Origin of the sequence: Streptomyces similanensis (genome assembly GCF_039543625.1) — a bacterium.
Taxonomy (GTDB): domain Bacteria; phylum Actinomycetota; class Actinomycetes; order Streptomycetales; family Streptomycetaceae; genus Streptomyces; species Streptomyces similanensis.
Genome location: NZ_BAABKC010000148.1, coordinates 1 through 48,321, shown reverse-complemented (window position 1 = coordinate 48,321; position 48,321 = coordinate 1). Strand labels below are relative to the sequence as shown.

Genomic DNA, 48,321 nt, shown 5'->3' with positions numbered 1-48,321 from the left:
GGCCGCCGCCGAACGCGAGGGCCGCTCCATCGCCCCCCTCGTCACCCGCCTCAACGACATCCGCCGCCGGCACCCGGCGCTCCACCGGCTGCGCAACCTGCGCTTCCATCCCACCGACAACGACGCCGTGATCGCCTACAGCAAGCGCTCCGGCGAGGACACGGTCGTCGTCGTCGCCAATCTCGACCCGCACCACACCCAGGAGGCCACGGTCTCGTTGGACCTGCCGCAACTCGGCCTGGAACGGCACGAGTCGGTGCCGGTCCGCGACGAACTGACGGGTGAGACCTACCACTGGGGCAGCGCCAACTACGTCCGGCTGGAGCCGGGCCGCAGCCCCGCGCACGTGCTCCACGTCCAGCGACCGTCCACCTCGCCGCAGATCGGAGGGCCTCCAGCGCCATGACAGTCAACGAGCCCGTCCCGGACATCTTCGAGGACGCCCCGGCCAGGGACCGTGACCCGGAGTGGTTCAAGCGCGCGGTCTTCTACGAGGTCCTCGTCCGCTCCTTCCAGGACAGCAACGGCGACGGCGTCGGCGACCTCAAGGGCCTGACCGCCAAGCTGGACTACCTGCAGTGGCTGGGCGTGGACTGCCTGTGGCTGCCGCCGTTCTTCAAGTCACCCCTCAGGGACGGCGGTTACGACGTCTCCGACTACACCGCGGTCCTCCCCGAGTTCGGCGACCTGGCCGACTTCGTGGAGTTCGTGGACGCCGCCCACCAGCGCGGCATGCGCGTCATCATCGACTTCGTCATGAACCACACCAGCGACCAGCACCCGTGGTTCCAGGAGTCCCGCAAGGACCCCACCGGCCCCTACGGCGACTTCTACATGTGGGCCGACGACGACAAGGGCTATCCGGACGCGCGGATCATCTTCGTCGACACCGAGGTGTCCAACTGGACCTTCGACCCGGTGCGCGGCGCCTACTACTTCCACCGCTTCTTCTCCCACCAGCCCGACCTCAACTACGAGAGTCCCGCGGTGCAGGAGGAGATCCTGGCCGCGCTGAAGTTCTGGCTCGACCTCGGCATCGACGGCTTCCGGCTGGACGCGGTGCCCTACCTCTACGCCGAAGAGGGCACCAACTGCGAGAACCTGCCCGCCACGCACGCCTTCCTGAAGCGGGTGCGCAAGGAGATCGACGCGCAGTACCCGGACACGGTGATCCTGGCGGAGGCCAACCAGTGGCCGGAGGACGTCGTCGACTACTTCGGCGACTACGCCGGCGGCGGCGACGAGTGCCACATGGCGTTCCACTTCCCGGTGATGCCGCGCATCTTCATGGCGGTGCGCCGCGAGTCGCGCTACCCCGTCTCGGAAATCCTCGCCAAGACGCCCGCCATTCCGTCGAATTGCCAGTGGGGCATCTTCCTGCGCAACCACGACGAGCTGACCCTGGAAATGGTCACCGACGAAGAGCGCGACTACATGTGGGCGGAGTACGCGAAGGACCCGCGGATGCGCGCCAACATCGGCATCCGCCGCCGCCTGGCGCCGCTGCTGGACAACGACCGCAACCAGATCGAGCTGTTCACCGCCCTGCTCCTGTCGCTGCCCGGCTCGCCGATCCTGTACTACGGCGACGAGATCGGCATGGGCGACAACATCTGGCTCGGCGACCGCGACGCGGTGCGCACCCCCATGCAGTGGACCCCCGACCGCAACGCCGGCTTCTCCTCCAGCGACCCCGGCCGGCTGTTCCTGCCCACGATCATGGACCCGGTCCACGGCTACCAGGTCACCAACGTCGAGGCGTCCATGTCGTCGCCCTCCTCGCTGCTGCACTGGACCCGCCGCATGATCGAGATCCGCAAGCAGAACCCCGCCTTCGGCCTCGGCTCCTACACCGAGCTGCAGTCCTCCAACCCGGCGGTCATCGCCTTCCTGCGGGAGTACAAGGACGACCTCGTGCTGTGCGTGCACAACTTCTCCCGCTTCGCCCAGCCCACCGAACTCGATCTGAGCGCCTTCGAAGGACGGCATCCGGTCGAGCTGATCGGCGGGGTGCGCTTCCCGGCCGTCGGGGAGCTGCCGTATCTGCTGACCCTGGCGGGGCACGGCTTCTACTGGTTCCGGCTCACCAAGGTCGCCTCCCGGATCGGACGGCGGGTCTGAGCGACCGGCCGAGAGAGAAGGAGGTGTGACCATGCCGAAGACCGCGTCCCCGCTGCCGGGCACCGCCGCCCTGGTCGACCCCATGGCCTCGCTCGGATCGCTGCTGCGCGAATGGCTGCCGCGCCAGCGCTGGTTCGCCGGCAAGGACCGGCCGGTCACCGATCTGCGGCTGCTGTCGATGACCGAGCTGTTCCCGGGCTGTCTGCATCTGCTGGTGCAGGCCGAGCACTCGGGCGTCCCCGGCGGGCACGGCGGCGTCCCCGCCCCCGCCGGGACGACCGCGGCGCCGCCCGCCGACTGCTACCAGCTGCTGCTCGGGGTGCGGCGGGAGCCGGCGCCGCGGCCGCACCGGGCGCTCATCGGCCGCCCGGCGGCCGGACCGCTGGCCGGCTTCGCGGTCTACGACGCGCTGTGCGACCCGCGTTCGGCCCAGCTGCTGCTGGAACGGCTGCGGCACCCGGGCGCCTCGGGACCGCTGCGCTTCGAGGCCGACCCGGCCGTGCCCATCCCGGCCGGGCTGGCGCCCAGGGTGCTGGACGCCGAGCAGTCCAACTCCTCCATCGTCTACGGCGACGAGTTCATCCTGAAGGTCTTCCGCCGGATCCAGCCGGGCGTCAACCCGGATCTGGAGGTGCCGTGGGCGCTGGCCCGGCAGGGCTGCCGCCGGGTCCCGGCCCCGGTGGCCTGGCTGCGCACCACCCGGCCGGAGGCGGCGACGCTCGGCGTGCTCCAGCCGTTTTTGCGCGACGCGGCCGACGGCTGGACGCTGGCCCTGCGGGCGCTGGCCACCGGCGACGACTTCACCGCCCAGGCGCACCAGCTGGGGCAGGCGACGGCCGAGGTGCACCTCGCGCTGGCCGAGGCGTTCCCGACCGGCACGCACCGGGAGATGGCGCGCACCGCGGCGGCGATGACCGAGCGGCTGGAGGCGGCGGCGCACAACGTGCCCGCGCTGCGGCCGTACACGGCCCGGCTGCGCACCGCGTTCGCGGCGCTGGCCGGCTGCGACGCCGGGCCGCCCGCCCAGCGCGTCCACGGCGATCTGCACCTCGGCCAGGTGCTGCGGGCCGGGCGCGAGTGGTTCGTGATCGACTTCGAGGGCGAGCCGTCCCGGCCGCTCGCCGAGCGCCGCATCCCCGAGTCCCCGGTGCGGGACGTCGCCGGGATGCTGCGCTCCTTCGACTACGCCGCCCGGCAGCGCCGCCCCTGGCGCCCGGAGTGGGCGCGCCGGTGCCGGGAGGCGTACTGCGCCGGGTACGCCTCCCGGGCCGGCTGGGACCCCCGTAAGAAACACGCCCTGCTGCGGGCCTACGAGACGGACCGTGCCGTGTACGAAGTGCTGTACGAGGCCCGGCACCGTCCCGACTGGCTCGCCGTACCGATGGCGGCGATCGAACGTCTCGCCGTGAGAGGAGGCTGAACCGGTGGCACTGCGCGAAACGTCACTTCCCGAGCCGTCCGGACCCGTCCCGCCCGCGGTGGGCCGGGCCCCGGCCGCACCGCCCCTTGACCCCGCCGACCGTGCGCGGCTGCTGTCCGGCGCGCACCACGATCCGCACGCGCTGCTGGGCGCGCACCCGGTCGACGGCGGTGGCGTCGTCTTCCGGGCGCTGCGCCCGTTCGCCCGCGCGGTGGGCGTCGTCGTCGGCGGCGAGCGCACCGACCTGGTCCCGGAGGGCGACGGCCTGTTCTCGGCCGTCCTGCCCTTCGGGGCGGTCCCCGAGTACACGCTCGTGATCGCCTACGAGCACGAGGCGTACGAGGTCCACGACCCCTACCGCTTCCTGCCCGCGCTCGGCGAGCTGGACCTGCACCTGATCCGGGAGGGCCGGCACGAGCAGCTGTGGCGGGCGCTCGGCGCCGAGCCGATGACCCACCAGGGCGTGGCCGGCACCCGGTTCACGGTGTGGGCGCCCAACGCGCGCGGGGTGCGGGTGGCCGGGGACTTCACCTACTGGGACGGGACCGCCTTCCCGATGCGCTCGCTGGGCGCGGCCGGGGTGTGGGAGCTGTTCCTGCCCGGGATCGGCGAGGGCGCGAGGTACAAGTTCGAGATCACCTCGCAGTACGGCGGCCGGTTCCTGAAGGCCGACCCGATGGCGCGGCGCGCCGAGGTGCCGCCGGACACCGCCTCGATCGTGACGGCCGCGCACCACGAGTGGGGCGACGCCGAGTGGATGGCGCACCGCGGGGACACGCCCGTGCACGAGGCGCCGCTGTCGGTGTACGAGGTGCACCTGCCGTCCTGGCGCAAGGGGCTGACCTACCGGGAGCTGGCCGAGGAGCTGCCGGCGTACGTGAAGGACCTGGGCTTCACGCATGTGGAGCTGATGCCGGTCGCCGAGCACCCCTTCGGCGGCTCGTGGGGCTACCAGGTCACCGGTTTCTACGCCCCCACCTCACGGCTGGGCGCCCCGGACGACTTCCGGTACTTCGTGGACGCCTGCCACCGGGCCGGGATCGGCGTGATCATGGACTGGGTGCCGGCCCACTTCCCCAAGGACGACTGGGCGCTGGCCCGCTTCGACGGGGACCCGCTGTACGAGCCCGGCGACGCGCAGCGCGCCGAGCACCCCGACTGGGGGACGTACGAGTTCGACTTCGCCCGCACCGAGGTGCGCAACTTCCTGGTCGCCAACGCCGTCTACTGGTGCGAGGAGTTCCACATCGACGGCCTGCGGGTGGACGCGGTCGCCTCGATGCTCTACCTGGACTACTCGCGCGACTCCGGCCAGTGGACGCCCAACCCGTACGGCGGCCGGGAGGACCTGGACGCGATGGCGTTCCTCCAGGAGATGAACGCGACCGTGTACCGGCGGGCGCCGGGCGTGGTGACGATCGCGGAGGAGTCCACGGCGTGGGGCGGGGTGACCGCGCCGACCGACCGGGGCGGGCTCGGTTTCGGGCTGAAGTGGAACATGGGCTGGATGCACGACTCGCTCCAGTACATGAGCAAGGAGCCGGTGCACCGCAAGTACCACCACCACGAGATGACGTTCTCGATGGTGTACGCCTACAGCGAGAACTACGTGCTGCCGATCTCGCACGACGAGGTGGTGCACGGCAAGCAGGCCCTGGTCTCCAAGATGCCCGGCGACTGGTGGCAGCGGCGGGCGAACCACCGGGCCTACCTCGGCTTCATGTGGGCCCACCCCGGCAAGCAACTGCTGTTCATGGGACAGGAGTTCGCCCAGGGCGGCGAGTTCTCCGAGGAGCACGGGCCGGAGTGGTGGCTGCTGGAGGAGGGCAACGTCTCGGCGGGCGACCACCGCGGGGTGCGCGACCTGGTGCGCGACCTCAACACGCGCTACCGGTCGACCCCGGCGCTGTGGCAGCGCGACACCAGCCCCGAGGGTTTCCGCTGGGTCGCCGTGGACGCCGCCGAGGACAACGTCTACGCCTTCCTGCGCTACGACGCCGAGGGCGTGCCGCTGCTGGCGGTGTCCCACTTCTCCCCCGTGGTGCGCGAGGACTACCGCCTCCAGGTGCCGGACGACGTGATCGCCTGGACGGAGGTCCTCAACACCGACGCCGCCCGCTACGGCGGCGGCGACGTGGCCAACCCCGGCCCCGTCAAGCCGGAGGACGGCGGCATCCGGCTCACGCTCCCGCCGCTGGCCACCCTCTGGCTGGCCCCGTACCCCGCCTGATCGGGTCCCTTCCCGGGCCGGCGACCGGACGTCTCCTCCGCACCGAGGTGTCCGGCCGCCGTCCCGGGGCAGTCGGGGGTCGTACGACGACCCGGCGACGGCCCGGTGTCGCGTGACGACACGGAAAGGCGGCGACAGGTGCGGACCGTCGGAGTGGAGGAGGAACTCCTCCTGGTCGACCCGGAGACCGGTGAGCCCAAGGCGCTGTCCGCGGCGGTGCTCGCCCGGGCCGAGGCGGACGACGCGGACCAGGACGTGTTCGAGAAAGAGCTGTACGGGCAGATGCTGGAGTTCGCCACGCATCCGCAGACGGACATGGCCGAGCTGGGCGCGGAGATCGCGCGCTGCCGCAAGGAGGCGGCCCGGCACGCCGGGGAGATCGGCTGCGCGGTGGCCGCGCTGGCCACCTCGCCGCTGCCGGTCAGCCCCACCATCAGCATCAACCCCCGCTACCAGTGGCTGGCCGACCAGTACGGCATCGCCACCCGGGAGCAGCTGGTGTGCGGCATGCACGTGCACGTGTCCGTGGAGTCGGACGAGGAGGGCGTCGCGGTCCTGGACCGCATCCGCCCCTGGCTGCCCGTGCTGGTGGCGATCAGCGCGAACTCGCCGTTCTGGCAGGGCAGGGACAGCAGTTACGACAGCTACCGCAGCCGGGTGTGGGACCGCTGGCCGTCGGCCGGCCCGACCGAGCTGTTCGGCTCGCCCGAGCGCTACCACCGGCTGGTGGCGGACATGGTGTGCACCGGCGTCATCCTGGACGAGAAGATGGCGTACTTCGACGCGCGCCTGTCCGAGCGGTACCCGACGGTGGAGGTGCGGGTCTCGGACGTGTGCCTGCACGCCGAGACGGCCCAGCTGATCGCCACGCTGGCCCGCGCCCTGGTGGAGACCGCCGCCCGCGACTGGCGGGCCGGCCGGGAACCCGCGGACCACAGTGTGACCCTGCTGCGGCTGGCCGGCTGGCAGGCCGCCCGGGCGGGCCTGGCACGCGAGCTGCTGCACCCCGACACCATGCGGCGGCTGCCGGCCGAGTCGGTGCTGGAGGCGCTGCTCGACCACGTCGGCGACGCGCTCACCGACTCCGGCGACCTGGCGGGAACCCGGGAGGCGGTGGCCGGGCTGCTGCGGCGCGGCAACGGCGCCACGGTGCAGCGCGAGCTGCTGGAACGGACCGGCAGCCTGCGCGAGGTCGTCACGGAGTGCGTACGCCACACCCAGGGGTGAGACCGCCGGAGTCCTCCGGGGCGGGACGGCTGGGGCGGTCTCAGAAGATCAGGGCCAGGGCGTAGGCGAGGAAGCCGGCGGCGACCACCAGGACGAGGAGCAGGATGAGGGTGAGCGGGGCCTTGGCCCAGCCCCTGGACCGGTAGTCCGGTTCGTGCGGGGCCGCCTCGGGCATGCTGCTCTCCGCCGGCGGGGTCTCGCCGGGTGGCACACCGCCCCCGGGCTCCAGGCCGGGCGTCCGCTCGGGATCGGGATCGGGATTGACGTAGCTCATGGCCGCCGGGTTCCCCGATCGGGCCGAGATCACGAAACAGGGCCACTTCCCGGTTCCGGACCCCCGGGTGCGCCGCGCTGGGCTAGATTCGACCACCCGCCGACGACCACGCCGCCCGTCGGCGGAGTCACCCTCCGTACCCAGCAGGAGCAGCGCATGCGCGACCCCGCCCCCGCTCCGTCCGGCTCCCCCATGACCGGCGGGCTCGCCGACAGCGTCTGGGAGACGGCACGGGTACGGCCCGCTCTGCCGGTGCTGGCGCGGCGCACCCCCGCGGGCGACGCGTGGCGGCAGGTGACCGCGGCGGAGCTGCGCGACGAGGTGGCCGGGGTCGCCCGCGGACTGGTCGCCGCCGGGATCGCGCCGGGCCACCGGGTGGCGCTGATGGCCCGCACCCGCTCCGAGTGGACGGTCCTCGCCCACGCCCTGTGGACGGTCGGCGCCGAACTCGTCCCGGTCCATCCGACCTCCGCGCGCGACCAGGTCGAGGGGATCCTGCGCGGCTCCGGCTGTGTGGCGGTGGCCGTGGAGGACGAGCAGGGCGCGATGACGGTCGGGTCGGTGTGCGCGGCGCTGCCCCTGCTGCGGCACGTGTGGCAGCTGGACGCCGGGGCGCTGGCGCACCTGACCGAGCGGGGCGCCCCGGTGCCGCCGACCACCGTCGACTCGCTGCGCCGGATCGTGCTGCCCGACGCCACCGCCGTCGTCGCCCACACCTCCGGCACCACGGGCCGCGCCCTGGGCTGCGCGCTGAGCCACCGCGCGCTGGCCGACCCCTGCGACAGACTGCTGGCGGGCTGGGGGCACACCGCCGCGCCGGCGGGCGAGCAGCCCTCCGTCCTGGCCTTCCTGCCCTTCTCGCACGTCTACGGCCTCATGGTGCAGAACATCTGCCTGCGGGGCGGGATCCTGCTGGGCCACGAGCCGGAGGCGGGCGAGGCGACGCTGGCGCCCGCGCTGCGCTCGTTCCGGCCGACGTATCTGTACGCCGTCCCGTCCGTCTTCGAGCGGTTCCACAAGGGCTTCCTGCGCACCGCCCAACAGGAGGGCCGGGGCGCGCTGTTCGAGCGGGCGGCGCGCACGGCGCGGGACTTCGCGGCGGCGCTGGAGCGGCGGCGCACCGGGCGGGGCGCGGGCCCCGGCATCGACCTGCGGCTGCAACACGCCCTGTACGAGCGGACGGTGTACCGCGGGCTGCGGGCGGCCCTGGGCGGCCGGGTGGTGCGCGCGAGTTCCGGCGGCTCCCCGCTCAGCCGCGAACTGGCCCTGTTCTACGAGGGCATCGGCATCCCCGTCCACGACGGGTACGGGCTCACCGAGACGGCGGGCGGCATCACCATGCAGCCGCTGGGCCGGGAGAAGGCGGGCACGGTCGGCAAGGCCCTGCCCGGCACCGCCGTCGAGGTGGCCGACGACGGGGAGATCCTGGTGAGCGGGCCGTCGGTGTTCCAGGGGTACGTCGGCGACGAGGCCGCCACCCGGGCCGTGCTGCGCGGCGGCCGGCTGGCCACCGGGGACCTCGGGCACCTGGACGCCGAGGGCTATCTGACGATCACCGGGCGCAAGAAGGACGTCATCCTCACCAGCGGCGGCAAGAGCGTGGCCCCGGCCCTGCTGGAGCAGCGGCTCAGGGCGCATCCGCTGGTCCACCAGGCCGTGGTCGTCGGCGACGACCGGCCCTGTGTGGGGGCGCTGATCACGCTGGAGCCGGAGTTCCTGGCCCACTGGCGGGCCGGCCTGGCGCTGCACGGGGACGCGCCGGGGCAGAAGGCGCGCGAGGAGAACGCGCTGCGCGAGGAGGTGGGCCGGGCGGTCGCCGCCGCCAACAGCGCCGTGTCGCGGGCGGAGTCCATCCGGGTCTTCCGGGTGCTGCCGGAGCCCTTCGACGTGGCCGGCGGACTGCTCACGCCGTCGCTGAAGCCGCGCCGGTCCGCCATCGTGGAGCGCTACGCCTTCGAGATCGACGCCATGTACCAGGCGCGCTCCCCGCGCCGGGCGGCGGCGGACGCGATGGCGCGGTGGGAGGAGTCCGACGACGTCTTCCGCTGACCGCGGCCGGGGGCGGCAGGCCGCGGCCGGCCCCGTCCGGTCCGGACCGGACGGCGCGCCCAGGAGTGAGATCGGCGTCTCGGGAAACCTGTTCTCGCATGCTCCTGACAACATGTGAGATCTTCGCCGCGCCGCACCCGCGCGGCCGGAGGTGAGCCGTGCTCTTCCTCGTCGTGGCACTGCTGCTGCTGGCCTTCGTCCTCGGCTCGGTGGCCTATCTGCCCTGGCCGGTCACCCTGATCCTCGGCACGGTCGTCCTCTGCTGGCTCGCCGTCTTCACGGTGCGAGAACGCCGCCGCCGCGGCCGGACCGGGAGGGCGTGAGCCATGCGGATGACCGCACCGCCCTCCCGCTACACCGGCCGCCGCGACACCGAGGGCATGGCGGTGGCCTCCTTCGTGCTCGGCCTGGTCGGCCTGATCGTGCTGAACCTGGTCCTCGGCCCGGTGGCGATCGCCCTGGCCGTGATCGCGCTGCGCCGGGGCACGCCCCGTCCCGGCCGGGCCCGGCTCGGACTGGCCCTGGGCATCGCCGACCTGGTCGTCCTCGCCGTCCTGATGGCCGCGCACCACGGCTCCTCCTGGACGGCCTTCGGCTGAACGGGCCACGGCGGGCGAACGGTGTGAGCCGGTTCACGCCGTTCTTCGGTCCGACGGGTTTACATCCGCCGCATCGTCACAGGCGCAGAGACGACGCCGTGCCGATCAGCGCGAGAGGAGCCCGACCATGTCCCAGCCCCGCCGCCCGCTCCCCCATCCCGCCCACGGGCCGGACCAGGTCCGCGACTGCGGCGGCGCCGGGACGGCGGGCGCGTGGCGGGAGCTGTACGAGACCTGCTGCCTGACCGGCTGGGAGTCGCGCGGCAGCCTGCACGACCCCGGGGCGTGCCCGGGCCGGACCGCCGCGTGAGGCGGTCCGGCCCCCGTCGTCGCTGAGACGGGTCCCACGGGCGGCCCACGCGTAGGGTCCGCCCCCATGGGAACCAGACAGGGGGACGGATGAGAAGGAAAGGACGACGACGCCCTGCTCACAGGCCGGGCCGGGAAGGCACGATGGCAACCGAGCCGCATTGGAACGAGACACTGGCCACCGAGGGGATTCCGACTCGCACCGCTCGCTTCGCGGGCGAGCTGCACCATGTGACGGGTGCGCGCCTGGCCGCGGAGGAGTTCCTCGACGACCTGGCACGCGCCGCCCTGCCGACGGCGCAGGAGCACTGGGACGACATCCTGCTGGTGGTCACCGAACTGGCCGCGAACGCGGTGCAGTACGCGCCGGGGCCGTTCGTGCTGCGTATGCGCCGCACCTTCGACGGGGTGCACGTGACGCTGAGCGACACCAGCACGACACCGCCGGCCCCGCGCCCCTTCCATCCCAGCCGCGGTGGCGGCGGGATCGGCTGGCACCTGATCCACACACTGTGCGACCAGGTCAGCGTGGTGGTGAACGAGCGGGGCAAGGACGTGCACGTCTTCCTGCCCTGGTGAGCCGGCGTCGCCGCCCGCCGGCGCCGCGCCCCGCCGGGTCAGGCGACGCTCGGGTCGCGGGGCGGCAGCCCGTGGTAGTACTCCCCCACCCGCCGGAGGTAGCCCGGGTCCATGGTCTCGCTGTCGGTGCGGAAGCGCGGCGCCGCCTTGATCTCCGTACGGGAGCAGGCCACCTCGATCCGCCGCTCCCCCGCGTCGACCCCGGTGACCACGCCGACCGGCACCAGAACGCTCTGGCCGAACACCCAGACGCCGGTGTCCACGACCAGGTGCCGCATCCCGAAGTGATCGGCCTCGCGGTCCACATGGCCCACGACACCGTCCGGGGCGACGACGGTGAAGCCGGTCGGGTCCCCTCCCGGCTCGCGAACGGCCTGCGGCGGGTACGACCAGATGCTGTCGACGGTCACGCTGCTCCTCTCCAGGACGAACGAGCCGTCGGCGGCCGGACCTCCGCTGGTCCGCGCCCCGGCTCACCGCATCGACTACCCGGCGTGGCCGGTCGCATTCGGCGGCCCGGAGCGGGTTTCGGCGGCTGAGCCGGGTGCGCGGCGGAGCCGGTCGGCCGAGGACCGGAAAATTCGGTCGAGTACCCCGGTTCGCTCGTCTCAGTCCCACGGGATTTCCGCGGACCCGGATTGACGGGGATTTTTGTTCGGCGCGGCCCCACTGGGTTAGCCTGCGACGTATTTTCTCTTCGCGCGCTTCCGTGACATGCGGAAACGCGCGGCGACACGGGCCCACGCGGCCCGGCGGGGTTTTTCCGAGCCCTCACCGTTGAGGGCTCCCTGGGGAGCGGGACGAGGGTGCGCATGACCAGCGACAAGACCGAGGTCGCCGACGCGGTGCCGGGCGACCGGGAGCTGCGGCAGCTCCTGGCCGGCCTGACGGCCGTACGGGACGGTGACTTCGGCACGCGCTTGCCGGAGGACGCCGACGGTCTCATGGGCGACATCGCGACCGTGTTCAACGGCATGGTCGACCAGTTGTCGGTGTTCACCTCCGAGGTCACCCGGGTCGCCCGCGAGGTCGGCACCGAGGGGACGCTCGGCGGCCAGGCCGAGGTGCCGGGGGTCTCCGGGACGTGGGCCGACCTCACCGACTCCGTCAACGCCATGGCGGGCAACCTGACCACCCAGGTGCGCGACATCGCCCAGGTGGCGACCGCGGTGGCCAAGGGCGACCTGTCGCAGAAGATCGACGTGCCCGCCCGCGGCGAGATCCTTCAGCTGAAGGAGACCGTCAACACGATGGTCGACCAGCTCTCCGCCTTCGCCGACGAGGTCACCCGCGTCGCCCGCGAGGTCGGCACCGAAGGACGCCTCGGCGGCCAGGCCAAGGTGCCCGGCGTCGCCGGCGTGTGGCGGGACCTCACCGACTCCGTGAACTTCATGGCGGGCAACCTGACCAACCAGGTCCGCAACGTCGCCCAGGTGACCACGGCGGTGGCCAAGGGCGACCTGTCGCAGAAGATCACCGTCGACGCGCGCGGCGAGATCCTGGAACTGAAGAACACCATCAACACGATGGTCGACCAGCTCTCCGCCTTCGCCGACGAGGTCACCCGCGTCGCCCGCGAGGTCGGCACCGAAGGACGCCTCGGCGGCCAGGCCGACGTCAAGGGCGTCAAGGGCACCTGGCGGGACCTGACCGACTCGGTGAACTCGATGGCGGGCAACCTGACCAACCAGGTCCGCAACGTCGCCCAGGTGGCGACCGCCGTGGCCAAGGGCGACCTGTCGCAGAAGATCACCGTCGACGCGCGCGGCGAGATCCTCGAGCTCAAGAACACCATGAACACGATGGTCGACCAGCTCTCCGCCTTCGCCGACGAGGTCACCCGCGTCGCCCGCGAGGTCGGCACCGAAGGACGCCTCGGCGGCCAGGCCGACGTCAAGGGCGTCTCCGGCACCTGGAAGGACCTCACCGACAACGTCAACGTGATGGCGTCGAACCTGACCGGTCAGGTCCGCTCCATCGCCCAGGTCGCCACCGCCGTGGCCCGCGGCGACCTGTCCCGCAAGATCACCGTCGAGGCCAAGGGCGAGGTCGCGGCCCTGGCCGACGTGATCAACACCATGGTCGACACGCTGTCCGCGTTCGCCGACGAGGTCACCCGAGTCGCCCGCGAGGTCGGCACCGAGGGACGCCTCGGCGGCCAGGCGCACGTGCCCAATGTGGCGGGCACGTGGAAGGACCTCACCGACAACGTCAACTCGATGGCGAACAACCTCACCGGCCAGGTGCGCAACATCGCGCTGGTGACCACCGCCGTGGCCCGCGGCGACCTGTCGAAGAAGATCGACGTCGACGCGCGCGGCGAGATCCTGGAGCTGAAGACCACCATCAACACGATGGTCGACCAGCTCTCCGCCTTCGCCGACGAGGTCACCCGCGTCGCCCGCGAGGTCGGCACCGAAGGACGCCTCGGCGGCCAGGCCGAGGTGGAGGGCGTCTCGGGCACCTGGAAGCGGCTCACCGAGAACGTCAACGAGCTGGCCGGCAACCTCACCCGCCAGGTCCGCGCGATCGGCGCGGTGGCCAGCGCCGTGGCCGAGGGCGACCTGACCCGGTCGATCACCGTGGAGGCGTCCGGCGAGGTCGCCGAGCTCAAGGACAACATCAACTCCATGGTGGAGTCCCTGCGCGAGACCACCCGGGCCAACCAGGAGCAGGACTGGCTCAAGACCAACCTGGCGCGGATCTCCGGCCTGATGCAGGGCCACCGGGACCTGCCGGTGGTGGCCGAGCTGATCATGGAGGAGCTGACCCCGCTGGTGTCGGCCCAGTACGGCGCCTTCTACCTCGCCGAGGACGGCGCGCGCGGCCCCGAGCTGCGGCTGGTCGGCTCCTACGGCCGGCCCGACGACGACGAGCGGCCCACCCGCTTCTCCTTCGGCCGCTCGCTGGTCGGCCAGGCCGCCCGCAGCCGCCGTACGATCACCGTCGACGAGCTGCCCGCCGGCTACGTCACCATCTCCTCCGGGCTCGGCCAGGCCGTGCCGAGCGCGCTGGTGCTGCTGCCGATCCTCTTCGAGGACCAGGTCCTCGGCGTCATCGAACTGGCCTCGGTCACCTCGTTCACGGCGATCCACCGGGACTTCCTGGAGCAGCTGCGCGAGACCCTCGGCGTCAACGTCAACACGATCGTCGCCAACGCCCGCACCGACGAGCTGCTGGACGAGTCGCAGCGGCTGACCGCCGAGCTCCAGGCCCGCTCGGCCGAACTCCAGGCCCAGCAGGAGGAACTCCAGCGTTCCAACGCCGAGCTGGAGGACAAGGCGTCGCTGCTGGCGACCCAGAACCGCGACATCGAGGCGAAGAACCTCCAGATCGAGCAGGCCCGCCAGGAGCTGGAGGCGCGCGCCCAGCAGCTCTCGCTGGCCTCGAAGTACAAGTCGGAGTTCCTGGCCAACATGAGCCACGAGCTGCGCACCCCGCTCAACAGCCTGCTGATCCTGGCCCAGTTGCTCGCCCAGAACCCCTCGCGCAACCTGACCCCGAAGCAGGTCGAGTACGCGGGCATCATCCACTCGGCCGGCAGCGACCTGCTCCAGCTGATCAACGACATCCTGGACCTGTCCAAGGTCGAGGCCGGCAAGATGGACGTCACCCCCGAGCGGGTGCCGCTGAGCCGGCTCATCGAGTACGTCGAGGCCACCTTCCGGCCGATGACCACCCAGAAGGGTTTGGAGTTCGGCGTCGAGACGGCGACCGGCGCGCCCGCCGACCTGTTCACCGACGACTCCCGGCTGCGGCAGATCCTGCGCAACCTGCTGTCCAACGCGGTGAAGTTCACCGAGCAGGGCCGGGTGGAGCTGTCCATCGAGCCCGCGGCGGACGAAGAGGTGCCCACGGGCGTCGTCCGGGGCGGCGCGGTGGTGGCGTTCCGGGTCAAGGACACCGGCATCGGCATTCCGCAGCAGCACCTGGAGTCGATCTTCGGCGCGTTCCAGCAGGCGGACGGCACCACCAGCCGCAAGTACGGCGGCACCGGCCTCGGCCTGTCCATCACACGGGAGATCGCGCATCTGCTCGGCGGCGCCGTGGTGGTGGACAGCGCGCCCGGCCGGGGCAGCACCTTCACCCTCTTCCTGCCGGTGGCCCGCCCCGACTTCGAGCAGCTGCTCGCCGCCGGCCGGTCCGCCGAGCGGGCGCCGGCCGAGCTGACCGCGGCGTCCGCCGACCCGGTCGCCGTGGCCCTGCCGGCGGGCCCGGCGCGGCAGCGGCCGCGCCGGCTGCTCGTCGTGGAGGAGCGCTCGCGCGGCCTGCTGACGCTGGTCGCCGAGAGCGTGGTGGCCGATCTGGCCCGGCACAGCCCGGACGACGGCACCGCGCTGCCCCAGGTGGACGTCATCACGGCCGTGGGGGCGCAGGAGGCGGCGGGCGCGCTGGCGGCCGAGCCGTGCCACTGCGTGGTCCTGGACCTGGACATGCCCGAGGGTGAGGCGTCCCGGTTCCTGCGGGCGCTGGCCGGCGACTCGGCCCTGACCGGGGTGCCGGTGCTGATCCACAGCGGCAACCGCCCCGACGTGGCCCGCTCGGAGGCGCTGCGCTCGCACCGCGACGACGGCTCCCTGGAGTTCCTGTCCTCCCTGGACGAGCTGCGCGAGCGGATCGCGCTGCACCTGTCGGCCGAGGAGCCCGGGGACGTGCTGTCGCTGGTGCGCTCCGAGGAGCCGCAGGACCTCGCGCCGCCGGTCGACGACTCCTTCCAGGGCCGTACCGTCCTGGTCGTCGACGACGACGCGCGCAACCTGTTCGCGCTCAGCGGCATCCTGGAGCTGTACGGCTTCCGGGTGCTGCACGCGGAGAACGGCCGCAAGGGCATCGAGACGCTGCTGGCGCACCCGGAGATCGCGCTGGTGCTGATGGACGTGATGATGCCCGAGATGGACGGATACACGGCCACGGCCGAGATCCGCAAGCTGCCGCAGTACGCCGAGCTGCCCATCATCGCCGTCACCGCCAAGGCGATGCCGGGGGACCGCGAGAAGTCCCTGTCCTCGGGGGCGAGCGACTACGTCACCAAGCCCGTGGACACCCACGACCTGATCGCCTGCGTCCGGCGCTGGCTGTCCGCGTGAGCGAGCACACACCGTCCGGCCGAGGAGCATCCGCATCGTGAGCACGTCCGAGCAGCCGCGTGAGCAGACCGGGGCCGAGCCGCGTCAGGAACCGTCCGCGCAGATCGCGCAGGCGGCCGCCGGCGACCCCGCGCACCCGGATCTGGCGGGGGTTCCCCCCACCTCCCCGGTCGGCCGGCTGGCCGCCACCGTGGACCGGCTGCGCCGCGAGGTCCGCACCGCGCAGGCCGAGGCCGAGGGCCGGGCACTGGTCGAGCTGGCCAAGGGCATCCTGGTCGAGCGGCTGCGCTGCGGCCCCGCCCAGGCCGCCCGGCAACTGGCGGAACTGGCCGAGCAGGCCAGCGTGTCGCCGCTGGAGTTCGCGGTCGAGGTCATCAACCAGGCCGCCCGCGACCGGGTGTCCGAGGTCACCGACGCCTTCCTCGCCGCGGCCGCGGGCGCGCCCGAACGCGACGCGGCCGCCGTACGGCTGCGCGCCGCCGAGAGCGGGGCGCTGGCCGCGGACGACACCCAGGCCGTCGCCGACTCGCTCCTGGAGCACGCGCTGCGTCCGCTCGGCGCGGTGGCGGTCGCGGTGTGGGCCGCGGGCGCGGACGGTTCGCTGACCCTGGCCGGCTCGGCCGGCTTCTCCCCCGCGGAGGCGACCCGGTGGCGTTACGTCCCGCCGGAGGTGGCCACGGTGGCGCGCTGCGGGCTGACCGAGCGCACCGGCCAGTGGTTCGCGTCGCTGGCCGAGACCGGGCTGCCCACCATCGGCCGGCACATGCACCCCGACGGCGGCCGGGTGGCGATGCCCGCGGGCACCGGGGGCCGCATCCACGGGGTGCTGGAGATCGCCTGGCCGGGGCCGCTGGAGCCGCAGTCGCCGCAGGTCGTACGGCAGGTGGACGCGCTGGCCGAGCTGTGCGCGCACACGCTGGAGACGTACGTCCCGCGCCCGGACGTGGGGCACGAGCCGCGGGTGCTGCCGGACGCGGCCGAGCTGATGGACCTGGCCGACGGGCTGCACGACCCGGCGCTGGTGCTGGTGCCGCACATCGACGGCTCGGGCCAGCTGGTCGACTTCCGCATCCAGCACGTCAACAACCGCTTCCTCGACCCGGCGGGCCGGCCGCGGGCGGTGGTCAGCGGCGCGCTGCTGCTGGAGGCCTATCCGATGGCCGCCGGCAAGAGCGAGCTGTTCCAGCGCGTGGAGCGGGTGTACGCCACGGGCGAGGCGTACCGGGCGCACCGGATGCAGCTGACGGCGCTGGTCGACCAGGTGTCGCTGTCGGCGGTCGCCGACATCAGCATCAGCCGGCACGGCAACAGCGTGCTGCTGATCTGGCGGATCGAGGACGAGACGGCACGGCTGGCGAGCCTGCTCCAGCACGCCCAGCGGCTCGGCCGCATCGGCGGGTTCGAGGAGAACCTGCTGACCGCCGAGATCACCTGGAACGACCAGCTGTTCCACCTGTACGGGCGGTCCCCGTCGAGCATGCCGGTGCCGCTGGAGGAACTGCCCGCGCACGCCCACCCGGACGACGCGGTGGCCCTCGGCCGGTTCCTGCGCACGGTCATGCACCAGCGCCGGCCGTCCTCGGCGGCGTTCCGGCTCCAGCGGCCGGACGGGGTGACCCGGCACATCCGGGTGGTCGCCGAGCCGGTGCTGGACACCGACGGGCGGCTGTTCGTGGTGCGCGGCGCCTATCAGGACATCTCGGCGCAGCACTGGACGGAGGTGGCGCTCGCCGCCACCCGCGACCAGCTCGCCCACACCGAGCAGCAGGCGACCGAGCGCAATCGGTTGACCCTCCAGTTGCAGCACGCCATCATGCCGCCGACCCAGGCGCCGCTGAAGGTGTCCGGTCTGGAGGTGGCGGTGCGCTACCGCCCGGCGGAGACCGAGCAGTTGGTGGGCGGCGACTGGTACGACACGGTGGTGCTGCCGTCCGGTCTGGTGCTGCTGTGCGTGGGCGACGTGGCCGGGCACGGCATCGAGGCCGCGACCAGCATGGTGGTGCTGCGCAACGCGCTGCGCGGGCTCGCCGTGACCGGCGCGGGGCCGGGGCAGCTGCTGTCCTGGCTGAACATCGTGGCGCACCATCTCACCGGGGCGGTCACCGCCACCGCGGTGTGCGCGCTGTACGACCCGGACCGGCGGGTGCTGCGCTGGGCGCGGGCGGGTCATCTGCCGCCGGTGGTGGTGCGCGGCGCGGAGGCGGCGCCGCTGCCGCTGGTGCGGGGCATGCTGCTGGGCGCGGTACCGGAGGCCGTCTACGAGGAGGCCGAGGTGCAGTTCGCGCCGGACGACACGCTGCTGATGTACACCGACGGTCTGATCGAGCGGCGGGACCGGTCCGTGGAGGAGTCGCTGTCGCATCTGCTGACCACGGCCCGCTCCGCGCCCAAGACGCTGGACCAGCAGCTGGACCGCCTGCTGACATACAGCCGCTCGGACACGGACGACGACACCTGCATCGTGGGGATAAGGGTGGCCTAGGACCCCGGCGCTCGTACGGACCAGGCCGGGCGCGCGGCGGGAGTCACCCGTTCGCCGGGTGTGCGCCGCACGCGCCGGGGCACTTGAAGTCGGCGGCACCCGCCCCGCCGACGGAAGGCGCACCATGTCAGACGACCGCCCGCAGGACCCGACGACCCGGCATCCGCGGCCCGACTTCCCGCAGCAGGACCAGGAGCACCCGGGCTGGACCGGGCCGATGGACCCGCCGCCGGACCACGGCGAGGAGTCGTACCGGGGCAGCGGTCTGCTCACCGACCGGGCGGCGCTGCTGACCGGCGGCGACTCGGGCATCGGGCGCGCGGTGGCGCTGGCCTTCGCCCGCGAGGGCGCCGACGTGGTCTTCACCTACCTGCCCGACGAGGAGAAGGACGCGCGGGAGACGGCGCGGCTGGTGGAGGAGGCGGGGCGCCGGGCGGTGCCGGTGGCGTGCGACATCCGCGAGGAGGAGCAGTGCCGCGCGCTGGTGGACCGGGCGGTCGCCGAGTTCGGCCGCATCGACGTGCTGGTCAACAACGCGGCGTACCAGATGTCCCAGCCGGACGGCATCGGCGCGATCACCACCGAGCAGTTCGACCGGGTGCTGCGCACCAATCTGTACGGCATGTTCTGGCTGTGCAAGATGTCGCTGCCGCACATGCGGCCCGGGTCCTCGATCATCAACACGACGTCGGTGCAGGCGTACAAGCCGAGCCCGCACCTGCTGGACTACGCGACGACCAAGGGCGCGATCGTCACCTTCACCCAGGGGCTCGCGCAGATGGTCGCCGGGGACGGGATCCGCGTCAACGCGGTCGCCCCGGGCCCGGTGTGGACGCCGCTGATCCCGGCGACGATGCCGGACACCAGGGAGTTCGGCAAGCAGGCGCCGCTCGGCCGCCCGGCCCAGCCCGCGGAGATGGCGCCGGCCTACGTCTTCCTCGCCTCGCAGCGGGCGAGCTACATCACCGCCGAGGTGGTCAACGCGACCGGGGGCACGCCGCTGCCGTAAGGGTTTCGGGGCGGGCGGGCATGAGGGATTGATTCAGGGGTAGGCGCGGGTGCGCGGTGCGGGTTGCCCTGTCGTGGACACGGGTGCCCCGCACTGGCCGTCAGCACTCGTTGGAGGTACTCGTGCCCATTGCCCAGAACCCGCTGTCCGTCGAGGTCACCGTCCCCCGGGAGGATGTCGCCCTCCTCACGGTCGAGGGCTACCTGGACGTCGACACGGCGACCGAGTTGCAGGCCCATCTGGCCAATCAACTGCACCACGGCAGGCGGCACTTTCTGCTCGACCTGACCGGGGTCCCCTTCATGGACTCTTCCGGTATGAACATCATCCTGCGCGCGTATCAGGAGGTCCGGGACCGGCCGGGCAGCGTGCACATCATCGCGCCCACGCCTGCCGTACGGCGCATTCTCGACCTGACCGGGGTCAGCATCACGGTGCCGGTCTCCGGGACGACGGACGAGGCGCTGGCCCTGATCGACCGCCGGCCCGAGGACCGTCCGGGACCGTCCGAGGAGTACGCGGCGCCGGCCGAACCGGCGGAGCGGCAGGTCTGAGGGGCGGGCCCCCCGCGTGCCGGCCGCCGGCCGCGCCCGCCCGGCGGACCCGGACCCGCGCGGGCCGGCCGTCGCACGACACGGCCCCTTGACGGCGGCCCGGGGACGGACCGGCCGTGGCGGACGGGACAGTGGACCAGGAGTGGAGCAGGTGCGGGAGCACGCGACGGCCGCGCCCGTCGTCGGGCTGGGGGACGGTGTCGTGGCCGTGACGCCGACCGGGACGCTCGACGGCGCCCGCGTCCGGACCGTGACGCGGACGCTGCTGGAGGCGGTCGTGGCGCGGCGGGCGCGGTGCGCGATCCTCGACGTCACCGGGGTGTCCGCCGTCGACTCGCGGACGGCGCGGCGACTGCTGGACGCGGCCCTGGCGGTACGGCTGACGGGGGCGGAGTGCGTCGTCTGCGGCATCCGGCCCGACCTCGCGCGCACCCTCGTGCGCCCCGGCGCCGGCCCGGAGACGCTCGTCACCCGCACGTCCCTCGCCGACGCCCTGGCGTACGCGCTGCGCCGACCGGGCGCCCAGCGGTGCGGGTGAGCGGTGACCCACGATCAGCTCCGGCCCGGCGGCGCGCGTCCGGGGAGCGCGTGATGGCGACGACGGCGGTTGTCGGGACCCGCCCGACGGAACACGGGGCCCTGGCTCTCCCCCGGCTGCGCCGACAGACGCGCCGGCCCCGGCGCGAGCGGACGGGCCCGGGCGCCGCCGCGAACGGAACGGCCGGCGAGACCCCGGCGCACGACGAAGACACACGGATGGAGGCGCGACGCGTGGCCGACGGACGAGTGCCCGGTGTCCGACCGGCCCACGACGACGAGACCCCGTTGCTCACGGACACGAACCGGGCCCCCGGCACGAACCGGGCGACCAGCCCGAACCGGGCTCCCGGCACGGACCGCACTGCCGAGACGGACCGGACCGGCGGAACGGGCCGAGTTCTCCGGACCGGCTGGGCTGCCGGAGCGGGCCGGCCTGCCATGACACGCCGGCGTCGCGGAACGGGCCAGGTCCCTGGAACGGGCCGGACTGCCGGGACGGGCCAGGCTCCCGGAACGGACCGCACTGGCGGGACCGGCCAGGCTCCCGGGACGCACCGGACTGTCGGGGCGGTTCGGGCGGTGGTGTCGTGCGGCTTCGGTCTGGCCTGGCGATGGGCGCCGTCCGCCGGGCCCGGCCTGTTGGCAACCCACCCATCGGCGGCCCACCCGTCGGCGGCCCGCCCGTCGGCGGCCCGCCCGTTGTCGGTCGGCCCGGTGGGCGCGGGCGCGGGCACCGGCCTCGGCGCCCGCGCTGCGGCTCCGGGCGGCATCACCGACGACACCCTCACCGTGGCCGGGCCGGGCGCCGCGACCGAGCCGGAGCGGCCATGACACGCACCCCCACCTGGCAGATCAGCACCGTCGTCGACGCCGCCCGGGCCCGGATCGCCACGGCCCGGCTGGCCGCAGCCCACGGCGTGCCGACGCTGGACCGCACCCGGCTGACGACCGCGCTCAGCGCCCGGCTGCGGCAGTGCCTGACCAAGGGCGGCACCTGGCGGCTCACCCTGGACGCCCCCTGGCCGGGACCCGGCGACGGGCTGCTGACCCTCACGCTCACCCCGGACCGGGAGGCGAGCGCCGCCGGCGAGCCGCCGTGGCGGACCTCGGTGGCCTGCCCGGAGCCGGCGGCGGCGCCGGTGGCGGACGAGGAGACGCCGGACGATCCGGCCGCCCTGGCCGAGGCGCTGCTGGGCGCCGACGAGGACACCGCGCTGGCGCTGGACCGGCTCGCCGAGCAGGAGGACCTGGTCTCCTTCCACCGGGAGGAGCTGGACCAGACCAACCAGGGCGTGCTGGCGCTGCACGCCGAACTCGACGCGGCCGGCCACGCCGAGCGCGAGGCGTTCGCCGCCGAGCGCGAGGCCCGCACCGAGGCGGAGCGGGCCCGGCACCGGCTGACGTTCCTGGCGGACGCCAGCGCGGTGCTGACCACCTCGCTCAACCACGAGGAGATCGTGCGCCGGCTGCCGGACCTGCTGGTGCCCCGGTACGCCGACAGCGTCGACGTATGGCTGTTCGACGGCACGGACGGCGGGCGTCCGTCGGCGCCCCGGCCGGCTGCGGCCGTGCTGGCCGCGCGGACCGGACAGGCCCAGTACGCCGCCGACCATCCCGGCGATCTGCCGGGCGTGGCCGACCGGCCGCCGTCCGCGCTGGACCCGGGCCGCCCGCTGCTGTGCGTCCCGCTGTCCACGCGGCGGGCGCCGCTGGGCGTGCTGACCCTGTCGCCGCCGGGCGCGCGCTGGGAGCCCGACGACGCGGTGATGCTGATCGAGCTGATCCGGCGGGCCAGCATCGCCATCGAGAACGCCCGGCGCTTCGAGCACAACCGGGACATCGCCGAGACCCTGCAACGCGCGCTGCTCACCGAGCTGTCCGCGCCGCCGGGACTAGGTCTCGCCGCGCGCTATCTGCCCGCCACCCGCGGGCTGAACATCGGCGGCGACTGGTACGACGCGTTCCGGCAGCCCGACGGGAGCCTGATCACGGTCGTCGGCGACGTCACCGGGCACGGGCTGCACGCGGCGGTGATGATGAGCCAGCTGCGCACCGCGCTGCGCGCCTACGCCGTGGACGGCGGCAGCCCCGGCCGGCTGCTGACCCGGCTGCACGTGTTCCTGCACCATCTTCAGCCCGACCTGTTCGCCACCGCGGTCATCGCCCGCTTCCGGCCGGGCGACCCCACCATCACCTGGGCCGCCGCGGGGCACCCGCCGCCGGTGCTGCGGCTGCCGGACGGGCGGGTGCGGGTGCTGGACGCCAAGCCGGGCGCGATGCTCGGCATCCCGCTGCGGCAGGAGATCGCCGACCACACCGTGCGGGTCTCCCCCGGCTCGACGCTGGCCCTGTACACCGACGGTCTGGTGGAGCGGCGCGCCCAGGGCATAGACCCGGGCATCGAACGGCTCGCGGTGGCCCTCGGCGGGTGCGGCGCCGGGGAGCTGGACACCGATCTGGAGGGTGCGGCGGACCGCGTCCTGGAGCCGCTGCTCAAGGACTCCGAGCGCGACGACGACGTGTGTCTGCTGCTGTGCCACATCGCGGGCGCGCCGTCGTCGTCGCCATAGGGCGGCCGATCCCGGGAACCCACGTAGGCGAAGACATCGGGACACGGACCGCGCGGACACCCGGACACGCGGGCGGCCGCGGACCCGGTCGCGCCGTGCGCACCCCGCCCGCGGGGGGCATGGTGGTGACCGAGCCCGTGCCGGCCCGCCGGGTCCGGCCGCCGTGCCCGGCCGACGCGCGGCACGCACGCACGGCGGAACGGACGAGGTGCGAAAGCAGCGGTCCAGGGGCAGCCGCAAGAGGTCGAGGCAGACCGCCTGGAGCCGCAGAAGGGAATGAACACCGTGACACGACCCAGGATCCTGGTGGTGGGCGCAGGCTTCGCCGGAGTGGACTGCGTCCGCCGTCTGGAACGCAGGCTCTCCCCGCACGAGGCCGACGTCACCCTGGTGACGCCGTTCGCCTACCAGCTCTATCTGCCGCTGCTGCCGCAGGTCGCCTCCGGCGTGCTGACGCCCCAGTCGATCGCGATCTCCCTGCGCCGCAGCCAGAAGTACCGCACCCGGATCATCCCGGGCGGGGCCATCGGCGTGGACCTGCGGGCCAAGGTCTGCGTCATCCGCACCATCACCGACCGCATCGTCAACGAGCCGTACGACTACATCGTGCTGGCTCCCGGCAGCATCACCCGGACGTTCGACATCCCAGGTCTGACGGACCACGCCTTCGGGATGAAGACGCTCGCCGAGGCCGCCTACATCCGCGACCACGTCATCTCGCAGCTGGACCTGGCCGACGCCAGCGAGGACCCGGCCGAGCGCGCCTCGCGGCTCCAGTTCGTGGTGGTCGGCGGCGGCTACGCCGGCACCGAGACGGCCGCCTGCCTCCAGCGGCTGACGCACGCCGCGGTCGAGCGCTACCCGCGGCTGGACCCGGCGCTGATCAAGTGGCACCTGATCGACATCGCGCCGAAGCTGATGCCGGAACTCGGCGACAAGCTGGGCCGCAGCGCGCTGGAGGTGCTGCGCCGGCGGGGCATCGAGGTGTCGCTCGGGGTGTCCATCGCCAAGGCGGCCGAGGAGGAGGTCACCTTCACCGACGGCCGGGTGGTGCCGACCCGCACCCTGATCTGGACGGCGGGCGTGGTGGCCAGCCCGCTGATCGGCACGCTGGACGCGGAGACCGTGCGCGGCCGCCTCGCGGTCAACGCCGACATGTGCCTGCCCGGCGAGGACGGGGTGTTCGCGGTCGGCGACTCGGCGGCCGTGCCGGACCTGGCCAAGGGCGAGGGCGCGGTGTGCCCGCCGACCGCGCAGCACGCCTCCCGGCAGGGCAAGGCGGTCGCGGAGAACGTGATCGCGGCGCTGCGCGGCCAGCCCCTGCGGCCGTACCGGCACAAGGACCTGGGGCTGGTCGTGGACCTGGGCGGCGCGGACGCGGTGTCCAAGCCGCTCGGGGTGGAGCTGCACGGGGTGCCCGCCCAGGCGGTGGCCCGCGGCTACCACCTGGCGGCGCTGCGCACCAACGTGGCCAAGACCCGGGTGATGACGAACTGGCTGCTCAACGCGGTGGCCGGCGACGACTTCGTGCGCACCGGCTTCCAGGCCCGCAAGGCCGCCAAGCTGAAGGACTTCGAGTACACCGACGCGTACCTGACGAAGGAGCAGGTGCGCGAGCACGTGGAGAAGGCCCGGTCGCGGGCGGTGTGACGCCGGGCGGGGCACGCCCGCCGCGGCCGGCCCCGACGGGCGCGGGGCCGTGGCGGGCGCGTGCGATGCTGGGACGAGCGGATCATGTGGACGCGTGGATGGCGCGGATCATCGGGGACCGGGAGAGAGTACGACGGCGTGAGTGCAGCTGATGGGTCGGTCTGGGCACGGCTGCGGGATCGCCTCACGGCGTCCGATCCCGGGCTGCTGAGACTGGCCGCGGGTTCCCGGACCGCCGGTTCGATCGCGCTGACGCTGGCGGTCCTGAGCGCCCTGAACGCTCCGGTGACGCGTCTGGTGGCCGGTGCGATCGCGTCGATGGCGGCCACCTTCGCCATCCGGGAGAAGGTGCGCTCCCGGCAGGCCGTCACCCTCGCCCTGTGCCTGCCGGTGGCGCTGGTGTCGGTGTCGCTGGGAGCGCTGCTCAACGCGCGCGTGGTGGTCGGCGACGTCTTCTTCGTCGTGCTGATCTTCAGCGCGGTCTACAGCCGCCGGTTCGGCGACCGGGGCAACGCGCTCGGTCTGATCGGCTTCCAGATCTACTTCATGTCCCTGTTCGTCGGCGCCACGCTCGCGACGCTGCCGGGGCTCTACCTGGTCCTCACGGTCGCCTTCGCGTGCAGCGCCCTGGTGCGCTTCGTGATCGTCTACGAGACTCCGGCGGGCATCCTGGAACGGCTGCGCGAGGCCTTCCGGGTGCGTCTGGCCCAGTTGGTCTCCGCGCAGCTGGAGCTGCTGGACGCCGGTCCCGGCCAGGTGGACAAGGTGCTGGGCACGGTGCGCGAGCGCACCGCCCGGCTGCACGAGACCGCGCTGATGATCCAGGGCCGGTTGCAGGAGGGCACCGCGGACGAGTCGGTGGCGCGGCTGGTGCAGCGGCGCATCGCGGGCGCCGAGATCGCCGCCGAGCGGCTGGGGCTGCTGCTGCTGACCGTCCGCAGCAGCGAGCGGGCCGACACGCTCACTCTGCACCTGCCCGGCGCGCCGCTGCCCACGGCCGGCCGGCAGCCGGTGCGCGAGGAGGCCACCGACGTCCTGCGCCGGGACCTGATGGCCCTGAGGATGCTGGTGCTGCGGCCCGTCGGGGCGGGCGGCGGGACCGCCATGACCCATGTGCGCAACCGGCTCCTCGGCTACCGCGACGAGGAGAACCTGCCGCCCGCCTCGGCCGCCGTGCAGGACGTCTTCCGCGGGATCGGCGAGGCGGGACGCGCGGTCCTCGGGCTGCGGGTCGCGCTCGGCGGGCCGCAGGACGAGTCGGACGACTCCCCGGCCACCACCCGTTCCCGGGAGGAGCTGGACGCCGAGGACGCCTCCATCGAGGGCGCCGAGGCGGGCGAGCGGGTGCTGGAGGAGCCCCCCACGGGGCTGCGCCGGCCCACCACGCGGGCGGCGGTGCAGGTCGCCCTCGGCTCGTCGCTGGCGATCGTCGGCGGCGAGTTCCTCTCCAGCCAGCGCTGGTACTGGGCGGTGCTGACCTGCTGGATCGTCTTCATCAACACCTCCTCCACCGGCGAGATCCTGGTGAAGGGCTACCGCAGGCTGCTGGGCACCGTGCTCGGCGTGGTGGCGGGCATCGTGCTGGCGGGTCTGGTCGGGCCGCACACCTGGCCGGCGCTGGGGCTGGTGCTGGTGTTCGTCTTCGCGATGTTCTACACCGCGCCGCTGTCGTACACGCTGATGTCGTTCTTCGTGACCGCGGCGCTGGGCCTGCTCTACACGCTGCTGCACACCTACAGCCTCGCGGTGCTGGTGCTGCGCATCGAGGAGACGGCGCTCGGCGCGGCCTGCGGGATCATCGCGGCGGCCGTGGTGCTGCCGGTGGGCACCCACCGCCGTACCAACGAGCTGCTGATCACGGTGCTCGACCGGCTCGCCGACGTGACCGGGGCGGCCGTCGAGCAGCTCAGCGGCGGACCGGGGGCGGATCTGCTGGACCAGGCCCGCGACCTGGACCAGGCGCTGAGCGATCTGCGCGCGGCCGTCCAGCCGCTGACGCACCCGATCACGCCGCTGCGGGCGCGGCGCAACACCGCCCAGTACCTGCTGGCGCTCCTGGAGACCTGCGCCTACCACGCGCGGTCGCTGGCCGCGACGGCCGAGCTGCTGCCCACCCATCCCTCGATCGCGGCCGATCCCCGGCTGCGCCGGGCCTGCGCGCGGATCACCCACAACATCGCGGCGCTCACCGCGCACCTGTCGGACGAGCACGCCGACGCCGAGATCGAGACGGGGCCGAGCATCGCGTCGCTGCTGGAGTCCGGCGGCACGCCCGGCACCCCCCGCTACGGCCGGATCACCGACCGCGTGCTGCGCCATCTGCAACGGCTGGACGAGTCGGTGGTGGGTCTGGCCCGTCCGCTGGGAGTGCGGCTGCCCGCGCCGAAACGGTGACGCGGGCGGGCCGCACTGGGGTGCGGACGCCGTGCCGGGCCGGTCAGAAGTCCGTGGGGAGGTCGCTCACCTCGGCGATGCCCCGCAGCTCCTCGGTGTCCCGGTGGCGGTCGCGTATGTAGTCCGCGATCTCGGTGAGGCGGGCCGGGTCCGAGGCGGTCGCGGCGTCGGTGACCACCCGGACCGGGCCGGTCTCCTCGATGTCCAGGACCACCAGCTCGTTGTCGAGCCTGCCGGTGACGGCGGTGGCGATGACCAGGGCGGCCTCGTCCCGGATCTCCTGGGGCAGGCCCTGTGCCTGGGGGCCGTCCAGCGGGAAGTCCGTCGTCGGCACGCCCTGCTCGCCCTGTTCGTGGATGGCTTGCAGGACCGGGTCGACGACGGTGAGCAGGAGTTCGTATTCCTCTTCGGGCATCCGGACCCGCAGAAGGTCGAGATACACCTCCACGGCCCGGTCATCGGGCGGAAGCTCGTTCTCGTTCATCTGCTCCGTGTTCCCCGCCCGGCGCTCGTCAGACGCGACGCCAGCGAGCGAGTGCGAAGGAGAACAGACCGAAGAGCACGAAACCGGCCGCGACCAGCACCAGCAGCCAGGGTCCGGCCGGGGTGTCGGCGAGCGAGCGCAGCGTGTCGTCCAGGCCCTTGGCCTGCTTGGGCTGGTAGTCGACCGCCGCCCGCACCGCGAAGACGCCGGCCGTGGCGAACACCAGTCCGCGTGCCACTCCGCCGCCGACGCCGGTGACGTCGATCAGCCGGCGCGTCCTCGTGGACAGCTCGCCCAGCTTGAGCTTCTTGTGGTAGTGACGGCGCACCGCCTGGACGCCGATCCACACGCCCGCCACCGCGATGCCCACACCCGCGGCGCCGACCAGCCACTGCCCGGCCGGTACGCCCAGGGCCCGGGCGGTCATGTCGCGGGACTGCTCGTCGCTGGAGCGGCTGCCGCCGGAGCCCGCCGCGAACGACAGCACGGACCAGGCCACGGACACGTAGAAGACGCACCGCGCCGCCGAGGCGAGCCGCTTGCCCACCTTGCGGCCGTCCGGCCCGGCGGCGCCGAACACCGCCTCGGACAGCCGCCACAGCGCCATGCCGACCAGGCCGATCCCGAGCGCCCACAGCAGTACGGCGCCGAACGGCTTGTCCGCGATCGCGGCCAGCGCGCCGCTGCGGTCGGCCTGCCGGTCGCCGTCGCCGAAGGCGACGCGCAGCGCCAGCACACCGACCAGCAGGTAGATCACCCCGCGCGCGGCCAGTCCGGCCCGCGCGGCCCCCTCCGTCATCGAACCCTTGGCCGCCCGCCGGACGCCTATGCGTCCGGAACGTGCCGTGGCACTCGTCTCCATCGCCACCTCCGGACCTGCGGATGCCCCGCCGACGGCCGCACACACACGGCCGCGGACACGCCACCGCCCGTGTGCGCGATGCGCGCACACGGGCGGTGGCGTGGACGGGCGGGCCGGCGCCGGGACGCGGCCGGCCGGGCTCCCCGGCGGACGCGCCGACCGGGGAGCCCGGCGGCCGGCGCGGCCGGCGGTCTCCGTGCGTCGGGCGGTCAGGCGGTCGCCGGTGTCCGCCCGGTCAGGACCGCGGCCGGGACGGCCGTCTCGCGCGGGGCGGGTACGACCTCGCGGACGGTGGGTACCCGGCGCTCGGCGGCGGGGGCCGCGGCGGCGAGCATGCGGCGGGCCGTCTCCAGGGCCGACCGCACGTCACGGGTGCCGGTGGACACGCACAAGGTGTAGGCAAGGTCCTGCGACCGGGTGTGGCGGCCGGCGGCCGCGGCCATGGTCTCCTCGGCCAGGGCCGTCTCGTACTCGTGGACGAGCTTGCGCAGGAACTCGGGGTGGGGCATCAACACTCGGTCACTCTCCATGGCTGTCAAGGGCTGTCATGGCTCTGGTACGGGGGTCTGGTACGGGGGCGCTCACCGGGCCGTGGGCCTCGGCCCCTTGCCGCGGCGGCCGGCCCGCTCGGCCAGCACCTCGTCGCGCACGCGCGCGCAGCTGCGGCTGATCAGGCGGGAGACGTGCATCTGGGAGATGCCCAGCCGGTCGGCGATGCGGCTCTGGGTCATGTCCTCGAAGAAACGCATGTAGAGGATGGCCCGCTCGCGTTCGGGAAGCCGGCGCAGCCCCTCCTTGGCGGACTCCCGGTCCACGACGACGTCGTAGGAGGAGTCGGCGGCGCCGAGGGTGTCGGCGAGGCTGTAGCCGTCCGCGCCGGTCGACATCTCGGCGTCGAGGGACAGGGTGCTGAAGCTGTCCAGCGCCTCCATGCCGGTGTTGACCTCTTCCTCGGTCAGTCCGGTGTGGGCGGCGACGGCGGCCACCGAGGGTTCGGGGCTGCCGGGGTTCTGGGTCAGCTCGCGGCGCGCCACGCGCACCTTGTTGCGCAGCTCCTGCACCCGGCGGGGCACCCGCAGCGCCCACATCCGGTCGCGGAAGTGCCGCTTGACCTCGCCGGTGATGGTGGGCACGGCGTAGCTCTCGAAGGCGCCGCGGTCCGGGTCGAACCGGTCGATCGCCTTCACCAGTCCCAGCGCCGCCACCTGACGCAGGTCCTCGATCGACTCCCCCCGGTCGCGGAAGCGGCCGGCGATGCGGTGGGCCATGGGCAGCCACGCGGTCACGAGCTCGTCGCGGGCGCCGTCCCGCTCGGGGCCGTCCGGCAGCTCGGCGAGGCGCCGGAAGAGGGCCGCGGTGTCGGGCGCGTCGTCGTGCGGGCGCCGGGGTGCGGTGCGGTCGGCGGTCTGCTCGATGGTCCGGTCGGCGGTCTGCTCGGCTGCGGTCTGCTCGGCCGTGCGATCAGGGGTGGTGTCGAGGGTCTGGTCTTCGGGGGCGCCGGGACGGGTTGTCGACATATCGATGAGCATGCGGAATCGCTCCTGAACGGTCGTCTCAGGGATGTACCGCGGGAGGGGCGGGCTCCTCGGTGCTCTCCGGTTCAACCGGGTGCCTTCCGAGCAGCCGTACGGCTCCCGCTGGCGCGCCTCCGGTCCGAAGCACGAAATTCCGTCTGCCCGGGCGCGGGAGCGACAAACTCCGCTTCCCCGCGATTCTTTGCAGCGGGCAACGCTTCCTGGGACACGGCCCACATCAGGCCAGGTCAGTGAGGGTGCGGCTCAGCGATCGGGTCAGTTCAACGGGACCACGACGCTGATGCACTTGCCGCCGGAGGGCAGGTCGCAGACCTCGACGTCGCGGGCCAGCCGGCACACGATCGGCCAGCCGCGGCCGCCGAGCCGGCGCCGGCCCTGTCGGTCCACCGGCGGGCAGGCCACGGGCAGCCGGTCGCTGCGGTCGCTCACGCAGACGCGCACGTCCGGCCCGACGACGTCCACGTGGAAGTCGGTCACCCCGCCGCCGTGCAGGATGGCGTTGGTGGTCAGCTCGGAGGCGACGAGCTGGGCGTCGGAGACGGCGTGCGCGTCGCAGGGGGCGTGCCCGGCGCGGCAGCACTCACTGATCGCGCGTTCCACCGCGCGGCGGGCGTCGGCCGGCTTGCAGGACGCGCTCCGCTCCGCCCGGCCCCGGGCGGACGGCGCCTCGATGGTGGGGGTGGTGCTGTGCTTCTCGCACATCTCCTCGCTCCCGGTGTCGTGAAGAGGGAAGCCGGACCGGCGGGAGACTCGCGTCCCGGCGGGTCCGGGCCGCCCGGTGGGCGGCGGCCGGCCCTCGGTGCCGCGCGGCCGGTGGCACGTGCCGCTCTCAGGTCTCCCTGTCCGGCTAGCCCCTGCGGGCGCGGTGAAACCTCCCCGCGGCCCGGTCGGCGACGCGCTCGGGGCCATTGGAGCGCGTGGAGCGGGTACGCGCACTGTCATGACCGAAGTCGTGGACTCAGACGAGCTGTTGCGGCGCATCCAGCGGGCCAGGGCCTGCGCCGAGGAGGAGGAGCGGCGGTGGCGCGCCCGTCGCGACAGCCTCGGCGCCGGCGATCCGGAGCAGGCCCGCGAGGCGGCCGGCCGCGCACTGGCCTACGAGGCGGTCCTGCGCGTCCTGGACGAGATCGTCACCCCCGGCAAGCACACCGCCCCGGCCTGACCGGGTCCCCGCCGGTGTCGGACCTCGCGGCATACGGACCCGCATGAAAGGGGCGGACCCGGACAGGCATAGTGACATGGCTGTCGATCACACGCGCGCACCTGTCCTGGAAGCACTCGTCGACTACCGCCGCGAAGGACGGCTGTCGTTCACCCCGCCCGGGCACAAGCAGGCGCGCGGCGCGGATCCGGCGGTGCGCGAGGCGCTCGGCGACGCGGTCTTCCTGGGGGACGTGCTGGCCTCGGGCGGCCTCGACGACCGGCTGATGCGGGGGCGGGTGCTGGACCGGGCCGAGGAGCTGATGGCGGACGCCGTCCACGCCGACCACACCTTCTTCACCACCTGCGGCAGCTCCCTGTCGGTGAAGGCGGCGATGCTGGCGGTGGCCGGTCCGCACGAGAAGCTGCTGATCGGCCGGGACGCCCACAAGTCGGTCGCCTCCGGCCTGGTGCTGTCCGGCATCGAACCGGTCTGGGTGGACCCGCGCTGGGACGCCGAGCGGCACCTCGCCCATCCCCCGTCGGCCGAGGACTTCGAGCGGGCCTTCGCGGCGCACCCCGACGCCAAGGGCGCGCTGATCACCAGCCCGACCCCGTACGGCGCCTGCGCGGATCTGCGCGCGGTCGCCGAGGTCTGCCACCGGCGCGGGCTGCCGCTGATCGTGGACGAGGCGTGGGGCGCGCACCTGCCGTTCCACCCGGACCTGCCGTCCTGGGCGATGGACGCCGGCGCCGACATCTGTGTGACGAGCATCCACAAGATGGGCAGCGGCCTGGAGCAGGGCTCGGTCTTCCACCTGCGGGGCGACCTGGTCCCCGCCGCGCTGCTGAAGATGCGCGCGGACCTGCTGGGCACCACCAGTCCCTCGGCGCTCATCTTCGCCGGGCTGGACGGCTGGCGGCGCCAGATGGCCCTGCGCGGCGAGGAGTTGATGGGCGGCGCCCTGGAGCTGGCGGGCCGGGTCCGCGGCGCGATCGAGGAGATCGACGGCCTGCACGTCGAGGACCGCGACGACTTCTGCGGCCCCGGCCTCGCCGACGACTTCGACCCGCTGCCCGTCGTCATCGACGTCACCGGGCTCGGGATCACCGGTTACCGGGCCGCCGACTGGCTGCGCGAGCACCACCGGATCGACGCGCACCTGACCGACCACCGCCGTATCGGTGCGCAGCTCACCCACGGCGACGACCGGGGGACGGCGGCCGAACTGCTGTCCGCGCTCAAGGACCTGTCCGGGGCCGCGGCGGAGCTGGACCCGGGGCCTCGGGTGGACGTGCCGGACCCGGCCGGGCTGCGCATGGAGCAGGCGCGGCTGCCGCGGGACGCGTTCTTCGGGGCCACCGAGGACGTTCCGGTGGGCGCGGCCGCCGGGCGGATCGCGGCCGAGATCATCACGCCGTACCCGCCCGGCATCCCGGCGGTGCTGCCGGGCGAGCGGCTGACCGGGCCCGTGCTGCGCTACCTGACCACCGGTCTGGCCGCCGGCATGAACCTCCCGGACCCGAGCGACGCCGAACTGAAGACGGTGCGGGTGACGGCGGACGCCGGGTGAGGACGCCGGATGAAAGCGAGTGAAACCGGTCACGCGGGTCCCCGACGACCGCGCGGAACGGCCGGAAATGGTTTACGGTTCATCCATACGCGGTGACGGGGTCGATCCGATGAGTCCCCCGTGCACCGTCGCGAACGGCCCTGGCTGGCTTCCCCCGTCCAGCCAGGGCTTTTTCCTGTCCGCACGGCCGTCGCCCGACCCCGGCCGGGACACTCCGGACGGCTCCCGGCGACCGTCCGGGGCCGGCGGGCGGTGCCCGCCGGGGCGACGGCGGCCACCGCCGCCGAGGTGCCCGGGACCCGCGCAGCGGCTGAAAATGGGCGTAGGCACATGCGCCACACCGATCGCCGGCGAGAGGCCCAGGTCATGACGAAGCCGATCAAACTGCTGACCGCCCTCCCCCACAAGCAGCGCGAACGCCTGATGGAGCTCGCGAAGGAGGTCTCCTTCCCCGAGGACGCGCGGATCTTCGAGGCGGGCGGCACGGCCGACCGCTTCTGGGTCATCCGCACCGGCGCCGTCCACCTCGACCAGCCGGTCACGGCCACCCGCCGGGTGACCGTGGCGAGCCTGGGCGCGGGCGATCTGCTCGGCTGGTCCTGGCTGTTCCCGCCCTACCAGTGGGACTTCGGCGCGGAGGCGTTCAGCCAGGTGCGGGCCTACGAGTTCGACGGGCCGGCGGTGCTGGGGCTGTCGGTGGAGGACCCGCTGCTCGGGCTGTCCCTGGTGCGGACGGTGGCCGAGATCCTGGCCCACCGGCTGGAGCTGACCCGCGGCCGGCTCATGGAGCAGTACACGATCCCCCGGCGCGGCCTGTAGGGGCCGGCCGGGGCGCCGCCGCCCGCGGGGCTCGCCCGGGTTCAGACGCGGTAGCGGCGCAGCGCCGGCACGGCCGCCGCCAGGCCCAGCATCAGCACGACGACGAGCAGCCCGCCGCCGGCGACGGCCGCGCGCGGCCCGAAGGCGGAGCCGGCGGTGCCGTGCAGCACGTCGGCCAGGCGCGGGCCGCCCGCGACGACCACCGTGAAGACGCCCTGCATCCGGCCGCGCATCTCGTCGGTGGCGGCGGACAGCAGGATCGCGCCGCGGAACACCATGGAGACCATGTCGGCGACGCCGGCGGCGGCCAGGAAGGCCACCGCGATCCACAGGTTGCGGGTCGCGCCGGACCCGGCGACGGCGATCCCCCAGGCGGTCACCGAGCCGATGACCATCCAGCCGTGCCGGCGCGCCCGGGAGAAGGTGCCGGAGAACAGGCCGCCGAGCACCGCGCCGATGGGTATGGCCGCGAACAGCAGGCCGAGCGCGAGGCCCTCGCCGTAGGGGGCGTACGTCTCGGCGGCCAGCTGCGGGAACAGGGCGCGGGGCATGCCGAAGACCATGGCGATGATGTCGGCGAGGAAGGACAGCAGCAGGACCTTGTGGCCCGAGATGTAGCGGAACCCGGCGGTGATCTCGCGCATCCCGGCGCGGCGGACGGCGGTGCCGGACAGCGGCGGCAGCGCGGGCAGGCGCAGTACGGCCCACACCGTGGCGCACAGGGCCACGGCGTCGATCAGGTACAGCTCGGGCAGCCCGATGACGGGTATCAGCGCGCCGGCCAGCAGCGGTCCGGCCACCAGGCCGGTCTGCATGACGGTGGAGCCCAGGGCGTTGGCGGCGGGCAGTTCCTCGGCGGGCACCAGGCGGGCGATGGAGGCGTTGCGGGCCGGGGAGTTCAGTCCGAAGAAGGCCTGCTGGAGGGCGAGCAGCACCATCAGCACCGCCACCGAGTCCAGGTGCGTGAGGGCCTGGAGCCAGAACAGCAGCGAGGTGACGGCGATGCCGATGTTGGTGACCAGGAGCAGTTTGCGGCGGTCCACGGTGTCGGCGACGGCGCCGCCCCACAGCGCGAACGCCACCATCGGCACCAGGCCGGCGAGGCTGGCGTAGCCGACCCAGGCCGAGGAGCCGGTGATGTCGTAGATCTGCTTGGGCACGGCGACGGCGGTGAGCTGGCTGCCGACCGCGGTGACGATGGTCGAGGTCCACAGCCTGCGGTAGGCGGGGCGGCGCAGGGGGCGGGTGTCCATGGCCCAGCGGCGCCAGCCGCGCCGGTCGGCTCCGGCCGGTTCCGGGGCGTCCGCCCGGGGTTCGGCGCTGCTGTCGGTGGTCTCGCTGGTGTCCACTGTCTTCCTGGTTGCTCGTTACATCTTTTTGTCGGACTTCACTATCGCAGCACCGGCTGTGCGGCGGGAACCACCGGCCGGGGAGCGCACGGGCGCGGAGGCGGACGGCGTACGGAGCACCTGTGCGGATTCTGCGAAGGTCGGCGGCCTGGGCGCTCGGCCGGTTTCGCACTGTTTCGCCCGGTCACCCGATGTGGCGTACGAACTTTTGACAGGCACGGACGACTTCGATCGCAGGTGACTTCTCATGGACAACTGGCGCGACCACGCCGCGTGCCGCCAGGAGGACCCCGACCTCTTCTTCCCGATCGGCACCACGGGCCCGGCACTGCTCCAGACCGAGCAGGCCAAGGCGGTGTGCGGCCGCTGCCCGGTACGCGAGCAGTGCCTGGACTGGGCGCTGGAGACGGACCAGGCCATCGGTGTGTGGGGCGGAACGAGCGAGAACGAGCGGCGCGCGCTGAAGCGGCGGCGTGCGGCGGCGGCCCGCCGGCACTCGGGCTGAGCACCGTCCCGGCCGGGACGCGACCGCCAGGGCCCCGTCCGGAGATCCGCGGATCTCCGGACGGGGCCCTGGCGTGCGTACGCCCGTGAACGTGTCGGTGCGGAGGTGGCGCCGGGATCGGTGGCCGGCCCCCGCGATCAGGTGACGTACCGGCCCCGGTCACCCGGCGGGGCAGGCGCTCACGGGGTGTCCGGCTTGCCCTTCGTGAGCAGCCAGGTGTGGAACAGCCCGTCGAGGTTCTTGCCGGACACCCTCTCCGCCAGGGCGGTGAACTGGGCGGTGGTCCCGTTGCCGTGGCGGTGGTCGGCGGCCCAGGTGCGCAGGACGCGGAAGAAGGCCGCGTCGCCGACCGCTCCGCGCAGCTTGTGCAGCACCATCGCGCCGCGCGAGTAGACGGGGCTGGCGAAGATGTTCTCGCCGTCGCCCGGGTCGCCGGGCGGGAACGCCCACAGGGCGTCGCCGGCCGGGCGGGCGTACAGCGCGTCGAACCGGTCCTGGGCACTGCGGCCGCCGTGCTGCTCGGCGTAGAGCCACTCGGCGTAGGTCGCGAAGCCCTCGTTGAGCCAGATGTCCTTCCAGCGGGTGACGGACACCGAGTCGCCGAACCACTGGTGGGCGCTCTCGTGGACGAGCGTGCTCAGGCTCGGCGCGGAGTCGTACAGCGGCCGGCTCTGCGTCTCCAGCGCGTAGCCGACGGACGGGGCGTGGTCGACGATCGATCCGGCGCTCTGGAAGGGGTAGGGCCCGAACAGCTTGCTCTCCCACTCCAGCACCGAGGGCAGCTGCTTCAGCACCGGGGCGGCGTCGGCCGCCTCGCGCGGGTCGACCGCGTTGTAGATCTTCAGGCCGTCGCGGGTGGTGTACTGCTCGACCTGGAACTTGCCCACGGTGGCGGTGGCGAGGTAGGCGGCCATCGGCTCCGGCTGGCGCCAGCGGAAGGTGGTGCGACCGCCCGCGGTGCGGCTGCCGAGGTAGAGGCCGTTGGCGACCGCGGTGTGACCCTGCGGGACGGTGATGGTGAAGTCGTACGACGACTTGTCCGTCGGGTGGTTGTTCGCCGGGAACCAGGTCATCGCGCCCTGCGGCTCCCCGGCGACGAAGGCGCCGTCGTCGGTGGTGATCCAGCCGTCGTCGGAGCCGTCGGGGTCGGTGACCTGCTCGGGCGATCCGTTGTAGGCGACGGTGACGCGGAAGCGGTGGCCCTTGGGCAGGGCGGTGCGCGGGGTGACGACGAGTTCCTGGCCGTCGCGCCGGAAGGCGGCCTGGGCGCCATCGACCGTGAGCCGGGTGACTTTGAGGCCGTTGAGGTCGAGGTCGAACCGGGTCAGGCGCTGGGTGGCGCGGGCGGTGAGCACGGCCGTGCCGTCCAGGCGCCCGCTGTCCGGGTCGTAGCCCAGGGTCAGGCCGTAGTGCTCGACGTGGTAGCCGCCGTTGCCGGCGAGCGGGAAGTAGGGGTCGCCGGCGCCGGCGGAGCCGGTGGTGCGGGCCGCCGGGTGTCCGGCGGGGATGTGGGCGGGGCCGGCCGCCGCGGGGCCGCCGGCCGCCAGCAGCGCCGCGAGGGCGACGGGGACGGTGGCGGCCACGGCATCACGGCGCAGGGCCGCACCGCGTCCGGCTCCGGCGGGCCGCTTCGGGGGTGGCGTCACGTGCTCTCCTTGGGGGCTCGGGGGATGGCGCGCGATCAACGCCCCACAGACTAGGGGCGACCCGCCGCGGATCGGCCGAGTTTTCCGCGACACGTCGCACCGCGTCGCGTGTCGCGGCCGCCCGCCGGCGGACGAAGTGCCGCTTTCCCCGCACACCGCGCCGCCCGCAGCCCGCGAACGGGCGGCGGGCGGCGGGGCGTTCGGTCAGGCCGTCAGGCCGTCAGGCCGTCTGGCGGGCGGCGGCGCGGCCGGCGGCCCGGCCGGAGAAGAGGCAGCCACCGAGGAAGGTGCCCTCCAGGGCGTTGTAGCCGTGGACGCCGCCGCCGCCGAACCCGGCCACCTCGCCGGCCGCGTACAGCCCTTCGACGGGCCGGCCGTCCGGGCCGAGGGCGCGCGAGTCCAGGTCGGTCTGGATGCCGCCGAGGGTCTTGCGGGTCAGGACGTGCAGCTTGACGCCGATCAGCGGGCCCGCCGCCGGGTCGAGGACGCGGTGCGGGGCGGCGACCCGGCCGAGCCGGTCGCCGATGTAGCGGCGGGCGTTGCGGATGCCCTGGATCTGGGCGTCCTTGCTGTAGGGGTTGTCCATCTGGAGATCGCGGGCGGTGATCTGGCGGCGCACCTCGGCGGCGTCGAGCAGCGGCGCGTCGGTCAGCTTGTTCATCTTCTCGACGAGCTGTTCGAGAGTGTCGGCGACCACGAAGTCCGCGCCGTGCCGTACGAAGTCGCGCACCGGGCCCGGCGCGCCCTTGCCGAACAGCCGGTCGCGCAGCACCGCCCTGCCGTCCTTGGCGGTGATGTCCGGGTTCTGCTCGGAGCCCGACAGCGCGAACTCCTTCTCGATGATCTTCCGGGTGAGCACGAACCAGGAGTGGTCGTGGGCGGCGATGTCCTCGGTGGTGCGCAGGTGCCGGAGGGTGCTGAGCGTGTCGTAGCCGGGCAGGCAGGGGTCGGGCAGCCGGCGGCCGAGGGCGTCGAGCCAGATCGAGGACGGTCCGGGCAGGATGCGGATGCCGTGACCGGGCCAGACGGGGTTCCAGTTCTGGATGCCCTCGGTGTAGTGCCACATGCGGTCGCGGTTGACCAGCCGTACGCCCGCCTCGGCGCTGATGTCCAGCATCCGGCCGTCGACGTAGGCCGGGACACCGGTGACCATGCGGGCCGGCGGGGTGCCGAGCCGCTCGGGCCAGTGGCGGCGGACGATGTCGTGGTCGGCGCCGATGCCGCCGGAGGTGACGATCACGGCCTGGGCGCTCAGTTCGAACTCTCCGACGGCGTCCCGGTTGGAGGCGACGCCGCGCGGCGCGTCGTCGGGGGCGAGGACCGTGCCGCGCACCCCGCGCGCCGTGCCGTCCTCGACCACCAAATGGTCCACGCGGTGGCGGTGGTGGAAGGCGAGCAGCCCGTCCCGTGCCGCCTGCCGCGCGTAGTCGGCGAACGGCTCCACGACGCCGGTGCCGGTGCCCCACGCGATGTGGAAGCGGGGCACGGAGTTGCCGTGGCCGTGCGCCCTCAGGTCGCCGCGCTCGGCCCAGCCGACGGTGGGCAGCAGGGTGATGCCGTGCCCGGCGAGCCACGACCGCTTCTCCCCGGCCGCGAACTCGACGTAGGCGCGCGCCCAGCGCACCGCCCAGGAGTCCTCGTCCTCGGTGCGGTCGAAGCCCGCGCTGCCCTGCCAGTCGTTCCAGGCCAGTTCGAGGGAGTCCTTGACGCCCAGGCGGCGCTGCTCGGGCGAGTCGACGAGGAACAGCCCGCCGAAGGACCAGTAGGCCTGTCCGCCGAGGTTGGCGGCGTTCTCCTGGTCGACGAGGGCGACCTTGCGGCCCCGGCTGGTCAGCTCGTGCGCCGCGACCAGACCGGCCAGGCCGGCTCCGACGACGATGACGTCCGCGTCCATGGCGACCGTCTCCTTCCTCAGTCCTCTTGTACGGGGGAGGCTTCTTGCAGGGGGGAGTCTTCTTCCGCCGGGGCGGTGCGGTCCGCCGGGGCGGGGGTGCCGCCGTCCGTCAGCAGCGCGGTGAGCAGTTGCCGCAGCCAGGCGCGGGCGGCATCGACGTCCTTGTCCAGCAGGAGCTGGGTGGTGACGCCGTCATAGGCGGCGACGACCGCGTGGGCGGCGCCGTCCGCGCCGCCGAGGACGGCGGGCAGCGGGGTGTGGCGGTGCGCGCGGGCCAGCCGGCCGGCGATCGCCCGGCGCAGCCGGGCGCGGTGCTCCAGCAGAGTCGCGGCGACGGCCCGGTCACGGGCGGCGTGCACCAGGAAGTCCGTCTTGACCAGCAGCCAGTCCAGGTCGAGCAGCAGCACCTCGGTGACCCGGTCCACGGCGGCGGGCACGTCCAGGCCCGGTCCGTCGGCGGCGAGCGCCCCGGCCACCTGCTCGGCGATCAGGTCGGCCCGGTCCCGGTAGAGGGCGAAGAACAGCTCGTCCAGGGTGGCGAAGTTGGAGTAGAAGGCGCCCCTGCTGTAACCGGCGGCCTCGCAGACCTCCTCGATGGAGACCCGGCCGAAGCCCTTGGCGGCGAAGACGCCGAACGCGGCCGCCAGCAGCCGCGCCCGGGTGCGCTCCCGCCGCTTGGTGACGCGCCCCCGCGTCCCGTCCTCGCTCGTCATGCAGTCCCTCGCTCCGCCGCCGTTCGATACACGAGCGTATCCGATACACCGATGTATCGAACAGCCCCGCGCTCCGGAAGACCGGAAGATCGAAAGGGAACACATTTTCGAATACGGAGTACGCTGGCCCCATGACCGCGCACCACCTCCAGGGCTCCCTGTTCGACCAGACCGACGAGCTGCGGCTCGGCTCCCTGGCCGGGCTGCACCGCACGGAGCTGGGGCTCGGCGCCTGGATCGACGTGCTGCCCGGCTGGCTGACCGGCGCCGACGAACTGTTCGAACAGCTGGCCGCCGAGGTCCCCTGGCGGGCCGAGCAGCGCAAGATGTACGACAACGTGGTCGCCGTCCCCCGCCTGCTCGCCTTCTACGCCGCCGGCGCCCCGCTCCCCCACCCGGTGCTCGCCGAGGCCCGCGAGGCGCTGTCCGCGCACTACGCCGACGAACTGGGCGAGCCGTTCACCACCGCGGGGCTGTGCTACTACCGCGACGGCCGCGACAGCGTCGCCTGGCACGGCGACCGGACCGGGCGCGGCGCGCGCGAGGACACCATGGTCGCGATCCTGTCCGTCGGCGCGCCCCGGGACCTGCTGCTGCGCCCGGCGCACGGCGGCGGCGCGAGCGTGCGGCGCCCGCTCGGACACGGCGACCTGATCGTCATGGGCGGCTCCTGCCAGCGCACCTGGGAACACTGCGTGCCCAAGAGCACCCGGGCCACCGAGCCGCGCGTCAGCGTCCAGTTCCGGCCCACCGGCGTGCGCTGAGCCGTCCCCCCGTCCGGTGACACATGATCGTCTGGTTTGCTGTCCCGCGTCAGAGAGCGGACGAGGACGCGGGGAGACGGCGATGCGGGCGGGCGTACAGCAAGTGGCCGACGGCACCTACCTGGTGCACGGCAGCAACACCAACTGGGTGATCCTGACCGAGGGCGACGCGGCGACGCTCATCGACACCGGCTACCCCGGCGACCGGCAGCAGGTGCTCGACTCACTGGCCGAGGTGGGCAGTTCGCCCGAGGCGGTGGCGGCGGTGCTGATCACCCACGCGCACAACGACCACCTGGGTTCCGCCCAGTACCTGCGCGAGACCTACGGCACCCCGGTGCGGACGCACGAGGCCGAAGTGGCGCACGCCCGCCGGGAGTTCCTGCACCAGGTGACCATCGGCCAGGTGCTGCGCAACGGCTGGCGGCCGGGCGTGCTGCCCTGGGCGGTGCACGCGCTGCGGGTCGGCGGCACCGCCCACAACCCCGTCGCCGAGCCCGAGGCGCTCCCGGCGGCGGGCCCGCTGGACCTGCCCGGGCGGCCGGTGCCGGTGCACACCCCCGGTCACACCCAGGGCCACACCGTCTTCCACCTGCCGCAGGCGGGTGTGGTGGTCTCCGGCGACGCCCTGGTCAGCGGCCACCCCACCTCACGGCTGCGGGGGCCGCAGCTGCTGCCCGACATGTTCCACCACGAACGCGCCCGCACGCTCGCCTCGTTGGACATACTCGAAGAACTCGACGCGGACGTCCTGGCGCCCGGCCACGGCCCCGTGCACCGCGGCCCGGTGCGCGAGGCCGCCCGGCGGGCCCGCGCACACGCCCGCTAGGGCCTCGCCGAGAGCCGAGAGCCGAGGGCCGGAAGCGAGGGGCCGAGGTGCGGGCGGGCGCGGCTCAGGCGTGCGGGACGACGGCCACCGGGCAGCCGGCGTGGTGCAGCACGCCGTAGGCGACGGAACCGATCCGCGCGCCCACCGCCGTGCGGCGCGCCCGGCGGCCCACGACCAGCAGTTGGGCCCGGTCGGCTGTCGACAGCAGCACCTGGCCGGCGCTGCCCAGCTCCACGTGCTCGACGACGGGCACGTCCGGGAAGCGTTCGCGCCACGGCTGGAGCGCGTCGGCCAGCGCCTTCTTCTCGTACGGCTCCAGGCCGCCGGCCTCGTCGAGGAGCTTGAGCGAACCGGGGCTGTAGGCGAACACCGGCGGCAGGGTCCAGGCGCGCACCGCCCGGACGGCGGCGCCCCGGGCGGCGGCGGTCTCGAAGGCGAACCGCAGGGTCTCGGCGCTGTCCTCCGGGGCGCCGTGCTGGCCGACGACGATCTCCCGGCCTGCGGCCTCGGCGGCGGGCTCGTCGCCCGCGCGCACCAGGACGACGGGCCGGGCGGTCTGGGCGATCACCTGCTGGCCGACCGAGCCGACCAGGAACCCGACGAGCGGGCCCTTGCCGCGCGAGCCGAGCACCAGCGTCTCGGCGTCGGCGGCCGCGGCGAGCAGCGCGTCCACGGCGCCGTCCTCCACGGCGTCGGCGGTGACGGTCAGCTCCGGGTGGCGCTCGGCGAGGGCGCGGGCCGTCGTGGAGAGCCGGTCGCGCACCCGGTCCCGCTGGGTGTCGCGGTCGCCGAGGTCGAACGCGTCGTGCGTCTCGAACGTCCAGGCCTGCACCACGCGCAGCGGCAGCCCGCGGCGCACGGCCTCCCGGCCGGCCCAGGCCAGCGCGGCCAGGCTCTCCTCGGTTCCGTCCACCCCTGCCGTGATCGGCCGTGTCATGCCGTCCGCCTCCCTGTGCCGTGGTCCGGCCCGTGCCGTGATCCGGCTCCATACCGTGGTCCGGGGCCTCGCGCCGTGGTCTTCCCGGCCCAGTCTTCCGCATGCCGTGCACGCGGTCCGGCAGGGGGCTCGGACGCCGGGCGGGGCGGGCGGATCGAACATACGATGGGCCCGAGTGGGCGGGACGACGGGGCACCGGGCCGCCGCCGGCCGCCCGGGGCGGGAGACACATGGCACAGGCCGCGGAACCGGCTCGGACCGTCATCATGACTGTGGACGACGATCCGGGGGTCTCCCGTGCCGTCGCCCGCGATCTGAGGCGGCGCTACGGCAGGTCCCACCGGATCGTGCGCGCGGAGTCCGGCGAGTCGGCGCTGGAGGCGCTGCGCGAGCTGAAGCTGCGCGGCGACCCGGTCGCGGTGATCCTGGCGGACTACCGGATGCCGCTGATGAACGGCATCGAGTTCCTCGAACAGGCCCTGGACGTGTATCCGGGCGCCCGGCGGGTGCTGCTGACCGCGTACGCGGACACCGGCGCGGCGATCGACGCGATCAACGTGGTCGACCTCGACCACTATCTGCTCAAGCCGTGGGATCCGCCCGAGGAGAAGCTGTACCCGGTCGTGGACGACCTGCTGACCGCGTGGCGGCACAGCGACCACCGGCCGGTGACCAGCACCAAGGTCGTCGGGCACCGCTGGTCGGCGCGCTCCTCGCAGGTGCGGGAGTTCCTGGCCCGCAACCAGGTGCCCTACCGCTGGTACTCCTCCGACGAGCCCGAGGGGCGGCGGCTGCTCGGGGCGGCCGGACAGGACGGGCAGCGGCTGCCGCTGGTGGTCACCCCGGACGGCGCCGCGCTGGTGGAGCCGGAGGCGCCGGAGCTGGCGGCCCGGGTGGGGCTGGCGACGACGCCGGCGGCCGACTTCTACGACCTCGTCGTGGTCGGCGGCGGCCCGGCCGGGCTCGGCGCGGCGGTGTACGGGGCCTCGGAGGGGCTGCGGACGGTGCTGGTGGAGCGTTCGGCGACCGGCGGGCAGGCCGGGCAGAGTTCGCGCATCGAGAACTACCTCGGCTTCCCGGACGGCGTCTCGGGCGGGCAGCTCACCGACCGGGCGCGGCGGCAGGCGGCGAAGTTCGGCGCGGAGATCCTGACCGCGCGCGAGGTGACCGGTCTGGAGGTGTGCGGCGCGGCGCGCACGGTGCGGTTCTCGGACGGCTCGGCGGTCGCCGCGCACAGCGTGATCCTGGCGACCGGGGTGTCCTACCGGCAGCTGCCCGCGCCCGGCGCCGCCGACCTGACCGGCTGCGGCGTCTTCTACGGGTCCGCGCTGACCGAGGCGCCCGCCTGCGAGGGCCAGGACGTCTACATCGTCGGCGGCGCCAACTCCGCCGGGCAGGCCGCGATGTACCTGTCACGGGGCGCGAAGTCGGTGACGCTGCTGGTGCGCGGCCCGTCGCTGGCGGCGTCGATGTCGTACTACCTCATCCAGCAGATCGCCGAGGCGCCGAACATCACGGTGCGCACCGGCACGGTGGTGGAGGAGGCGCACGGCTCGGGGCGGCTGGAGCAGCTCACGCTGCGCGAGGTGGCCGGCGGGCGCACCGAGCGGGTGGACGCGCAGTGGATGTTCGTGTTCATCGGCGCGGCGCCGCTGACCGACTGGCTGGACGGCACGGTGCTGCGCGACGAGCGCGGGTTCCTGCTGACCGGCCCGGACCTGACCGCCGACGGGCGGCCGCCGGCGGACTGGGAGCTGGACCGGCCGCCGTACCACCTGGAGACCAATGTGCCCGGCGTGTTCGTGGCCGGCGACGTGCGGGCGGAGTCCGCCAAGCGGGTCGCCTCCGCGGTCGGGGAAGGGGCGATGGCCGTGATGCTGGTGCACCGCTATCTGGAGCAGTCGTGAGCGGGCGGCCGGTGCCGTGCAGCCCGCGGGAGATCGGCCGGCTGTTCCTGTTCGAGGAGCTGTCGGCCGAGCAGTTGGGCAGGCTGTGCGCCGAGGGGCGGGTGGAGCTGTTCGAGCCCGGTCCGGTCTACGCCGAGGGTGATCCGGCCACCTGCTTCTACGTGATGATCGAGGGCACGGTGGTGCTCTCCCGCCGGGTGGGCGCGGACGACGTGGAGGTCGCCAGGACCGCGCAGCGCGGGGTGTACGGCGGCGCGATGCAGGCGTATCTGGGCGACCGGGTGCAGCAGGTGTACCGCAACTCGATGCGGGTGACGGAGCCGACGCGGTTCTTCGTGCTGCCTGCGGCGGTCTTCGCGGAGATCATGCGGGAGTGGTTCCCGATGGCGGTGCACCTGCTGGAGGGCCTGTTCTTCGGTTCGAAGAACACCCGGGCGGTCATCGGGCAGCGCGAACGGCTGCTGGCGCTGGGCTCGTTGTCGGCCGGTCTGACGCACGAGCTGAACAATCCGGCGGCGGCCGCGGTGCGGGCGACGGCGGCGCTGCGCGAACGGGTGGCCAGGATGCGGCACAAGCTCGCCGTCATCGCCGAAGGCCCTTTCTCCCGCGACCAGTTGGCGAACCTGATCGAGATCCAGGAGCGCACGGCGGAGCGGGTCGGCAAGGCGCCGGCGCTCAGTCCGCTGGAGGCCGCCGACCGGGAGGACGCCGTCACCGACTGGCTGGAGGAGCACGGGGTGGGCCAGAGCTGGCAGCTGGCGCCCGTCTTCGTGCAGGCCGGGCTGGACGTGGACTGGCTGGAGCAGGTCGCGGCGGCCGTGGACGAGGAGATCCTGCCGGGGGCGGTGGGATGGCTGAACTACACGGTGGAGACCGAGCTGCTGATGGACGAGATCGCGGACTCCACGACCCGCGTCTCCCGGCTGGTGGACGCCGCCAGGCAGTACTCCCAGCTGGACCGGGCGCCCTACCAGGTCGCCGACGTGCACGAACTGCTCGACAGCACCCTGCTGATGCTCGCGGGCAAGCGCGGGCCGGGCGTGCGGGTGGTCAAGGAGTACGATCGCACGCTGCCCCGGATCCCCGCCTACCCGGCGGAGCTGAACCAGGTGTGGACCAACCTGATCGACAACGCGGTCGCCGCTGTCGAGGACGCCGGCGGCGAGGGCACGCTGACCGTGCGCACGGCACGCCACGACGACCGGCTGCTGGTGGAGTTCCGGGACACCGGGCCGGGGGTGCCGCCGGAGATCCGCGACCGCGTCTTCGACCCGTTCTTCACCACCAAGCCGGTCGGCCGGGGCACCGGCCTGGGGCTGGACATCTCCTGGCGGATCGTGGTCGACAAGCACCACGGCGAGCTCAAGGTGGAGTCCGTGCCGGGCGACACCCGCTTCCAGGTCCTGCTGCCGCTGACCGCACCGGCCCCCGACGTCCCGCCTCCCGCCGCCACTCCCGAGGAGCCGTCATGACCAGCGACAACGACAACGGCATCGACCCCGAGGCGCCGCCGAGCGGCGCCGGCTGCGTGGAGTGCGACGCGTCCGGCGGCTGGTGGTTCCACCTGCGGCGCTGCGCCGCCTGCGGCCACGTCGGCTGCTGCGACGACTCTCCCGCCCGGCACGCCAGCGCCCACTACCGGGACACCGGGCATCCGCTGATCCGCAGCTACGAGCCGGGCGAGGAGTGGTTCTGGAACTTCGCCACCGGCGAGCTGTTCGTCTCCGGCCCCGAGCTGGCGCCGCCGGCCGCCCATCCGGCCGACCAGCCGGTGCCTGGCCCGGCGGGCCGGGTCCCGCCGGACTGGGCGGACACCCTGCGCTGACGGCCGGCGGTCCGGCCGGTACGCACGGCGGCCGGACCGGACCGCACAGGACCGGACATGAGAATGCCCCGCCCGAAGGCGGGGCATCCCCGTGTCACCTCCCGTGTCACCGGGTCCGGCGAGCCGTCAGTTACGGGCGGCCGGGGTGTTGGCGGCGGTGACGTTGACCGCGCCCCAGGCCTGGTCCACCGTCTTGTACTCGGTGCTGCCCGCGCCGTAGAGGTCCTTGGCCGCCTGCAACGTCGCGACCCGCGCGTCGTGGAAGTCGGTCGAGGAGACCATGTAGCGGGTCAGCGCCCGGTAGAAGACGGCGGTGGCCTTGGTGCGGCCGATGCCCTTCACCGTCACGTTGTGGTACGTCGGCGAGTCGTAGGCCACGCCGCCGATCGTCTTCTTGCCGCTGCCCTCGGCGAGCAGGTAGTACGCGTGCGAGGAGACGCCGGAACCGGCGTGCACCTCGGTGGAGTACGTGCTCGCCGACCAGTAGTCGATGGTGCCCTCGAGCTTGTCGAGCGAGGGGTGGTCGAGCCGGCGCAGGAACTTCTGCGCCAGGCCGAGCTTCTCGCCGATGAGGTAGTTCGGGGGGTTCTTGGCGTTGTTGGCGAAGAACTCGACGTTGGAGCCGAAGATGTCGGCCAGCGACTCGTTGAGCGATCCCGGCTCGCCGTACTGGTTGCCCCAGGCGTCCACGAAGGTGGGCTCCAGCTTGGCGGTGGCGTCCACGACGCCGTGGGTCAGCTCGTGCCCGGTGACGTCGAGCGCCACCAGCGGCTTCTTGAACTGCTGCCCGTCGCCGTCGCCGTACAGCATGCAGCCGCACGTGGAGTCCCAGAACGCGTTGGCGATCTTGTTGCCGAAGTGGACCATGGCCTGGGCGCCCTTGGAGTTGTCCTCGATGCCCTTGCGCCCGAAGGTCTTGCCGTAGAAGTCCAGCGTCTTGGTGACGCCGTACTGCGCGTCCACGGCGGCGCTGACGCGACTGGAGGTCGCGCCGTTGCCCCAGGCGTTGCCGCTGCTGGTGATCTTCTTGCCGCCCGCGAAGTTCTCCAGCTCGGCGCCCTGGGCGTCCCGGGTCTCGGTGCCGTACCGCGTGGGGTCCTTGAGGACGTACGTGGTTCTGGCCGTCTGGGTCGTGGTCAGCGGCACCGAGCCCACGAAGAGCGACGAGCCGGTGCCCGTGACCGTCTTCGGGAAGGTGTTGGCCACGGCCGTGCCGGAGCCGAAGGAGCCGGCCGGCGGCTTGTTGTACGTCGCCGGGTCGATGACCTGCCCGTCGCCGTGCAGCACGGAGAGCAGGTGCGGCGAGAGGAACTCGTCGCTGTCGGGGGTGTTGCTGCGCACCTCGCCGGTGACCGCGTCGACCACGACGGTCCGGGAGCCGGTGGACTCCGAGGTGGCGGCCCCGTCGACCCGCACCTGGTAGGCGAGGGCCGAGCCGCCGTCGCGGGCGTCCACGACGAGCTGGGCGGCGCCCGCCGTGCCCTGGGCGGCGGCGGCGGCCTTGGCCGCGGCCTGGGCGGCCGTCAGCTTCGGCGCGGTGGTCGCGGGCTTGACGGTGTGGTCGGCGCTCCGGGTGACACCGGTGTACGCCAGCGACCGGCTCAGGTGGACGACGAGGTCGCCGCCGAGCACGGGCATGCCCTGGTGGGTGCGGACGAACCGGACGTGCCGGGCGCCCTCGGGGTCGAGCATGACGTCCTCGGGACGCAGTTCGTCCCCCTGCGTGACGCCGGTCGCCGACGCGTGGGCGAAGGCGGCGGCGCGGGCGGCGGCGACCACCAGGGCGGTGGAGCCGGCGGACGACGCGGTGCGGTTCGGCCCCGCTGCGGGGGCGGCCAGCGCCTGGCCGGCCAGACACGTGACGGCCGTCGTCGCGACGACGGCGACCGCCACGCTGCGTATGTGGGGTCTGTGCACTCTTCGGTGTTCCTTCGTTCGTGAAGGCGGCCGCGGACTCGGGCCGCCCCGACGCGTGGCGCGGTCGCGCCACGGGGGCCGGACCGGCCCCGGAACGGAACACTTTCGGATCAGTCATGGGCATGTAAAGCACGAATGATCCGTTCCGTGCCCTTGATGGCAATCCTTTGCCATTCCCTCTCACTCAGTGATCACCACGTGACCAACTGTGTGTCGTCTGTGAGGATGTGACGCCGTGCGAGATGGTTGCGTGGCTCACATGTGATCGATCTCGCATGGATCACCCGCGGACGGCGACGGAAGAGGAATCCTATGGCCTCACGGACGATGTGCAGGACAGCGGTGCTCGGCTCGGTGGCGCTGGCCCTGGTCGCGGGCCCCGCCCACGCGGCGGACCGCCGCCCGGACCCCGCACCGCACCGCACGCTCTCGCCCCCCGCCGCACCGCCCGCGCCGCCCGCCTTCCCCGCCGAGCCCGAGGCGCGTACGGCCCGCAAGGCACGCGCCGTGCTGCCCGCGCCGGACCC

At 73.6% G+C, this 48,321-nt stretch carries 41 protein-coding genes and 1 pseudogene; 29 read left to right on the top strand and 13 right to left on the bottom strand.

Features of this window, described 5'->3' with window-relative positions:
• From ABEB07_RS38575 to ABEB07_RS38555, 5 genes are all read left to right on the top strand, one after another.
• A partial coding sequence (locus ABEB07_RS38575; protein ID WP_345672699.1) for an alpha-glucosidase C-terminal domain-containing protein occupies window positions 1-406 on the top strand: 406 nt, incomplete at its 5' end.
• A complete protein-coding gene (gene treS / locus ABEB07_RS38570; RefSeq protein WP_345672698.1) occupies window positions 403-2,121 on the top strand; it encodes a maltose alpha-D-glucosyltransferase in 1,719 nt (572 codons plus the stop codon). The genes ABEB07_RS38575 and treS, both read left to right, overlap by 4 nt.
• Before the next feature lie 31 nt (window positions 2,122-2,152).
• Window positions 2,153-3,541, top strand: a complete 1,389-nt coding sequence (locus ABEB07_RS38565) for a maltokinase N-terminal cap-like domain-containing protein (protein ID WP_345672697.1) — start codon at window positions 2,153-2,155, stop codon at window positions 3,539-3,541.
• Between the two features lie 4 nt (window positions 3,542-3,545).
• The gene (glgB, locus tag ABEB07_RS38560; RefSeq protein ID WP_345672696.1) at window positions 3,546-5,771 is read left to right on the top strand and encodes a 1,4-alpha-glucan branching enzyme; all 2,226 of its coding nucleotides are present in this window, start codon (window positions 3,546-3,548) and stop codon (window positions 5,769-5,771) included.
• Window positions 5,772-5,909: 138 nt separating this feature from the next.
• Window positions 5,910-6,998 carry a glutamate--cysteine ligase 2 gene (locus tag ABEB07_RS38555; protein WP_176147877.1) on the top strand — a complete coding sequence of 363 codons (1,089 nt, stop codon included), beginning with the start codon at window positions 5,910-5,912 and terminating at the stop codon, window positions 6,996-6,998.
• Between the two features lie 40 nt (window positions 6,999-7,038).
• On the opposite strand, the gene ABEB07_RS38550 is transcribed toward ABEB07_RS38555, so the two are convergent.
• Complete coding sequence (locus ABEB07_RS38550) at window positions 7,039-7,272, bottom strand: DUF6480 family protein (protein WP_164587211.1); 234 nt, start codon at window positions 7,270-7,272, stop codon at window positions 7,039-7,041.
• A 156-nt stretch (window positions 7,273-7,428) separates the two neighbouring features.
• Between ABEB07_RS38550 and ABEB07_RS38545 the strand changes: the two genes are divergently transcribed.
• The 5 genes from ABEB07_RS38545 to ABEB07_RS38525 all read left to right on the top strand — a co-directional run bounded on the left by ABEB07_RS38545 (window position 7,429) and on the right by ABEB07_RS38525 (window position 10,808).
• On the top strand, window positions 7,429-9,321 hold the full coding sequence (locus tag ABEB07_RS38545; protein WP_345672694.1) for an AMP-dependent synthetase/ligase: 1,893 nt from the start codon (window positions 7,429-7,431) through the stop codon (window positions 9,319-9,321).
• Window positions 9,322-9,479: 158 nt separating this feature from the next.
• Entirely contained in the window at window positions 9,480-9,644 is a 165-nt protein-coding gene (locus ABEB07_RS38540; protein WP_176147879.1) for a hypothetical protein, read from the top strand.
• A gap of 3 nt (window positions 9,645-9,647) precedes the next feature.
• Window positions 9,648-9,920 (top strand): DUF4190 domain-containing protein, encoded by a 273-nt coding sequence (locus tag ABEB07_RS38535; protein ID WP_164588498.1) that lies wholly within the window; start codon window positions 9,648-9,650, stop codon window positions 9,918-9,920.
• A gap of 127 nt (window positions 9,921-10,047) precedes the next feature.
• Window positions 10,048-10,230 carry a hypothetical protein gene (locus ABEB07_RS38530; RefSeq protein WP_176147880.1) on the top strand — a complete coding sequence of 61 codons (183 nt, stop codon included), beginning with the start codon at window positions 10,048-10,050 and terminating at the stop codon, window positions 10,228-10,230.
• 143 nt (window positions 10,231-10,373) lie between these two features.
• The gene (locus ABEB07_RS38525; RefSeq protein ID WP_164588496.1) at window positions 10,374-10,808 is read left to right on the top strand and encodes an ATP-binding protein; all 435 of its coding nucleotides are present in this window, start codon (window positions 10,374-10,376) and stop codon (window positions 10,806-10,808) included.
• Between the two features lie 38 nt (window positions 10,809-10,846).
• On the opposite strand, the gene ABEB07_RS38520 is transcribed toward ABEB07_RS38525, so the two are convergent.
• The gene (locus ABEB07_RS38520; protein WP_345672692.1) at window positions 10,847-11,218 is read right to left on the bottom strand and encodes a PRC-barrel domain containing protein; all 372 of its coding nucleotides are present in this window, start codon (window positions 11,216-11,218) and stop codon (window positions 10,847-10,849) included.
• 402 nt (window positions 11,219-11,620) lie between these two features.
• Here ABEB07_RS38520 and ABEB07_RS38515 point away from each other — a divergent pair, with 402 nt between their 5' ends.
• The 9 genes from ABEB07_RS38515 to ABEB07_RS38475 all read left to right on the top strand — a co-directional run bounded on the left by ABEB07_RS38515 (window position 11,621) and on the right by ABEB07_RS38475 (window position 27,094).
• Window positions 11,621-15,895, top strand: coding sequence for a HAMP domain-containing protein (locus tag ABEB07_RS38515; protein WP_176147882.1), 4,275 nt, complete (start codon window positions 11,621-11,623; stop codon window positions 15,893-15,895).
• Between the two features lie 37 nt (window positions 15,896-15,932).
• Window positions 15,933-18,377, top strand: a complete 2,445-nt coding sequence (locus ABEB07_RS38510) for a SpoIIE family protein phosphatase (protein ID WP_425589151.1) — start codon at window positions 15,933-15,935, stop codon at window positions 18,375-18,377.
• A gap of 124 nt (window positions 18,378-18,501) precedes the next feature.
• A complete protein-coding gene (locus tag ABEB07_RS38505) occupies window positions 18,502-19,386 on the top strand; it encodes an SDR family oxidoreductase (protein ID WP_164585657.1) in 885 nt (294 codons plus the stop codon).
• Between the two features lie 122 nt (window positions 19,387-19,508).
• Window positions 19,509-19,940, top strand: coding sequence for an STAS domain-containing protein (locus tag ABEB07_RS38500; protein WP_176147884.1), 432 nt, complete (start codon window positions 19,509-19,511; stop codon window positions 19,938-19,940).
• Window positions 19,941-20,091: 151 nt separating this feature from the next.
• On the top strand, window positions 20,092-20,478 hold the full coding sequence (locus ABEB07_RS38495) for an STAS domain-containing protein (protein ID WP_176147885.1): 387 nt from the start codon (window positions 20,092-20,094) through the stop codon (window positions 20,476-20,478).
• A gap of 641 nt (window positions 20,479-21,119) precedes the next feature.
• Complete coding sequence (locus ABEB07_RS38490; RefSeq protein ID WP_345672690.1) at window positions 21,120-21,311, top strand: hypothetical protein; 192 nt, start codon at window positions 21,120-21,122, stop codon at window positions 21,309-21,311.
• On the top strand, window positions 21,308-23,050 hold the full coding sequence (locus ABEB07_RS38485; RefSeq protein ID WP_345672689.1) for a PP2C family protein-serine/threonine phosphatase: 1,743 nt from the start codon (window positions 21,308-21,310) through the stop codon (window positions 23,048-23,050). Before ABEB07_RS38490 ends, ABEB07_RS38485 begins: the two co-directional genes overlap by 4 nt.
• A gap of 276 nt (window positions 23,051-23,326) precedes the next feature.
• Window positions 23,327-24,700 carry an NAD(P)/FAD-dependent oxidoreductase gene (locus ABEB07_RS38480; protein WP_345672687.1) on the top strand — a complete coding sequence of 458 codons (1,374 nt, stop codon included), beginning with the start codon at window positions 23,327-23,329 and terminating at the stop codon, window positions 24,698-24,700.
• Between the two features lie 171 nt (window positions 24,701-24,871).
• The gene (locus tag ABEB07_RS38475) at window positions 24,872-27,094 is read left to right on the top strand and encodes an FUSC family protein (RefSeq protein ID WP_425589152.1); all 2,223 of its coding nucleotides are present in this window, start codon (window positions 24,872-24,874) and stop codon (window positions 27,092-27,094) included.
• 43 nt (window positions 27,095-27,137) lie between these two features.
• On the opposite strand, the gene ABEB07_RS38470 is transcribed toward ABEB07_RS38475, so the two are convergent.
• The 5 genes from ABEB07_RS38470 to ABEB07_RS38450 all read right to left on the bottom strand — a co-directional run bounded on the left by ABEB07_RS38470 (window position 27,138) and on the right by ABEB07_RS38450 (window position 30,677).
• On the bottom strand, window positions 27,138-27,578 hold the full coding sequence (locus tag ABEB07_RS38470) for a hypothetical protein (protein WP_164585603.1): 441 nt from the start codon (window positions 27,576-27,578) through the stop codon (window positions 27,138-27,140).
• 28 nt (window positions 27,579-27,606) lie between these two features.
• Entirely contained in the window at window positions 27,607-28,440 is an 834-nt protein-coding gene (locus ABEB07_RS38465) for a DUF1206 domain-containing protein (protein WP_345672685.1), read from the bottom strand.
• Between the two features lie 209 nt (window positions 28,441-28,649).
• Window positions 28,650-28,949 carry a DUF5133 domain-containing protein gene (locus tag ABEB07_RS38460; protein ID WP_345672701.1) on the bottom strand — a complete coding sequence of 100 codons (300 nt, stop codon included), beginning with the start codon at window positions 28,947-28,949 and terminating at the stop codon, window positions 28,650-28,652.
• 72 nt (window positions 28,950-29,021) lie between these two features.
• Complete coding sequence (locus ABEB07_RS38455; RefSeq protein ID WP_345672683.1) at window positions 29,022-29,969, bottom strand: SigB/SigF/SigG family RNA polymerase sigma factor; 948 nt, start codon at window positions 29,967-29,969, stop codon at window positions 29,022-29,024.
• A 261-nt stretch (window positions 29,970-30,230) separates the two neighbouring features.
• Window positions 30,231-30,677 (bottom strand): ATP-binding protein, encoded by a 447-nt coding sequence (locus tag ABEB07_RS38450; RefSeq protein ID WP_176147891.1) that lies wholly within the window; start codon window positions 30,675-30,677, stop codon window positions 30,231-30,233.
• Window positions 30,678-30,915: 238 nt separating this feature from the next.
• On the opposite strand from ABEB07_RS38450, the gene ABEB07_RS38445 reads away from it, so the two are divergent.
• From ABEB07_RS38445 to ABEB07_RS38435, 3 genes are all read left to right on the top strand, one after another.
• The gene (locus ABEB07_RS38445; protein WP_164588429.1) at window positions 30,916-31,137 is read left to right on the top strand and encodes a 3-deoxy-D-manno-octulosonic acid transferase; all 222 of its coding nucleotides are present in this window, start codon (window positions 30,916-30,918) and stop codon (window positions 31,135-31,137) included.
• 76 nt (window positions 31,138-31,213) lie between these two features.
• Window positions 31,214-32,689 (top strand): aminotransferase class I/II-fold pyridoxal phosphate-dependent enzyme, encoded by a 1,476-nt coding sequence (locus ABEB07_RS38440; protein ID WP_164588430.1) that lies wholly within the window; start codon window positions 31,214-31,216, stop codon window positions 32,687-32,689.
• 366 nt (window positions 32,690-33,055) lie between these two features.
• Window positions 33,056-33,508 carry a cyclic nucleotide-binding domain-containing protein gene (locus ABEB07_RS38435; protein WP_164588431.1) on the top strand — a complete coding sequence of 151 codons (453 nt, stop codon included), beginning with the start codon at window positions 33,056-33,058 and terminating at the stop codon, window positions 33,506-33,508.
• A 41-nt stretch (window positions 33,509-33,549) separates the two neighbouring features.
• On the opposite strand, the gene ABEB07_RS38430 is transcribed toward ABEB07_RS38435, so the two are convergent.
• Complete coding sequence (locus ABEB07_RS38430) at window positions 33,550-34,857, bottom strand: MFS transporter (protein WP_176147893.1); 1,308 nt, start codon at window positions 34,855-34,857, stop codon at window positions 33,550-33,552.
• Between the two features lie 247 nt (window positions 34,858-35,104).
• Between ABEB07_RS38430 and ABEB07_RS38425 the strand changes: the two genes are divergently transcribed.
• A complete protein-coding gene (locus tag ABEB07_RS38425) occupies window positions 35,105-35,362 on the top strand; it encodes a WhiB family transcriptional regulator (protein WP_164584617.1) in 258 nt (85 codons plus the stop codon).
• A gap of 179 nt (window positions 35,363-35,541) precedes the next feature.
• Here ABEB07_RS38425 and ABEB07_RS38420 read toward each other — a convergent pair whose 3' ends face one another.
• From ABEB07_RS38420 to ABEB07_RS38410, 3 genes are all read right to left on the bottom strand, one after another.
• Complete coding sequence (locus tag ABEB07_RS38420) at window positions 35,542-36,945, bottom strand: M1 family metallopeptidase (RefSeq protein ID WP_345672700.1); 1,404 nt, start codon at window positions 36,943-36,945, stop codon at window positions 35,542-35,544.
• Between the two features lie 283 nt (window positions 36,946-37,228).
• Window positions 37,229-38,902: an FAD-binding dehydrogenase gene (locus ABEB07_RS38415; protein WP_345672682.1), complete on the bottom strand. Its 1,674-nt coding sequence runs from the start codon at window positions 38,900-38,902 to the stop codon at window positions 37,229-37,231.
• A gap of 17 nt (window positions 38,903-38,919) precedes the next feature.
• The gene (locus ABEB07_RS38410) at window positions 38,920-39,615 is read right to left on the bottom strand and encodes a TetR/AcrR family transcriptional regulator (RefSeq protein ID WP_345672681.1); all 696 of its coding nucleotides are present in this window, start codon (window positions 39,613-39,615) and stop codon (window positions 38,920-38,922) included.
• 131 nt (window positions 39,616-39,746) lie between these two features.
• Between ABEB07_RS38410 and ABEB07_RS38405 the strand changes: the two genes are divergently transcribed.
• Window positions 39,747-40,379: an alpha-ketoglutarate-dependent dioxygenase AlkB gene (locus ABEB07_RS38405; RefSeq protein WP_176147896.1), complete on the top strand. Its 633-nt coding sequence runs from the start codon at window positions 39,747-39,749 to the stop codon at window positions 40,377-40,379.
• An 82-nt stretch (window positions 40,380-40,461) separates the two neighbouring features.
• Complete coding sequence (locus ABEB07_RS38400; protein ID WP_345672679.1) at window positions 40,462-41,208, top strand: MBL fold metallo-hydrolase; 747 nt, start codon at window positions 40,462-40,464, stop codon at window positions 41,206-41,208.
• 64 nt (window positions 41,209-41,272) lie between these two features.
• Here ABEB07_RS38400 and ABEB07_RS38395 read toward each other — a convergent pair whose 3' ends face one another.
• Window positions 41,273-42,145 carry a universal stress protein gene (locus ABEB07_RS38395; protein ID WP_345672677.1) on the bottom strand — a complete coding sequence of 291 codons (873 nt, stop codon included), beginning with the start codon at window positions 42,143-42,145 and terminating at the stop codon, window positions 41,273-41,275.
• A 230-nt stretch (window positions 42,146-42,375) separates the two neighbouring features.
• Between ABEB07_RS38395 and ABEB07_RS38390 the strand changes: the two genes are divergently transcribed.
• From ABEB07_RS38390 to ABEB07_RS38380, 3 genes are read left to right on the top strand one after another with little or no spacing between them, the layout of a single operon-like run.
• Window positions 42,376-44,052 (top strand): NAD(P)/FAD-dependent oxidoreductase, encoded by a 1,677-nt coding sequence (locus tag ABEB07_RS38390; protein ID WP_176147899.1) that lies wholly within the window; start codon window positions 42,376-42,378, stop codon window positions 44,050-44,052.
• Window positions 44,049-45,524, top strand: a complete 1,476-nt coding sequence (locus tag ABEB07_RS38385; protein ID WP_176147900.1) for an ATP-binding protein — start codon at window positions 44,049-44,051, stop codon at window positions 45,522-45,524. Before ABEB07_RS38390 ends, ABEB07_RS38385 begins: the two co-directional genes overlap by 4 nt.
• Window positions 45,521-45,877 (top strand): UBP-type zinc finger domain-containing protein, encoded by a 357-nt coding sequence (locus ABEB07_RS38380; protein ID WP_176147901.1) that lies wholly within the window; start codon window positions 45,521-45,523, stop codon window positions 45,875-45,877. The genes ABEB07_RS38385 and ABEB07_RS38380 overlap by 4 nt, the downstream gene beginning before the upstream one ends.
• Before the next feature lie 126 nt (window positions 45,878-46,003).
• Here ABEB07_RS38380 and ABEB07_RS38375 read toward each other — a convergent pair whose 3' ends face one another.
• Window positions 46,004-47,794: a M4 family metallopeptidase gene (locus tag ABEB07_RS38375; protein WP_345672675.1), complete on the bottom strand. Its 1,791-nt coding sequence runs from the start codon at window positions 47,792-47,794 to the stop codon at window positions 46,004-46,006.
• 312 nt (window positions 47,795-48,106) lie between these two features.
• On the opposite strand from ABEB07_RS38375, the pseudogene ABEB07_RS38370 reads away from it, so the two are divergent.
• Window positions 48,107-48,321, top strand: a pseudogene (locus ABEB07_RS38370) (condensation protein); the annotation flags it as partial.

Excerpts from the sequence above, each read along its gene's own strand:
- treS (WP_345672698.1), top strand. The coding sequence starts at position 403 with ATGACAGTCAACGAGCCCGTCCCGGACATCTTCGAGGACGCCCCGGCC.
- ABEB07_RS38565 (WP_345672697.1), top strand. The coding sequence starts at position 2,153 with ATGCCGAAGACCGCGTCCCCGCTGCCGGGCACCGCCGCCCTGGTCGAC.
- ABEB07_RS38550 (WP_164587211.1), bottom strand. The coding sequence starts at position 7,272 with ATGAGCTACGTCAATCCCGATCCCGATCCCGAGCGGACGCCCGGCCTG.
- ABEB07_RS38545 (WP_345672694.1), top strand. The coding sequence starts at position 7,429 with ATGCGCGACCCCGCCCCCGCTCCGTCCGGCTCCCCCATGACCGGCGGG.
- ABEB07_RS38535 (WP_164588498.1), top strand. The coding sequence starts at position 9,648 with ATGCGGATGACCGCACCGCCCTCCCGCTACACCGGCCGCCGCGACACC.
- ABEB07_RS38530 (WP_176147880.1), top strand. The coding sequence starts at position 10,048 with ATGTCCCAGCCCCGCCGCCCGCTCCCCCATCCCGCCCACGGGCCGGAC.
- ABEB07_RS38525 (WP_164588496.1), top strand. The coding sequence starts at position 10,374 with ATGGCAACCGAGCCGCATTGGAACGAGACACTGGCCACCGAGGGGATT.
- ABEB07_RS38515 (WP_176147882.1), top strand. The coding sequence starts at position 11,621 with ATGACCAGCGACAAGACCGAGGTCGCCGACGCGGTGCCGGGCGACCGG.
- ABEB07_RS38505 (WP_164585657.1), top strand. The coding sequence starts at position 18,502 with ATGTCAGACGACCGCCCGCAGGACCCGACGACCCGGCATCCGCGGCCC.
- ABEB07_RS38485 (WP_345672689.1), top strand. The coding sequence starts at position 21,308 with ATGACACGCACCCCCACCTGGCAGATCAGCACCGTCGTCGACGCCGCC.
- ABEB07_RS38480 (WP_345672687.1), top strand. The coding sequence starts at position 23,327 with ATGAACACCGTGACACGACCCAGGATCCTGGTGGTGGGCGCAGGCTTC.
- ABEB07_RS38470 (WP_164585603.1), bottom strand. The coding sequence starts at position 27,578 with ATGAACGAGAACGAGCTTCCGCCCGATGACCGGGCCGTGGAGGTGTAT.
- ABEB07_RS38465 (WP_345672685.1), bottom strand. The coding sequence starts at position 28,440 with ATGGAGACGAGTGCCACGGCACGTTCCGGACGCATAGGCGTCCGGCGG.
- ABEB07_RS38460 (WP_345672701.1), bottom strand. The coding sequence starts at position 28,949 with ATGCCCCACCCCGAGTTCCTGCGCAAGCTCGTCCACGAGTACGAGACG.
- ABEB07_RS38455 (WP_345672683.1), bottom strand. The coding sequence starts at position 29,969 with ATGCTCATCGATATGTCGACAACCCGTCCCGGCGCCCCCGAAGACCAG.
- ABEB07_RS38450 (WP_176147891.1), bottom strand. The coding sequence starts at position 30,677 with ATGTGCGAGAAGCACAGCACCACCCCCACCATCGAGGCGCCGTCCGCC.
- ABEB07_RS38445 (WP_164588429.1), top strand. The coding sequence starts at position 30,916 with ATGACCGAAGTCGTGGACTCAGACGAGCTGTTGCGGCGCATCCAGCGG.
- ABEB07_RS38440 (WP_164588430.1), top strand. The coding sequence starts at position 31,214 with ATGGCTGTCGATCACACGCGCGCACCTGTCCTGGAAGCACTCGTCGAC.
- ABEB07_RS38435 (WP_164588431.1), top strand. The coding sequence starts at position 33,056 with ATGACGAAGCCGATCAAACTGCTGACCGCCCTCCCCCACAAGCAGCGC.
- ABEB07_RS38425 (WP_164584617.1), top strand. The coding sequence starts at position 35,105 with ATGGACAACTGGCGCGACCACGCCGCGTGCCGCCAGGAGGACCCCGAC.
- ABEB07_RS38415 (WP_345672682.1), bottom strand. The coding sequence starts at position 38,902 with ATGGACGCGGACGTCATCGTCGTCGGAGCCGGCCTGGCCGGTCTGGTC.
- ABEB07_RS38410 (WP_345672681.1), bottom strand. The coding sequence starts at position 39,615 with ATGACGAGCGAGGACGGGACGCGGGGGCGCGTCACCAAGCGGCGGGAG.
- ABEB07_RS38405 (WP_176147896.1), top strand. The coding sequence starts at position 39,747 with ATGACCGCGCACCACCTCCAGGGCTCCCTGTTCGACCAGACCGACGAG.
- ABEB07_RS38400 (WP_345672679.1), top strand. The coding sequence starts at position 40,462 with ATGCGGGCGGGCGTACAGCAAGTGGCCGACGGCACCTACCTGGTGCAC.
- ABEB07_RS38395 (WP_345672677.1), bottom strand. The coding sequence starts at position 42,145 with ATGACACGGCCGATCACGGCAGGGGTGGACGGAACCGAGGAGAGCCTG.
- ABEB07_RS38390 (WP_176147899.1), top strand. The coding sequence starts at position 42,376 with ATGGCACAGGCCGCGGAACCGGCTCGGACCGTCATCATGACTGTGGAC.
- ABEB07_RS38380 (WP_176147901.1), top strand. The coding sequence starts at position 45,521 with ATGACCAGCGACAACGACAACGGCATCGACCCCGAGGCGCCGCCGAGC.